The sequence below is a fragment of the Mesorhizobium silamurunense genome (genome assembly GCF_014843825.1).
In the GTDB taxonomy this organism is placed as follows: Bacteria; Pseudomonadota; Alphaproteobacteria; order Rhizobiales; family Rhizobiaceae; genus Mesorhizobium; species Mesorhizobium silamurunense.
Map to the genome: position 1 here is coordinate 1 of NZ_JHQR01000126.1, position 44592 is coordinate 44592.

A 44592-nucleotide genomic window follows, 5' to 3' on the forward strand; every position below is an offset into this window, starting at 1 on the left:
GCCGGCCAGACGGCGGGCGACGGCGGAGCAGGCGCCGACGGCGATCGCCGCATCCGCGACCGCGCCATCCTCGATCACGAGACGCGCGGCAGCCATGGCAATCGAGATGACCAGATAGCGCCGGGCGCCGAGCTTGACGAAGGCCGATGTGCCGACGGCCAAACGCTTCGGGACGCGGATGGCGGTGACCATCTCGCCCGGCTGCAGCGCAGTGCGGCGATTGCCGAGAATGAACTCGCCAAGCGGCAAGTGGCGCGCGGCTTTTGCCGACCGCAATTCGACATCGGCGTCGAGCACCAGCAGCGCCGGAACGCCATCGGCAGCGGGCGAGGCATTGCAGAGATTGCCGGCAACCGAAGCAACATTCTGGATCTGGACGGAGCCGACTTCGCGCGCGGCCGCCTTCAGCGCGTCGAACGCCGCCGGCAGCGGCTGGCGCACGACGTCGGTCCAGGTCGTGCGGGCGCCGATCCGCCAGTGATCGTCGGTCTCGGCGATGCCGCGCAGCGCGGCAAGGCCGTTGATGTCGAGGATATTGTCGCGGAAAGGTTTTGCGCCCTGCGCCGGATAGAAATCCGTGCCGCCGGCGAGGATGCGCCAGCGGTCCTCGCCAAGCAGAGCGAGCGCCTCGTCAACCGTGGTGGGTTTCGCGTAACGGGTCACGCTTTGCCTTCCCAGAAAGGGGCCTTTCCGAGGGAACCTGCCGGGCATCAGGCCGGGGCAAATTCATTCGTATGCAAATGATATCAACTTCGCCGCAATTGTCAAAGCGAAGCCGCCGGCCAGGGCTGTCACAAACAGGCCGCTACGGCTTTGTTATGCCAGTGGAGGTTGACGCCGTCGGCCATCTGGTCAAGGTTCCGTGTCCGGTCGCGTCAACTGGACCCCAAGCCGAGACAGAAGGGAGGCCGCATGGCCGAGGAAGCGCTCATCGTCATCGACCTGCAGAACGATTTTTGCCCAGGCGGCGCGCTGGCTGTTGCCGGCGGTGACGAGATCGTGCCGCTGGTCAACGACCTGATCCGACGGACCGATCATGTGATCCTGACGCAGGACTGGCACCCCGCTGGCCATTCGAGCTTCGCTTCCAGCCATCCCGGCAAGCAGCCCTTCGAGACCATCGAGATGCCCTACGGGCCGCAGACGCTCTGGCCGGATCACTGCATCCAGGGCAGCCTCGGTTCCGATTTCCACTCCGGGCTTGCCTGGACCAAGGCCGAGTTGGTGATCCGCAAGGGCTTCCGCGCGGCGATCGATAGCTATTCGGCCTTCTTCGAAAACGACCATACGACGCCGACCGGCCTCGCCGGCTATCTGGAGGAACGCGGCATCGATGCCGTCACCCTGGTCGGGCTCGCCACCGATTACTGTGTCGCCTATTCGGCGCTCGACGCGGTCAAGCAGGGCTTCAAGGCGACCGTGCGGCTCGACGCTTGCCGCGGCATCGACCTCAACGGCTCGCTCGACACGATGATCGCGCGCATGCGCGAGGCCGGCGTGACGCTCGAAGACCATTTGTCGGACTGACCGGACCGTGGGGCATCGCGGGGGCTTCACGACATTCGCGAAGGCGTTGGCGGCAGGCATGGCTGGCGCACTCCTGATCGCTTTTCCGCAACCGGCTTTCGCCGCCGAGGCTCACGAACTGCCGGGCGCGGCGATGTCGTTGTGGTGGGCGCTGCCCTTTGCCGGGCTGCTGCTCTCGATCGCAACCGGACCGCTGCTGTTCCATCATGTCTGGGAGCATCACTACGGCAAGATCGCCGCCGCCTGGGCTGCGCTGGTGGTGCTGCCGCTGGCGATCGCCTTCGGCGTGCCTATGGCGGGCGAGGCGGTGCTGCACACGCTGCTCACCGAATACATGTCCTTCATCATCCTGTTGTTCGCGCTCTACACGATTTCGGGCGGCATCCTGCTTGCCGGCAACATCCACGGCACGCCATTGGTCAATGCCGGCCTGCTGCTAATCGGCGCGATCCTCGCCTCGATCATCGGCACCACCGGCGCCTCGATGATCCTGATCCGGCCAATGCTGCGCGCCAACGACAACCGGCCGTTCAACGCGCATGTGGTGATCTTCTTCATCTTCCTGGTCTCCAACATCGGCGGCTCGCTGACGCCGCTCGGCGACCCGCCGCTGTTCGTCGGCTTCCTGCGCGGTGTCGACTTCTTCTGGACGACAGCCAACCTCTGGCGCGAGACACTGTTCACCGGCGGGCTGGTGCTCGTCGTCTTCCTGGCGCTCGACATCGTCCTGCATCGCCGCGAGGGCGGCGTGCCCAAGATCAAAGATCCTACGCCGGACACCAAGGTGCGCCTGCGGGGCCTCGCCAACCTGCCGCTGCTCGCCGGCGTGATCGGCGCGATCCTGCTTTCCGCCAGTTGGAAGCCAGGCGTCAGCATCCCGATCCTCGGCGTCGGCCTCGAACTGCAGAACCTCGTGCGCGACGCGATCATCCTGGCGCTGGTCTGGCTGTCGCTTCGCGTGTCTTACAAGAGCCACCGCGAAGCGAACGGCTTCACCTGGGGGCCGATCGCCGAAGTGGCGAAATTGTTTGCCGGCATCTTCATCTGCATCGTGCCGGTCATCGCGATCCTGAGGGCAGGTCACGACGGCGCGCTGGCGCCGCTGGTGTCGCTCGTCACCTCCGCCGACGGCCAACCGAACAACCTCGCCTATTTCTGGCTGACCGGAGCGCTGTCGTCCTTCCTCGACAACGCGCCGACCTATCTGGTGTTCTTCGAGCTTGCCGGCGGCGATGCAAGGCACCTGATGACGGAGGCTGCCTCGACGCTTGCCGCGATCTCGGTCGGCGCTGTGTTCATGGGCGCTAACACCTATATCGGCAACGCGCCCAACTTCATGGTCTTTGCCATCGCCAGGCATCGCGGCTTCAAGATGCCGGGCTTCTTCGGCTACATGGCGTGGTCGGGCGTGGTGCTGATCCCGACGTTTTTGATTGCGGGGTTTTTGTTTTTCGGTTGAGCCGAAAAACCATAACCGGTTCGCTCTGCCCCCTTTAAGGCGATCACGCGGAGCGGTCGGGCGGCTGTCAGATCGCGTGATCAGCGTATCGGTTTCGAAGCTGGGATCGGCCAGCGGCCGCCGGCATAGAGCCACCAGTAGGAGATAGCGCTTGCGTATGCGCGGTCATCAATTTCTGCTATTAGCAAAGAGAGGTGCGGGATCAGGTTCGATTGAACCTGAGGAATGCTTATCGAAAGCAAGCTATTCTTGGGGCGCCAATGACCATCCAAACCGAGAGCCTGCCCTATCTGTCAGCCGAATTCCTGGATAGCCTAACGATTTCGACGTCCGATGTAGTCGACGAAATCGAGCGACAGATCATCGGTCAGCGGCGGGGCGAGGTATGGTGTGCGCCGAAGGCGGTGGTGCTGCCAGGCGACGACCGCTACATCATGGCAACTCTCGGTGTCGCCACCGAGCCCCGGGTGCTGGCGACCAAATCACTGGTCGTCAACCCCCGTAACCCCGAGCGGGGACTTGCAACCCTGAACTCGCTGGTCACCCTTCTCGACGGCGAGACGGGACAGCCGCTTGCTGTGGTCGACGGCAATTGGGTTACTGCGAAACGCACGGCGGGTCTAAGCGCCGTGGCGGCCAGGCGTCTGGCCCGGGCCGACTCGGCGTGCGTCGCGTTCATCGGATGCGGCGTTCAGGCGCGCGGTCATCTCGAAGTTCTGGCCGATCTTTTTCCGCTGCAGGAGATTCGGGCCTTTGGTCGGGGCAAAGACAGTCGTGACGCACTGTGTCGGATAGCTGAGAGGCGTGGTCTGACCGCAGTAGCGAGTGATACCGCCAAAGCGGCGATCGAATCTGCTGACATCGTGGTGACGACAGTCACTTTGATACCCGAGCCGGTTCCATTTTTGGATGCGCGTTGGCTGAAGGCCGGAGCCTTCGCAACCATGACCGATCTGGCCCTGCCTTGGTTGCCTGAGACCATGGCTGTCTTCGATCGCATCGTCATAGACGATTTGGCGCAAGAGGCGCATATGAGCAGGCCGATGGTGAGGCCCGAACTCGTCGCCGGCGACCTGACAGGTTTGGTCGGCGGCGACGTGCCGGGTCGTCAGAGCGCAAATGAGCGAACAGCATTCGCGTTCCGCGGCATGGCGGTTGGCGATCTCGCAATTGCCGGGCTGGCATTTGTGCGCGCGAAAGCGAGCGGCGCGTTGGATGATTAGAGTTCGATGTGAAGGCCCCTTGACGGGTCTGCGTAAGGGCCAAGTCATCCTACGCCGACATAACGGCGCACAGCCGATGGGTCGGCGCGCAATGCCTCGACATCGACGGTCTCGCGGTTGCGACCGTTCTCGATGAATGAGACGCGGTCAGCGACTGAAAGCACGGCATCGACCCGCTGCTCGACCAGGATGGTCGAAACGCCGAGGTCGCGCAGCTTCGCCACCGTCTCGCGGATCTTGGCGATCATCGACGGCATCAACCCCTCGGTCGGCTCGTCGAGCAACAGCACCTGCGGCTCGAGGCAGAGCGCGCGCGCCATGGCCAGCATCTGCTGCTCGCCGCCGGAGAGCGTGCCGGACCGCTGCTTCAGCCGCTCTCGCAGCAATGGGAAAAGGTCGAGGACTCTTTCACGCGTAGCCCTGTCCTTGCCGCGCGCCATCAGGCCGATCTCGATGTTTTCCGCCACCGTCATGTCGGCAAACAGCCGCCTGCCCTGCGGCACATAGGCGACGCCCGCCTTCGGCACGTCATGCGCGGTGAGCCGGGTCAATTCCGTGCCGTTCAGCCTGATCGAGCCTGCCGTGGCCGGAACCAGCCCCATGATCGCCTTCAGCGTCGTCGTCTTGCCGGCACCGTTGCGGCCGAACAGGCAAAGCACCTCGCCCTTGTTGAGCGTGAGGTCGAGGCCGTAGAGCACCTGCACCTCGCCATAGAAGCAGTCGAGGCCGGAAATGGTGAGCGCCTTCGATGCCTCAGCCATGCGTCGCTCCGAGATAAGCATCCTGGACCTCGGGGTTGGCGCGGATCTGCTCCGGCGTGCCCTCGGCGAGGATCTTTCCCGAATTGAAGACGGTGATGCGGTCGGCAAGCTGCATGACGACCGGCATGTTGTGCTCGATGAGCAGCACGGTGGCGTTCCTGGCGATCTCGCGCACCAGGGTGACGAAGTTGTCGATCTCGCTGTCGGCTAGGCCTTGCGTCGGTTCGTCGAGGATCAGGAGTCTTGGCTTCAGCGCCAGGCCCATCGCCACTTCCAGCAGGCGCTGGTGGCCGTAGGACAACTGCCCGGCCAGCGTGCCGGCGCGGTCGGCGAGGCCGGTGCGCTCCAGCGCCGCCATGACGCCGGTCCTGACCGCGCCTTTCGAGCGGCTGTCGGTCAGCGTGCGCTGCACCGGTAGCGCGACATTGTCGAATGCCGTGAGATTGGCGAAGACGCTGGTGATCTGGAAGGTGTAGGCGACGCCGAGGCGAACTCTTTTGTAAGCGGGCATGGTCGTGATGTCGGCGCCGTCGAAGACGATCATGCCGGAGGACGGGCGGATGCGGCCCGAGAGCAGGCTGACGAAAGTGGTCTTGCCGGCGCCGTTGGGCCCGATGATGGCGCGGATCTCGCCCGGGATCAGCGCGAAATCGACGCCGTCGACGGCGCGCAGCCCGCCGAAATGGCGCGACAGCCCCTTGGTGGTGAGCAACGGCGTCACGGCAGCCACCCCAGCCAGCGCTGGCGGATGGAGCCCAGAACGCCCTTCGGGGCAAACAGCACCAGCAGGATCAGCGCGACGCCGACGATCAGCAGATAGGCGGAGGTGAAGCCGCTGGTGATATCGGTGACATAGTACATGAACAGCGTGCCGATGAGCGGTCCGAGCGTCGTCGCGGCGCCGCCGAGCAGCACCCAGAGCAACGGCAGGATCGAATACTGCACCGAGGCGAAGCTGGAGCCGATATAGCCGAACAGCAGTGCATAGGCAGCACCGGACGCGGCGCAGATGGCGCCGGAGGCAACGACGGCTGCGAGCTTGTTGGCGACGGTGTGGTAGCCCAGCATCTTGGTGCGCTCCTCATTCTCGCGGATGGCGACCAGCACGCGACCGAAGCGGGAGCGGACGATGGCAAGGGTGGCGAGCAGCACGACCGAGAACAGCGCCAGCGCGCTCATGTAGCGCACGGTGGAATTGGTCAGGTCGAGCGAAGCGCCGCCGATCGTGATCATTCGCGACGCCTGCTGGACGACCAGGCCCTGGTCGCCGCCGGTCCAGGCGGCGAAATAGAGGATGAGCAAATAGAAGACCTGCGCGAACATCATGGTGACGATCATGAAGGCGACGCCCGAGGTGCGCAGCGCAAGCAGCCCAATGACCAAGGCGAGGACTGCGCCGCAGGCGATACCGGCAACGAAGGCTTCCGGCACGCCCCAGCCGAGATGGTAGACCGCGAGCCCGGCGCCGTAGAGGCCGGCCGAGTAGAACATCGCGTGACCAAGGCTGAGCAGCCCGACATAGCCGAAGAGCAGATTGTAGCCCATGGCGAAGACGGCCAGCGCCATGATGCGCGCGAAGAGGCCCTGGTGATAATCGGGCAGGACGAAGTTCAGCGCGAACAGAAGCGCGAGGACGCCGATATGCAGGGCGTAGATTTTTGCCGGCGAATCATTCCTCATCGCTGGGTGGTCCCGAACAGGCCTTGCGGCCGGAACACAAGAACCATGGCAACCACCAGCGTGGCGATGATCTTGGCCAGTGTCGGCGAGAAGAACATCGAGACGATGCCGTCGGCGAGGCCGATCAAGATGGCGGCGACCACGGTGCCGCGCAGCGAGCCCAGCCCGCCGATGATGACGACGATGAACGAGAGCAACAGCGGGTCCTGCCCCATCAGGTAGTGCGCCTGGCTGATCGGCACGATCAGCACCGCGGCGATCGCCGCCAGCATGGCGCCGACGGCGAAGACACCGGCGTAGATGCGCTCGACCGGAATGCCGAAGGCCTGCGCCGTCTCGCGGTCATACTGGGTCGCCCGCATGATCAGGCCGATCCTGGTGCGGGTCAGCACCAGCCAAGTCAGCACGAGCAGGATGGCCGACGCAGCAACCACCGACAGCTTGTAGCCGGAATAGCCGAACCACGGCAGCAGGATGCGGTAGCTGAAGGGCGGCTCGACCGGGCGCGCCTCGGGGCCGTAGAAGGTGAGCGCCAGCTGCTGGATGATGTAGAGCATGCCGATGGTGGCGACGATGGTGCTTTCGGGATTGTAGTTCAGCCGGCGCAGCACCAGCCATTCGGCAAGAAACGCGACCAGCCCGACCAACAAGGGCGCGATCACAAGTGCGGCGACGAAGCCGACCGCCGGATGGCCCGATATCGCCGTCGAGATCGCCCAGGCGAGCACCGCGCCCAACATGAAGAACTCGCCATGGGCGACGTTAACGATGCGCATGACGCCGAACACCAGCGACAGGCCGAGCGCCGTAAGCGCCAGCACGGCGGAGGTGACGAGGCCTTCGAGGGCAGCGAGGAGAAGGTGGGGTCCGAAGTGCATTCAGGGCGCCCTTGACCCTCCCCCTCGTGGGGAGGGTGACCGCGCAGCGGTCGGGTGGGGGGTGGGGCATGGGCCGTCGCAGCCCCCACCCCGTCTCATAGGCTTCGCAAAATGCGAAGCCTATCGCCGACCCTCCCCACAAGGGGAGGGTGAAGCGTTCACAGCGCCTGCGTCGTGTAATCCCCTTCCGGCTCGTAGAGGCCGTCCTCGATCTTGGTCTTGTGGACGACCTTGAGCTTGCCGCCCTCGACCTTGGAGATGTTCTGGATGCCAAAACACTGGTGGATCTTGCCGTTGAAGGTCTTTGGGCCCTGCGGATGCTCCGGCCCTTCGGCGAATTCCTTCAGCGCCTCGGTCGCCTCGACCAGCTTGGCGCGATCCTCAGGCCCCTTGTAGCCGGCATCCTCCATCGCCTTCTTGACGACGTAGAGCGTCTCCCAGCAGCCGAACATGTGCGAGGCGGTGGAGACGTCCTTGGGATCGCCGACGGCGGCGCCGTTGTCGTCGATGCCAACGGCGGCGCGGTAGGCTTGCTGCGCGGCGGAATCGTCCGGCTGCGCATAGCGCGGCGACCCTTCCCAGAAATGGCTGCCGTCGAGGAATTCAAGGCCGGGGCTGTTGATGTCGACGGCCTCAAGCGAATCCATGAAGCCGAAGAGCTGCGGCCTTTGCGAGCCATAAAACTCGCCGAGTTCCTTGACGAAGGTGAGCACGGCCGGGCCGACCATGACGTGGTAGATGACTTCCGTCTCGGCCGGGATCTGCGGGAAGTATTTGGTGAAGGAGCTCTCCGTCGGCGGGATGGCGATCTGCGCGATGACGTCGGCGCCTTGCGCCTTCAGCGCCGGCGGCAGGTAGTCGCGATGGTCGTAGCCGAAGGCGAAGTCGGGGAAGATCTGCGTCACCTTCTTGCCGGCGTTCGCCGCGATCCAAGGCGCCATCGACTTGATCTGGCTCTTCACGTCGGTGATGCCCGGCTGGAAGACGTAGCGGTTGAGCTTGGTGGAGGCGACGTGATGGCCTTCGCTGACCACGAAATAGGGGATCTTGTTCTCGCCGGCGGCGGGCGCCGAACCGATCACGACATGCGAGAACAGCGTGCCGAAGACGATGTCGGTCTTGTGCTGTTTGGCGAACTTGCCGACCACCTCGGCGCCGCGGGCGGGATCGGTGCCGTCATCCTCGATGACAAGCTCGACCTTGCGGCCGCCGATGCCGCCGGCGTCGTTGATCGCCTTGACCGCGGCGGCGCTCGTCTTCTCATACCAGCGGCCATAGGCGGCGCCGATGCCGGTGCGATGCGACTGGAAGCCGATCTTGATCGGCGCCGAGCTCTGCGCCTGGCTGTAGCGGACGAAGCCTGGCGCCAGCGCAAGGCCGGCGCCGGCGGCCATGCCTTTCAGCGCGGTGCGGCGCGAAAGGGTGGTCTTGGAGAGGTCGAAAAATCCGTTCTTGTCAGCCATGTCCGTTCCCCTGTTTTTCAGTCTGACCAGCGATAAGGCGGCTCGATCCTCCGCGCTTGGAGGACGCGAAAATTGCATGTGTACAAACTAAATCACCAAAGCCATGACGTGGCAAGCGAGCTTCCCTCGCGTCATGACGGCCCTTGTCTCATCCCGCCGTCGGCGTGGCAAGCAGCCATAGGCCGAATATCGTGTAGGCGATCATCAGAAGCGTCAGCGGCAGCTGGCTGAGCCCCGCGCGAGAGGCTTGCGGATGCAGTCGCCAGGCGAGCCCATGCGCGATCAGGACCGCCAGCACGTGGCCGGCGATGATGACGCCGGCCCGCAGATTCCACAGCCACCAGGCCGACCCGGCGCCGGCCACGACGCCCGCCTCGACCATCATGTCGGCGGTGCCGATCAGGTTCCAGCCGAGCGCGAAGGGATCGGACAGCGCAACCAGCGCGTACTGGCCGTCGACGAGCAGCGCTGTGAGGTAGTGTGCGACGTGATAGGCCAGCGCGATCGGCACGATCGACCACACCAGCAGGCCGGCGGCCTCACCGAATGAATGCTCGCCGCCGGCAAGGCGCTGGCCGAGGAAGACCGCCAGCGCGAAGATCGCCGCCAGCAAGACAAAAGCCAGCACCAGGCCGAAAGTGCCGATGCCTATCAGCGCGGTGCGGCCGGGAAACTCCAGCGGATTGATGCCGAACAGTCCGAGCCAGAAGAAGGTTTTGGACAGGCCGTCGAAGGATACCGACGACAAGGCCAGCAAGAGAAAAGCCGTGCCGCTTGCCGGCAACGAGGAGGCGGCAAGCAGCTCCGAACCCGGGCAGCAGAGGCTGAGCCGGCCTTGTTCGCGCTGGAAGGGCGCGAAGCGGGCGACCATGGAGAAGAAGATCGTCAGGAATTCGCCGCGCCGACTCCAGTCTTCGTAACCGAAGGCCAGCATGGCGGCGACGCTGAACAGCCAGTAGATGCCGGCGGCGAGAGCCAAGCGAGATGGATCGTCTGGCGCCGGGTCGATCAGTTCGAACCAGGCGAAGGCGAAGAACAGCGCGAAGGCTGGCCAGAGGCCGAGCCATGACGGCAGGCGCGATGGCTGGGTCCCGTCACCGCCTCCGCCGCCCGGCCGGCCCACGATGCGCCAAAATCCGTACCACGGGTTAAGCCAAGACCAGAGGTCGCCGAACACGCCCTGCAGCAGGGTGAAGCCGGCCCAGAGCAGCGTCCAGATCACCAGCGGAAGCGGGTTGGAGAGCGGATCGCGGCTGCCGAAAATGCCAGCCGCAATCAGCAACGCGAAGCCGGCAAAGGAAAGCAGGCTGACGATGGTGCGCGGGCCGTCGCCGAAGGCGAACAAGGACAGGTGCCTGCGCCAGATCCGGTCGAGAGCGGCGGGCGGCAGCAGCGCCAGGACGAGGAAGCTGACGGCCACCGCCAATGCGCCGCCGGCGATGTAGTAGCCGGTCGGCAGAAGCAGGACATGGCCGCGGTCGGAGGCGTGCGCGAAGGCGGGGGTGGGGAGGAGTGGCGTCAGCGCCAACGCGACTGCGAGGGATCGAGGCCCGAGGGGATTATCTGCAGCGTCGCGATCCTTCGCACCCCCCTCTGTCCTGCCGGACATCTCCCCCGCAAGGGGGGAGATTGGCTGTCGCCGCCGCTTTCGCCAATCGCCAGCGTCCCAGGAGAAGCGCCCCCCGGATGAACTGTCGATCTCCCCCCTTGCGGGGGAGATGTCCGGTCCACCCTTCGCAGCTGCAGCGCAGCTGCTGCGGAGGACGGGCAGGACAGAGGGGGGTGGGCGGGAACTCAACTTATGCGAAATTCCATATGACTGGCGCGACCAGATCAGCCAGTGCTCACACCTTGACCAGCTGCCTTACGCGCCCCTTCTCGCCAAAGATCCTGAGATACCTTTTGATCTCCTTCTCATCCCCCGTCGCCTTGGCCGGGTTGTCGGAGAGTTTCACCGCGGGCCGGCCATTGGCTTCGCTGACCTTGCAGACCAGCGAGATGGCATCGAGGCTCTTGGTCTCGGTCGGCGCACAGCCTTCGAAATCATTGGTGAGGTTGGTGCCCCAGCCGAAGGACATGCGCACCTTGCCCTTGAAGTGACGATAGGCCTCCTCGATGGTCTCGACCTCGAGTCCGTCGGAGAAGATGAGCAGCTTCTGTTTCGGGTCCTTGCCCTTCTCGCGCCACCAGGAGAGTATCTTCTCGCCGCCTTCGATCGGAGGCGCGCTGTCGGGGCGGAAGCCGGTCCAGTCGGCGATCCAGTCCGGCGCATCGCGCAGGAACGCAGCCGTACCAAATGTGTCCGGCAGCACGATCAGAAGGTTGCCGCCATAGTAGCGCTGCCAGTCCTGCAGGACCTTGTAGGGCGCTTCGCGCAACTCCTCTTCGGAATTGGCAAGCGCGCCAAAAACCATCGGCAATTCATGCGCGTTGGTGCCGAGCGCCTCGAGGTCGTTGTCCATGGCCAGAAGCACGTTGGAGGTGCCGGTGAAGGCCTCGCCGATGCCTTCCTTCAGCGCCTCGACGCACCAGCGCTGCCACAGGAAAGAGTGGCGGCGGCGCGTGCCGAAATCGGAAATGCGAATGCCGGGCAGCGCTTTCAGCCGCTCGGTCTTGTCCCACATCTTGGCCTTGGCGCGGGCATAGAGCACGTCGAGCGCGAACGGACCGAAGGAGCGCATGGCGGCACGTGAGCGCAACTCGTTGATGATGGCGAGTGCCGGGATTTCCCAGAGCGTCGTGTACATCCAGGGACCGGGGAAGGACAGTTCGTACTGGCCATCGCGCTTGGTGAGTTCGTAGTCGGGCAGCCGGAAATCCTCCAGCCAGGCGAGGAATTCCGGCTCGAAGATCTGCTTGCGGCCATAGAAGGTGTTGCCGCCCAGCCAAATCATCTCCTTTTTGGAGAAGCGCAAGGTGCGGGCGTGGTCAAGCTGCTCACGCAATTCGCCTTCGTCGATCTCGTCGGCGAGACGGACCGAAGTGGTACGGTTGATCAACGTGAAGGTGGCGTCCACCTCGGAGTACATGCCCCAGATCATCTGCAGCATCAAAAGCTTGTAGAAATCGGTGTCCAGCAGGCTGCGGACAATCGGGTCCAGCTTCCAGGTGTGGTTGTAGACACGCCGCGCTATATCGGTCTTTGCCATGTCCTGCCTTCACTGCTCAGGCTTCGCCTTGTTGTTGAGCAATTCCGGATGGAAAACCGCTGCGCACTTTCCTGGAATTGCTCACTCTTGCCTTCACGCAATTCCGGACGGAAAACCGCTGCGCACTTTTCCTGGAATTGCTCCGAAAGCCTCTTAGCATCGAATTTCCGAAAGTTCTGCCCGCTTTGCCGGCTGGCCTGACAAAAAGCAGCGATGCAAGTCCAGCAGTCAGGACGCCGTCCTGGCGCCGATCACCTTGAGCGCAGGTCGCTTCCTGCGGCTCGGCACACGGCCGGCCACCGGCGCATCGGCCCGACCCTCATCCTGTTCCTTCTCGGCGAACAGCCAGTCGATGAAGAGCTGGACGATCGGCGCCGAGCGCATCTCGTTGCGGCAGACGACATAAAAATCGTCGACCGCCGGCACCGAGAGGGTGAAGGGCGCGACGAGCATGCCCCGGGCCAGCAAGGCGCGCGCGGTGACGGAATCGCCGAGCGCCACACCATGGCCGTGGACTGCCGCCTCAGTCGCCATGCGCGCATCGCCCAGATGATGGCGGCGGCCGCGCTCCAGGTCGAGTGCGTCTGCGGCGGCGAGCCAGGTGTGCCATTCACGGCCGTCGTCGCCATGCAAGAAGACGTGATCGGCGAGATCGCGGATTGTGCGGATCGGCCGGTTGTTGATCAGCGTCGGGCTGACCACCGGAAAGAGCTCGAGGCCCGACCATTTGCGTATCCAGCAGTCGCTCCAGCTGCCGTCGCCATAGTGCACGCAAACATCGATGTGCGGCGCGCGAATGTCCCTCGCGTCGTTGGAGGGGATCAGCGTGAGCTGGATGTCGGGATATTGCGCGGTGAAGGAGCCGAGCCGCGGCGTCATCCACAAAAGCAGCAGCGCCGGCACGCAGGATACCGACAGCACGCCGGCGCTTGCCGGCCTCGTCATGCGCTGGGTGGCGGCGGCGATGCCCTCGAAGGCGGCCGAAACCGCCGGCAGGAACTCGGCGCCATGCGGCGTCAGCTTCACGCGCTGACCGGTGCGCTCGAACAGCTTCACGCCGAGCGATTGTTCGAGCGCCTTGATCTGATGGCTTACGGCGCCATGGGTGACGCTGAGCTCGCCCGCCGCTTTGGTCAGCGAGGCATGCCGCGCCGTTGCCTCGAAGGCGCGAAGCGGGTTCAGCGGCGGCAGGCGTTTGGCCATGGACAACTCCCAACTTTGTGAGATTTTCTCACAACAAAGACCCTAACAATATCAATTGATTTTTCAATGCGGCTGCCGGACACTTTTGCCCGGAACAGCTTCAAGAGACGTGAAATCCGCAGGGCAGCCGGCGGGCAACGATCCGACCGGCAACGGCCGGCTTGGCAACCGTCCATGCGGGCGGCGCTGCAAGCAATCACAGAGGAGGACCGGACATGGGTTACGATCGCGGCAAGCTCGAAGCGTTGCGCCGCAAATATGGCGAGAGCCATGGCGGCGAGATGTTCGACCCGAAGTTCCGCAAGGTCGCCGACAAAATCTTTTCGAAGAGCGGCACGCGGCTCGCGCCCTATTCCGGTGTCCCGACCTTCCTTGCCGCGCCCTACCGGCAGGTGGCCGCCGGCAATCCGGATTTCGGCGATTTGCAGGTGGCGATGATCGGCGTGCCGATGGACCTCGGCGTCACCAACCGGCCGGGCGCGCGCTTTGGGCCCAGGGCGCTGCGCGCCATCGAGCGCATCGGCCCCTACAACCACGTGCTGGAATGCGCGCCGACGCACGAGCTACGCGTCGCCGACATCGGCGACACGCCGTTCCGCAGCCGCTACCGGCTGGAGATCAGCCATGAAGACATCGAACACCGCACCAACCAGATCGTCGATGCCGGGGTCCTGCCGCTCTCGGTCGGCGGCGACCATTCGATCAGCCATCCGATCCTGAAAGCGGTCGGCAAAAAGGCACCGGTCGGCATGATCCATATCGACGCCCACTGCGACACCAGCGGCCTGTTCGACATGACCAAATTCCATCATGGCGGACCGTTCCGCAACGCGGTGCTGGACGGCGTGCTCGATCCCACCCGCACGATCCAGATCGGTATTCGCGGCTCGGCCGAGTATCTATGGGAGTTCACCTATGAATCCGGCATGACCGTGGTGCATGCCGAAGAGGTGACCGGCCTCGGCATCCCTGCCATCATCGAGAAAGCGCGGAAAATCGTCGGCGACGGGCCGACCTACATCTCCTTCGACGTCGACAGCATCGACCCGGCCTTCGCGCCTGGCACCGGCACGCCGGAAGTCGGCGGGCTGACGACGCGCGAGGTGCTCGAGCTGCTGCGCGGCATGAAAGGCCTCAACATCGTCGGCGGCGACGTCGTCGAGGTGGCGCCGCAATATGACGCGACCACCAACACCGCCCATGTCGGCGCCCAGGTCCTGTTCGAGATTCTCAGCCTGATGGTGTTCAGCCCGGCGATCAAGAAGGTCTGACGCGAACCAATACGGCCGTCGCGCTGGAGCCGGCGGCCGGTTTCAACAAACAAGCTTCCAGCAGGGGAACCACAATGACACTTCGCAACGCACTGAAATCCGCGCTCGCGGCAATGCTGATACTCGGTGCGGCCGGCCTCGCCACGCAGGCGAGAGCCGACGCCATCGACGACATCACCAAGGCAGGCGCCATCAATGTCGGCATCTTTTCGGACTTCCCGCCCTTCTCGTCGGCCAGCGCCGACATGAGCATCAAGGGCTATGACATCGACGTGGCGCAGGCGATCGCCGATGCATTGAAGGTGAAGCTCAACCTCGTCAGCGTCACCGGCCAGAACCGCATCCCGTATCTCACCGACAAGCGAGTCGATATCCTGATGAGCGTGGGCTACTCGAAGGAGCGTGAGCAGGTGATCGACTTCGCCGCCGCCTACGCGCCCTACTACATCGCCGTCATCGGCCCGGCCGAGCTTGCCGTCAAAGGCAAGGAAGACCTCGCCGACAAGTCGATCGCCGTCAACCGCGGCACGCTTGAGGACACCTCGCTGACCCAGGCGGCACCCGCTTCGGCCGACATCCGCCGCTTCGACAACTACAATTCCGTCATCCAGGCCTTCATCTCCGGCCAGACGCAGTTGATGGTGGTCGGCAATGATGTCGGCGCGCAGGTGCTGGCACGTCAGGAAGCGCTCAAGCCCGAGCAGAAATTCCAGCTGCTCACCTCGCCCTCGCATATCGGCCTCAACAAGAACGAGGACCGGCTGAAGAAGGCGGTGAATGACGCGGTTGCCAAGATGCTGGCCGACGGCAAGCTGGACGAGAGCTCGAAGGCATGGCTGAAGACGCCGCTCAATCCCGACAACCTCAAGGATTGACCTACCGAGCGGTTCAGCTCGCCATGAAGCGCTGAACCGCTCCCGCACTTGTTTCTTGCGCTACGCGCTTTCCAACAGGGCCAATCGTCATGGGCTACAGCCTCGACTTCGGCTGGCTTGCGGGTGCAGCAGGCGCGATCGCGCGCGGCGCGGCGACGACGGTCCTTCTGATCGCCGTCACCACGCTGGCGGGGACCTTCCTCAGCATCCTGGGCGCTGCCGGCAAAAGAAACGGCCCGAAGCCGCTGAGGCTGGCGATCGCGGCCTATGTCGAGGTGATGCGCAATACGCCGTTTCTGGTGCAGCTCTTCTTCATCTTCTTCGGGCTGCCCAGCCTCGGCGTCAGGCTCGATCCGATCCTGGCCGCCATGCTGGCAATGACGCTCAACATGGCCGCCTACACGATCGAGATCGTCGGCGCAGGCCTGGACGCCGTGCCGCGTGGGCAGACGGAGGCGGCACTGGCGCTCGGCCTCAGGCCCCGACAGGTCTTCATCAAGATCGTGCTGCCGCAGGCGCTGAAAGTGATCTACCCAGCGCTGACCAGCCAGATCGTCATCATGATGCTGGAATCGGCGGTGGTGTCGCAGATCGCGGTGCGCGAGCTGACCTATGAGGCCGACATGCTGCAGGCACGCACCTTCCGCGCCTTCGAGACCTATCTGGTGGTGACCATGGTCTATCTCGGCCTGTCGATGGGGCTGCGCCGGCTGCTGGTCAGCGGCGGGCGCCGAGCACTCGGAGCCGGCGTGTCATGATCGAATTCACCTTCTGGGACATATTGCGCAACCTCTTGCTCGCCGCCCGCTGGACGGTGCTGTTGTCGCTGGCCGCCTTCGTCGGCGGCGCGCTGGTCGGGCTGGCGGTGCTGTTCTTCCGCATCGCCAAGAACAAATGGATCAAGCGGGTTGCCTCGGGTTACATCGCGCTGTTCCAGGGCACGCCGCTCCTGATGCAGCTCTTCCTTATGTTCTTCGGCCTGCCGATGCTTGGGCTGCGCATCGAGCCGTGGACGGCCGCGATGCTCGGCCTCACCTTCTTTGCCAGCGCCTATCTGGCCGAAATCTGGCGCAGCGGCGTCGACGCGCTGCCGCGCGGCCAGTGGGACGCCGGCGCCAGCCTGGGGCTGCACTACCTGCAGGAGCTCAGGCTGATCATCCTGCCGCAGGCGTTCTCGATCACCCGCGCGCCGACCGTCGGCTTCCTGGTGCAGCTGATCAAATCGACGGCGCTGACCTCGATCATCGGCTTCGAGGAACTGGTCAGGACCTCAAACGCCATCAACAATGCGACCTTCGAGCCGTTCACCGTCTACGGAATGGTGGCGCTGATCTTCTTCGTCATGTGCTTTCCGCTGACGCAATACGCGCGGCGGCTCGAGCGCGCGGCAGCGCATTGAACCGTGAAATAGACCGCCGGTCGACCAGCGGTCCTTCTCAGTGACTGAACGACAGCACCGGCGCGATGCGGTCGCGCCGCAGCCAGCGCGCGAGCAGAAGCGCCGCCACCACGGCCAATCCCGACGCCAGGCCGATCCAGATGCCGACGCCGTTGAAGCCGAAATGGAAGGCGAGCAGCACGCCGAGCGGCAGGCCGACGCCCCAATAGCCGATCGCGGCATAGATCATCGGCACCTTGGTGTCGTGCAGGCCGCGCAGCATGCCGGCAGCCACCGCCTGCGCGCCGTCGAAAATCTGGAAAAGCGCTGCAAACACCAGGAACGACACGGCAAGCGTGATCACCCTGGCATTGGCGGGATCGGCGAGATCGATGAAGGCGCTGATCAAAAGATGCGGCCACAGAATCATCACCAGCCCCATCAGCGCCATGAACGAGACGCCGATGACAAAGGCGGTCCAGCCGGCGCGCGAAACGCCTTCCGGATTGCCGGCGCCGTGCGCCAGGCCGACGCGCACGGTCACCGCCTGGTTGAGGCCGAGCGGCACCATGAAGGAGATCGAGGCGATCTGGATGGCGATCGCGTGCGCGGCCAGCGAATCCGCATCGATCAGGCCCATCAGCAATGCTGCCGCGTTGAAGATCGTCACCTCGAAGGCGAGGATGCCGGCGATCGGCAGGCCGAGCCTCAGCAGGCCGCGGAAGCGCGGCCAGTCGGACCGCCAGAAGCGGCCGAACAGGCGATAGCGCCGGAATTTTCTCTCCAGCACGACCACGGCCGCCAGGCCAACGAACATCAGCGTGCTCGAAAGCGAGGTGGCGAGCCCCGAGCCGGCAATGCCCATGGCCGACACGCCGAGATTGCCGAACATGAACACCCAGTTGAAGAAGGCGTTGCAGGCAACCGCCACGAAGACGATGATCAGCGCCCAGCCCGGCCGCTCCAGCGCCGAGATGAAGGAGCGCAGCACGATATAGCCGTAGAAGGGCAGCACCGCCCATTGCAGCCAGCGCAGATAGATGCCGGCCTGATGCGCAAGCTCCGGCTTCTGGCCCATGGCCAGAAGCACCGCTTCGCCATGCCAGAGGAACAGCCAGATCGGGATCGAGACGAGAACCGCCAGCCACAGGCCCTGGCGCACGGTGCGGCGCAGGTCGCGCACCGAATGGCGGCGGCGGCCGAGTTCCGTCGCCATCATCGGCGAGGTCGCCAGCATCAAGCCGAGGCCGAAGATCAGCGGCATGAAATAGAGGTTGGAGCCGAGCGCGCCGGCGGCCAGCGTGTCGGGCCCAAGCCGGCCCATCATCATGACGTCGGTCGCGGTCATGGCGGTCTGGCCGAGATTGGTGAGCACCATCGGCCAGGCAAGCGACAATGTCGCCCTGATTTCCTGACGCCAAAGATTTTCCGGCGCGCGAGCGCCGGCTTCGATCGCAGACATTTTCCGCTCTTCAGACCGCGGCGCGTCGGGACCAGGCCCGGAAGCCGCACTTTAACGGCGCAAAATGGCGCCGTTTGCGCCGTCTATTGAACGAAATGCGACATGTTGGCAAGGGAGGAGGAACGGCCAGTCATTGATCCAGTGGCCGGGACGTCAGGCGATCGCGTCGAGCGCCCGCCGCTGCCGGTGCATCTCGAGGAAGACGCGATAGTCGTGGTCAAAGCGGGCGCCGGCGGCCGGGTTCGAGGCTCGCGTCTTGCCGCCCTGCTGCATGGCCACGCAGGCCGTGTTCAGATCGGGGTAAAGCCCGGCGGCTGTCGCGGCCACCATGCCGGTGCCGAGCAGCACCGCCTCGTCGGCCAGCGGCTCGATGACCGTGCAGCCGGTGGCGTCGGCATAGAGCTCCATCAAAAGCGGGTTCTTGGTGTGGCCGCCTGTGACATGCAGCGTGTCGATCAGATAGCCGTTCTCGTTGAGCGCCTCCAGCACATGGCGCACGCCAAGCGCGATGCCGACGGCGGTGCGCCAATAGAGCTTGCACAGGCTGTCGAAGGAGGAATCGAGCGTCAGCCCGCTGACCACACCGACCGCATGCGGGTCGGCGAGCGGCGAGCGGTTGCCGTGGAAATCGGGCAGCACATGCAGCCGCGCCGCCAGCGCATCGCCCTCCGCGGCGCGCAGTTCGGCGACGCGCCTGGCGATCCTGGCATGCATCGCGGCATCCGGCTCGCCGCCGGCGCCATGCCAGCGGATGATGTGGTCGAGCAGCGCGCCGGTCGCCGACTGGCCGCCTTCCGACAGCCATAGCTTCGGCAGTGCAGCGCCATAGTAAGGGCCCCAGACGCCGGCGAAAGGCTGCGGATCCCGGGACATCGCCATGACGCAGGACGAGGTGCCGGCTATCAGCGCCAGGTGCCGGCTGATGTCCGTCTCATCGCCGGCAAAGCCGCCCAGAACACCGAGCGCGCCGGCATAGGCGTCGATGACCCCGGCCCCGACGCGACATTTCTCAGTCAGGCCCAGATCAGCAGCCGCTTGCGTGGTCAGCGGGCCGATATCGGCGCCGACTGGGCTCGCTTTTTCTGGGAGATTGCCGTGCTCGAAGAGGTCGCCGAGGCCGACGAGCTCGAAGAAATCGCGCCGCCAGCCCGTCTTTTCATGCGCCAGATAGGTCCATTTGGCGGTCAGCGTGCATTGCGAGCGGGCGAGCGAGCCGGTCGCCTTCCAGGTTAGGAAATCGGCGAGATCGAACAGATAGCCGGCTTCGTTCCATGTCCCCGGCAGGTTGCGCTTCAGCCACATCAGCTTTGGCGTTTCCATCTCCGGCGACATCACGCCACCGATATAGTCGAGCACGGCATGTCCGCTTCTCGTGCATTCGTCGGCTTCGGCGATGGCGCGGTGATCGAGCCAGACGATGGTGTCCCACCGCTTTTCGCCGGTAACGGAGATACTGAGCTGGCCACCCTGCCTGTTTCGCACTACAAGCGAGCAGGTGGCGTCGAAAGAGATGCCGACGATATCCGTGGCGGCGGCGCCGGCTTTCTCGCGCGCGGCACGCACGGCGGCACAGACGGCCGACCAGATATTTTCCGAATCGTGCTCGGCGTGATCGGGCCTGGGCTGCTGCATGGCGATCGGCCGTTCGGCGCGACCGAGCAGATTGCCATGCGAGTCGAGAATGCCCGCGCGGGCGCTCCCGGTGCCGACATCGACCGCGCAAACGAAACTTGTCGTCAAGATGCTTTTACTCTCGCTCCCAGGCCTGCAATCAGATCGGGCAATTGCAGCATGTCAGCGAATATAAAGTCCGGTTCGGTCGACGCAAGCCGCGCCTTGAGCGCCGGGTTGTCGGCATGCGATCCGCCGGTGAAGGCAAAGACGCGCATGCCCGCCGCCCGCGCCGCGGCGATGCCGGCGGGGCTGTCCTCGATGACCAGGCATTTGCGCGGTTTGGCGCGCATGATGTCGGCGGCATGGAGGAACAGGTCCGGCGCGGGTTTGCCGCGCGTCACCATGGCTGCGCTGAACAGATGCGGCTCCAGCAAGCCCAGCAGGCCGGTGACGTCGAGCGCGTAGCGGATGCGCTCCAGCGTGCCGGAAGAGGCGACGCAATAGGGCAGGCCAAGCCTTGGCAGGATCTCCTTGATGCCGGGGATCGGCTTCAACTCCTCGCGGAACTTGCGCATCAGGTCGACGCGCATGGCGGTGAGATGCTGATCGCTGATCTCCAGCCCGAAATCGCGGCCGAGAATCTCGCGCACGCTCTTCATGCTCTTGCCGAGGAAGTGCTCGTAGGCGGCATCTTCGCTGACTGTGCCGCCGGCGAGCTCGATCATGCCGAGCAGCGCAGAGACCGAGAGCGCCTCGCTATCGACCAGCACGCCGTCACAGTCGAAGATGACCAGTTCGGGCGTCATCCAATCGGCTTCCGGTGCCTTCAGAGCTTGCCAGCGAGATAGCGCGTCAAGGTTTCGCGCGCGCCGTTTGCCCAGAGCACATCGAGCGCATGGGCAAAGGCTTGCGCGAAAACGGACGAGCGGCCGACATCGCCATAGATGTCGTCCATGGCAAGCCAGGCGCCGGGCGCGTTCTTCGCCGCCTTGGCGGTCGCCTGCATCCGGTCCCAGTTCGGATCGTTGGGCTCGATGACGGCGCCGCTGTCGGTGGTGCCGAAGCAGTAGCGGCACCAGAGCGCCGATTCCAGCGCCAGCCCCGCGACGCTCTTGCCCGCCTTCAGCCGGTCGGCAATGGTCGGGATGATGAATTTCGGCTGCCGGTTGGAGCCGTCGAGGCAGAGCCTGCGAATGGTGTCGCCGATCTTCGGATTGGAAAAGCGACGCTCGATGAGCTGGTAGTAGTCCTCCAACACCGTGTCCGGCACCGGCGGCACAGTCGGGATGATCTCGTCCCGTTCAAGCTTGGCGAGGAAGCTGCGCACCAGCGGCTCTTGCATGGCCTCATGGACGAAATGGATGTCCATCAAGCCGGCCGGATAGGCGATGGTCGCATGGCCGCCATTGAGGATGCGGATCTTCATCAGCTCATAAGGCGAGACATCCCTGACGAACTGCACGCCGGCATTTTCAAGCGGCGGCCGGCCGGCGGTGAAATGGTCCTCCAGCACCCATTGCTTGAACGGCTCGCAGAAGACCGGCCAGTTGTCCTCCAGCCCGAAATCATTCGCCAGGATGCCGCGCTCGCGGTCGGTGGTGGCCGGCGTGATGCGGTCGACCATGCCGTTCGGGAAGGCGACGTTGTCCCTCACCCAGTCGGCCAGATTCTCGTCGATCAGCCGGGCAAGGCCGATAACGCCGTCGGAGGTGACGTGGCCGTTGTGGGGGATGTTGTCGCAGGACATGACGGTGAAGGGCACGATGCCGTCGGCGCGCCGGCGCACCAGCCCGGCAAGGATGATGCCGAAGACGGTATTCGGCGCGGCGCCCGGCTGAGCATCGGCCACAATATCCGGGTGGGCCGGGTTGAACTTGCCCGAGGCCGGGTCGATGAAATAGCCGCCTTCGGTGATGGTCAGCGACACGATCTTGATCGCCGGGTCGGCGAGCCGCTCGATGATCGCGGCCGCATCGCCGGGCGTCAGGAAATCGATCATGGCACCGGTGACGCGGGCGCTCATATGGCCCTGGTCCTGCTCGACTACGGTGGTCAGCCAGTCCTGCGCCTCGAGCATGGCGCGGCCGGCCTTCTCCCCCTCGAACACGCCGGCGCCGATCAGCGCCCAGTCGTGGCCGAGGCCGGAATTGAACAGGTCGTCGAGATAGACTGCCTGGTGCGAGCGATGGAAGTTGCCGACGCCGAAATGTACGATGCCGGCCTTCAGCGCGGCGCGATCGTATTTCGGACCGGAAACCTTCGAAGGAAGCTTTGCGAGGTTCGAGGAAGAGAGTTTCACGGTCATCTTGCTTACCCTTTGGCCGATATGCAGCCCAACGATCCACGCCCAATTCACCGATCCACGCCCAATTCACCCGCTTGGGGCGAGCGGTGAGGGGCGGCATCCGGTTTGCCAGTAAGCTGCCCCTCACCTGCCCCGCGACGCGTCCTCCCCGGAGGAAGGGAGACGCGCCTTCCCCCTCAACTCATCCGCTTCAACTCATCCATTGGCCGCCATCGACGTTGTAGGTCTGGGCGACAATGTACTCGGCCTCGTCGCTGGCGAGGAAAACCGCCATGCCGGTCAGATCCTCCGCCCTGCCCATGCGGCCGTAAGGCACGCTTTCGCCGACCAGGCGTTTCTTCTCGCCCTTCGGCCGGTTCTCATATTTGGCAAACAGCGAATCGACGTGGTCCCAATGCTCGCCGTCGACGACACCCGGCGCGATGGCGTTGACGTTGATGCGATGCTTGATCAGGTCGAGCCCCGCCGACTGGGTGAGGGAGATGACGGCGGCCTTGGTGGCGCAGTAGACCGCGACCAGCGCCTCGCCGCGGCGCCCGGCCTGGCTCGCCATATTGATGATCCTGCCGCCCTTGCCACGCGCAATCATCGAGCGGGCAGCCGCCTGCAGCATGAACAATGTGCCGGCGACATTGACGGAGAAGAGCCTGTCATAGCTCGCCCGGCTGATCTCGACGATCGGCGCCAGGTCGAACAGGGCCGCGTTGTTGATCAGAATGTCGAGGCCGCCGGCCTTGGCCTCGACCGCCTTAACCGCTGCCTCGATCGAGGCCCGATCGGTGACATCGAGCCGGACCGCATGGGCGGCCGGACCGATCGCCTTCGCGGTGGCTTCCGCCGCTTCGAGGTTGATATCGGCGATCGCCACCGTGGCACCTTCGCGCACATAGGCTTCGGCGAAGGCCCTGCCGATGCCGCGCGCCGATCCGGTGATCAGCGCCGATTTGCCTTTGAGCCTCACTGTGCCAGCGCCTTGCCGTCGGCGCCGAAGCGATGGAGCTTGGACTTGTCGGGCGTCAGATAGACGGTGTCGCCGTGCTTCACGGCGACCTCGCCGTCGGCGCGCACATTGACCGTGCCGATGCCGTCCGTCTGGACATGCAGGAAGGTGTCGGAGCCGAGATGCTCGGCAACGCCCACCGTCGCCTTCCAGTCGCCGGCCGTGGTCGAGATGTTGATATGCTCGGGCCGGATGCCGATGGTCTTGGCACCATATTTGGCAGCCGGCGCGCCCTCGATGAGGTTCATCTTAGGCGAGCCGATGAAGCCGGCTACGAACAGGTTTTTCGGTGTCTTGTAGAGCTCCATCGGCGAGCCGACCTGCTCGATGTTGCCGGCGTTGAGCACGACGATCTTGTCGGCCATGGTCATGGCCTCGACCTGGTCGTGGGTGACGTAGACCATCGTCGTCTTCAGCTGATGATGCAGCTCGCTGATCTCCAGCCGCATGGTGCCGCGAAGGGCTGCGTCGAGGTTCGACAGCGGCTCGTCGAACAGGAAGGCCGAAGGCTGGCGCACGATGGCGCGGCCGATGGCGACGCGCTGGCGCTGCCCGCCCGAGAGCTGGCCGGGACGACGCTCGAGATAGTTGGTGAGGTTCAAGATACGCGCCGCGTCCTTCACCTTCTTGTCAATGGTCGCCTGGTCCTCGCCCGCCATCTTCAGCGGGAAGGCGATGTTCTTGGCGACCGTCATATGCGGGTAGAGCGCGTAGGACTGGAAGACCATGGCGAGCTTGCGCTTGGCCGGCGCCTCGCGGGTGACGTCGCGGCCATCGATGCTGATGGTGCCGCCGCTGGTATCCTCGAGACCCGCGATCAGCCTGAGCAGCGTGGACTTGCCGCAACCCGACGGGCCGACGAACACGACGAACTCGCCGTCCTCGATATTGAGGTCGATGTTCGGAATGATCGTCGTCGACCCGAAGGACTTGGAGACGTTCTTGAGTGTGATGTTTCCCATGGTTTCCTCCCGGATTTCGTCCGCCGCTTCCGGCGCTTATTTCACGGCGCCAAAGGTCAGGCCGCGCACCAGCTGCTTCTGGCTGAACCAGCCCATGATCAGGATCGGCGCGATCGCCAGCGTCGAGGCCGCCGAGAGCTTGGCCCAGAACAAACCTTGCGGGCTGGAGAAGGAACTGATGAAGGCCGTCAGCGGCGCTGCGTCGGTGGTGGTCAGACGGATCGTCCAGAACGCCTCGTTCCAGGCCAGGATGATGTTCAAGAGCATGGTCGAGGCGATGCCCGGGACCGCCATCGGCGTCAGCACATAGATGATCTCGTTCCACAGCGAGGCGCCGTCCATGCGCGCCGCTTCGAGGATCTCACCCGGGATCTCGCGGAAATAGGTGTAGAGCATCCAGACCACGATCGGCAGGTTGATCAGCATCAGCATCACCGTCAGGCCGATGCGGCTGTCGAGCAGGCCGGTGTCGCGGAAGATCAGGTAGATTGGGAACAGCACCGCGACGGCCGGCATCATCTTGGTGGAGAGCATCCACATCAGGATGTCCTTGGTCCGCTTGGTCGGCGAGAAGGCCATCGACCATGCCGCCGGTACCGCGATCAGCAGCGCCAGAACGGTCGAGCCCACCGACAGGATCACCGAGTTCAGGAAGAACTTGAAATAGCCGCTCTGCGCCTGCACTTCCGAATAGCTTTCGGTGGTGCCCGACGGGATCAGAGCGAAGCCCTGGATCGCCTCCTGCTCCGACTTGAAGGAGGTGATGATCGTGTAGAGGATCGGGAAGAAGATCAGCAGGGCGACGATCCAGGCCGCGGCCGTGGCGATCGTCTTGTGCTGTGTGGTGACTGCGCGTGCCATCTTATCCTCCCTTACTTGTCCAGGTTCTTGCCGACGGCGCGCATGACGAAGAAGGCAACGATGTTGGCGAGAATGACGGCGATGATGCCGCCGGCGGACGCCTGGCCGATTTTGAATTCCAAAAGCGCCTTCTGGTAGACGAGGAAGGGCAGGTTGGTGGAGGCGTAGCCGGGGCCGCCATTGGTGGTGACCAGGATTTCGGCATAGACCGAGAGCAGGAAGATCGTCTGGATCAGGATGACGACGGTGATGGCGCGCGACATGTGCGGCAGCGTCAGGTAGATGAAGCGGCTGAGGAAGCCGGCGCCGTCCATCTCGGCCGCCTCCTTCTGCTCGCCGTCAAGCGACTGCAGGGAGGTGAGCAGGATCAGCGTCGCGAAGGGCAGCCACTGCCAGGCGACAATGAGGATGACCGCGGTCAGCGGATGCTGGCCGAACCAGTCAATGGGATTGACACCGAAGAAGCGGGCAATATCGGCGAAGACGCCGTATTGCGGGTGCATGATCATGTTCTTCCAGACAAGCGCTGCCACCGGCGGCATGACGAAGAAGGGCGAGATGACGAGGATGCGAACGATCCCCTGACCCCAGATCGGCTGGTCGAGAAGCATGGCCAAGAGGATGCCGCCGATCACGGTGATGACCAGCACGCTGACCACGATGGCGAGCGTGTTGAGGATCGACTGCAGGAAGGCCGGGTTGGAATAGAACAGCGCGTAGTTGGAGAAGCCGACGAAGCCGTCGCGGATCGGGTTCAGCGGATTGTACTGCTGGAACGAGAACCACAGGGTGAAGGCCAGCGGCACGATCATCCAAATGAACAGCAGGATCACCGACGGCGCCATCATGAAACGGGCGAGCGAACGGGTTTGCTGAGTAGCCATGATGGTCACCCTCCAAATGTCAGCCGGATCTTAGAGTCGTGCCACAATTTTCCTGATTGTGAAGGTGGCCGCCCGAACTGGGTTTCGGGCGGCCAATGCCGGTCATGATGCGCTTCCGGCGTTCGGCACCGGGAGGAGCCTTACTTGATGTAGCCGCCTTCCGTCATCGCCGCGGTGGCGGCGTCCTGGGCCTGCTTCAGCGCGTCGTCGACGCTCGACTGGCCGGCAAGAGCGGCGGAGAAGAGCTGGCCGACGGTGGTGCCGAGGCCCTGGAATTCAGGAATGGCCACAAACTGCACGCCGACATAGGGCACCGGCTTGACGGTCGGATGCGTCGGGTCGGCAGCGTTGATGGAGTCCAGCGTCATCTTTGCGAAGGGCGCTGCCTTCTGGTACTCCGGATTGTTGTAGAGCGAGGTGCGCGTTCCGGGCGGAACGTTGGCCCAGCCTTCCTTCGAGGCGACCAGTTCAGCATAGTGCTTGCTGGTGGCCCAGGACACGAACTTCTCGGCGGCGTCCGCCTTCTTGGTGCCGGCGGGGACAGCGAGCGACCAGGCCCACAGCCAGTTGCCGCGCTTGCCGAGGCCGGTGTCCGGCGCCAACGCATAGCCGACCTTGTCGGCGACCTTCGAGGCCTTCGGGTCCGAGACGAAGGAAGCGGCGACGGTGGCGTCGATCCACATGCCGCACTTGCCCTGCTGAAACAGCGCCAGGTTCTCGTTGAAGCCGTTGGACGAAGCGCCTTCCGGACCGTCGGCCTTCATCAGGTCGACATAGAACTGCAGTGTGTTCTTCCATTCCGGCTGATCGAACTGCGGCTTCCAGTTCTCGTCGAACCAGCGGGCGCCGAAGGAGTTCGACATGGCGGTGAGGAAGGCCATGTTCTCGCCCCAGCCGGCCTTGCCGCGCAGGCACACGCCGTTCACGCCATTGGCGCGGTCGGTCATCTTGTCGGCGGCCTGCTTGATGAAGTCCCAGGTCGGCGCATCGGGCATCTTGAGGCCGGCCTTCTCCATCAGATCCTTGCGGTACATGACGAAGGAGCTTTCGCCGTAGAAGGGCGCGGCATAGAGCTTGCCGTCGACCGAGAGACCGCCGGCGATGGCCGGGATGATGTCCTTGACGTCGTAATCGTCGCCGAGCTTGTCGAGCGGCAAGAGCCAGCTCTGCTTGGCCCAGATCGGGACCTCGTAGGTGCCGATGGTCATCACGTCGTACTGGCCGCCCTTGGTGGCGATGTCGGTGGTGACGCGCTCGCGCAGCACGTTCTCTTCAAGCGTGACCCAGTTGAGCTGGATGTCGGGGTTAGCCTTGGTGAAGTCGTCCGTCAGCTTCTGCATGCGGACCATGTCGCCATTGTTGACCGTGGCGATGGTGATGGATTCGGCATGCGCGGCGAGCGCAAGGGCGCTGGCCGACAACAGGCCCAGGGTGAGCGTGCGAAGTTTCATCAATTCCTCCCTAAAACCAAGATGAGCATTTGCCTTGGCTGTGGGCAATTACTCACTAAATGTGAATTATGTCAAGCCGGAATCGATGCTGCAGCGCAGCACAAAACGATACCGCGCCCGGCAGGGCAGCGCGGCGAAGATCCGGCTCGGAGGTTGGTTGTCTCGTCCGGTTACTGGCAGGCGATCTCGGCGAGGATCCAGTCGCGGAAGGCACGTATCTTCGGCACGTTGCGCCGGGCCGTGGGATAGACCAGCCAGTAGGCATGGCCGTCATCGCCGACGAGATCGAAGGGCTGGATCAGCCTGCCGTCGGCAAGCTCGTTCTTGAACAGCGCCCTGGTCAGGATCGCCACGCCGTGGCCGGCCATGGCGGCGTTCGCCTCGTAGGCCTGCGCGCCCATGCTGGAGCCCGGCCGCTTGGCGAGGTCGTGCCCAGCGACACCGGCGGCCTCGAACCATTGCGCCCACCAGACATCGCCAGGATCAAGGATCGGCAATCGCAAAAGATCCGCCGGCTCCTTGACGCCGCCAATGCTCGCCGCAAGCTTCGGGCTCAGCATCGGTGTGAAATCGGCGTCGAGCAGTTTGTGTGCCTCCAGGCCCGGCCATTTGCCGCCGCCAGAGCGGATGGCGAGATCGACATCCTCGCGCGCGAAATCGGTCAGGCGGCTCGACGTATCGAGCCGCACGGCAAGTGCTGGATGAGCAAGCTGGAAGGAGCCCAGATGCTGCGCCAGCCAGTTCGAGGCAAAGGTCAGCACGGTGGTTACGCACAGCAAGCCGTCGGCGCCGCCACGCGCGGCGGCGTAGGCCTGACCCAGAATGGCAAAGGCCTCGCTGACGGCGGGCGCCAGGCGCCGGCCGGGCTCGGTCAGTTCGATCTGCTTGGGACGGCGCAGGAACAACGGCGCGCCGATGCGCTCCTCGAGCAGCTTGATCTGGTAGCTGGCGGCGGCCTGGGTCATGCCGAGTTCCTGCGCTGCCCTGGTGAAGGAGAGATGCCGGGCCACGGCTTCGAACACCCGGATCGCCTGCAGTGGCGGTAGCGGCGCGAGCTGCGGGGAGCTCAGATCGGGCATAAAACCTCCTTATGGGTCATGATCGAGGTTTAATTGGAAGCGTGAAGCTGCCAACCCGATATTTGGGGTCGACGATCAATCCAGTTCAAGCATGGCGAAGGCTGACGATCATGACCACGATGCAGGAAAAAATCGTTTCGACCCCGGCACGCAGTTGGATTTCGCTGCTGGCGCGTGAATTTTCATTGTTCGCCAGCCGCAAGCGCGGCTTTATCGATGTGCGGGAATTGTCGGAACACCTTCAGCGCGACATGGGATTTCTCGACGGTAACGATCCGCGCGGCCGCTCGCAATAGCCGGCTCCTTTTATCGGTCGCGTGAATTGCTCGGCTCAGATCATGCGCCGGCAAGCAGGGCTTCGGCCGTCCGCTCATCGGTGATGAGGCCGTTGACCAGCCGCCGGTTCACGGCGGCGAGGATGCCCGGCAGCTTGCGCTCGCCCATGGCCAGCGCGATGACCAGCGATTTCTCGCGCGACGGCAAGGCGGCGGACGACACGCGGTCGTTGGTGATGCCTTCGATCATGCGGCCCTCGCGGTCGAACACCCAGCCGACGATCTCGGCGACGCCGCCGGCCTTCTGCAGAGCCTTGAGCTCCCCTTCCGAAATGAAGCCGTCCTCGTAAAGCGGCGCCTTCGGGCCGAGATCGCCGATGCCGACGAAGGTGACGTCGGCCTCCGCGGCAAGCGCCAGCGTCGGCTGGATCATCGGCTGGCTGAGCAGCATGTCGCGCTCTTCCGGCGAGGAGGCGATGACCGGCAGCGGCATCGGGAAGGACCGCGCCTTGACGCGGTCGGCCATGGTGAAGATGACGTTGTAGAAGGCGGCCGAGCCGTCGGGCGAGATATTGCCGGTCAAGGACACGACCTTGTGCTGCGGGCACTCCATCGGCGGCAGCTGCTCGATCGCCGCCTTCAGCGTGCGCCCGGTGCCGATCGCCATGACGATGGGGGTCGCCGAACGCAGCCGCCGTTCGATCTCGGCCGCGGCCGCCTCGGCAACACCGGTCGTCGTCGAGGACGAGGTCGGGTCGCTCGGCACAACTTCCACCAGGTCGAGCGCGAAGCGCGACTTCAGCCGCGCGGCAAGGTCGAGGCAATTGGCGATCGGATGATCGACGCGGACCTTGATCAGGCCCTCCGACATCGCCAGCGACACGAGCCGCTGCGCCGTCTGCCTGGAAATGCCGAGCTTGGCGGCGATCTGATCTTGCGTGTTGCCGGCAACATAGTAGAGCCAGCCGGCGCGCGCGGCGTCGTCCAACCTGGTGCTGCCGGTTTCCTGTCGCGAGTTCACATCCTGCCTCCCCAGCCCGCGCTTTGGCGGGCGCTCTAGATTACAGCGAAAGCGGTTATGCGCAATTGTCAATTGAAAGGGCAATTGCTTGCGGCGTGCAGCAACCACGAACGGACCAATTCGCCCTTGCATCGACCATTTGCCGGACGGACGGTTTATCTCGGCCGGGAAACCGATTAAGGGGATCGGCAAAAGGAGCCTTGCATGACGCCGAAAGCGGTTTTCTGGGATATGGACGGAACGCTCGTCGACAGCGAGCCGCTGCATGAGGCAGCACTTGTGGCCGCGTTGCGCAGTGTGGGCATAGCGCCGCCGACCGACCTCCACGAACGGGTGCTTGGCGTCGCGGCATGGCCGGTCTACGAGATGCTGCGCGACCAGTTCGGCCTCGCCCTGCCCTTCGACGACTGGATCGTGCGCAAATACGACCACTACCTGCCGATGGCCGAGACGCTGAGGCCGCGCCCGGGCGCGATCGAGGTGTTCAACGAATTGCGGGCGCTGGGGGTCGAGCAGGCGGTGGTGTCCAATTCCGACCGGCTGATCGTCGACGCCAATCTCGGCGCGGTCGGTCTCGTCTATCCCGGCATGCACACGGTGAGCCGCAACGACGTGCGCCAAGGCAAGCCGCATGCGGAACCCTTCCTGCGCGCCGCCTATCTCGCCGGCGTCGATCCGGCCCACGCGGTCGCGGTCGACGACAGCCGCACCGGCGCCATGGCCGGACTGGCCGCGGGCATGAAGACGATCTTCTGGCCGGAAGCGCCGATGGAAGGACCGCCCGGCGCTATCGTGATCAACAGCGCCGATGAGCTGCGGGCGCAGTTGGGGCTCTGAACAAACTTTCCGGGCGTTGGCGCTGCCCCTCATCCGCCTACCGGCACCTTCTCCCCGTGAACGGGGAGAAGGAAGAAGTTTGATGTCAGTTCCGGTAGACCGGCTCTTCCTCGTCGAGGATCGCCTTCAGCTCGGAAAGATGGCGCTCGGCCTGGCCGGGATAGTCGTCCATCTCGCTTGCCGTCTTTTCCGCGATCTCGTCGGAGAGCGTGCGCAGCGGCCGGCCGGTCCACAGCGCCTTGATGTAGGTCTCGGCGGCACGCTCGAAATAGTACATGCGGTTGAAGGTGTCGGCGACCGTGTCGCCGATGACCATCACGCCGTGATTGCCCATGACCATCACCTTGACCTTGGGATCGACGAGCAGTTTCGAGCAGCGCTCGCCCTCCTCCTCGAAGGCGAGCCCGCCATAGTGCGCGTCGACGACATGGCGGTTGAAGAACATGGCCGAGTTCTGGTCGATCGGCGGCAGCGTCGAGTCGGCCAGCGAGGCAAGCACGGTGGCATGGATCGAATGCACATGCATGGCACAGCGCGCATGCGGCACGTTGCGGTGGATGGCGCCGTGCAGGCCCCAGGCGGTCGGGTCGGGCGCGTTGGGGCCGGACAGCGTGTCGGGATCGTTGGCGTCGATCAGAAGCAGGTCGCTCGCCTTGATGCGCGAGAAGTGCACCTGGTTGGGGTTCATCAGGAATTTCGTGCCGTCCTCGTTGACCGACAGCGAAAAGTGGTTGGCCACCGCCTCATGCATGTTGAGCCGCGCCGTCCAGCGGAAGGCAGCGGCGAGATCCACGCGCTCCTCGTAGTAGGGCAGGTTGGTCAGCGGTTCCTTCAGGCGCGCAACGCTCATGGATAATCCTCCGGGTTTTCCGAAGAATGCCGCGCGGAGCCATGGCCAGCAACCGCAAACTGGTAGGTCAGGCTCCTCCGCGTCAGGCTGCGGGCCGCGCCGTCTGCAGCCCGCCCTGCTCGACGATGAAGCTGATCACCTCCTGCAGGCCCTTGCCGCGCGACAGGTCGGTGAAGCCGAAGGGCCGCTTGCCGCGCATGCGGGCCGCGTCCGCTTCCATGACGTCGAGGTTGACGTTCACATAGGGCGCAAGGTCGCTCTTGTTGATGATCAGGAAATCCGAGCGGGTGATGGCCGGGCCGCCCTTTCTCGGGATTTCCTCGCCCTGGCAGACCGAAATCACGTAAAGCGTGAGGTCGGCAAGATCCGGCGAGAAGGTGGCGGCAAGATTGTCACCGCCGGACTCGATGAAGACGATGTCGAGGTCGGGGAATTTCTTGTTCAGCTCGGCGATCGCCCGCAAATTGATCGAAGCGTCCTCGCGGATGGCGGTGTGCGGGCAGCCGCCGGTCTCGACGCCGACGATGCGCTCCTCCGGTAGCGCCTGCAGGCGGGCCAGCATCATGGCGTCTTCCTTGGTGTAGATGTCGTTGGTGACAACGGCGATCGAAAACTGGTCGCGCAGCGCCTTGCAGAGCTTTTCGGTGAGCGTCGTCTTGCCGGAACCGACGGGACCGCCGATGCCGATACGCAGGGGACCGTTGGCTTGTGTCATGCCGGAAACTCCGTGATGGCGAGGACTGCGAAGCCCAGCCCGATCAGCAGGCAGAGCGGCGAATAGAGGCGCTGGTCCAACCGCGCGAAAGGCTGCTCCGGGGTCAGCCGGCGCCACCAGGGCGTGAAGCCGGCGATACCGCGGCCGAGGAAGACGAGGCCGATGAGCAGCGCGGTGGCTGCGAGCCCTTCTTTCGGGAAAGGCGCAGCGAAGACGCCTGCGAGCGCCAACGGCCACAGCGTGGCGAGCGCCAGGCACGCGGCCACGGCGAAGCTCGCAAAGGCCGAGGGCATTTCATCGACACCGTGGAAGCCGACGACGGCACGCGCGCAGGATGCCGAATCGGTGCCGGGCCAGATGCCGCCTATGCCCCAATAGACATGCAGCGTGGTGATCAGGAGCAGGACGAAGGAGAGGAGGAAGGCGAGAATGGTCATGAGCGAAACAGCCGCGAATACTGCGTTTCGTGCTTCATCGCCATGATGTCGGACATGAAAGTCGAGCCGCCGAGATCATCCAGTGAGGACTTCGCGGCACGGGCGGCCGTGGTGATGGTCAAAGCCTCGAAGCCGGCTAACAATTCGACGGCATCGGTCTGTCCGACAACGCCAAGCCTGATCGCGGCCTGCACGAGATTGGAGAAGAATGCTTGCAGGAAGGCGGACAGCGCATCCGCAAGGCCGATGCCGTGGCTGCCGGCAACCGCCCCGACGGCAACGCAATAGGCGCAATCGGCAGGCAAGCGGTCCAACGCGGGACACGGCCAGGCGGACGCCGCCTTGAGGAAGGCCGCGCCCTGCAGCATGGTTTCGAGGTGCCGTTCCTGCGAGCCGGCGAGCGCTTCGGCAAGCGCGGCAACTTCGTGGAGATCACCGCCGTCATGCGCGCGGCGCCAGCTTTCGGCAAACAGCACCGCATCGTTCCAGCCGGAGCCCATCTCGACCAGCGTTTCCAGCCAGGCAGCGAGATCCTGGCGGTCGGCAACAAGCCCGTCATGCACGGCGCGTTCCAGGCCATGGCTATAGGAGAAGCCGCCGACTGGAAAGGACGGCGACAGCCAGGCCATCAGCCGCAACAGGGCGATGCCGGAAGGCTGCTCAATCATGGTGATGGTGGTGACCATGATCATGGTGATGATGGTCGTGATCGTGACCATGATCAAGTGCGTGATGATCATGACCATGCCCATGGCCGGAATAGGCGCCGCGCACCGGACTGAACGGCAGCAAAACCTCGCTCACGGTGGCGCCGAGCCCTTCCAGCATCGCCTTGATGACATGGTCGCGCAGGATGAGGATGCGATCCGCCTCGATCGCCGCCGCGAGATGACGGTTGCCGATATGCCAGGCAAGCTCGGTGAGATGCACTGCGTCGCGGGCGCGGATGTCGTAGACCTCTTCCGGCGCCGCGACGATCTCGAGCTGGCGGCCGTCCTCCAGCACCAGCCGGTCGCCATTGTTCAAAGCCACCGGCTCGGGCAGATCGACCAGCACCTTGTCGCCGCCGGCGGTTTCGACGACGCGGCGGCGCAGATGCCGCTCGTCATGCGGCAACACAGCCTTGTCGTAGGGCGCGGCCGCTCCCGCCTTACCGGCTGGGAGCACCGAAACGGCGCGGGGAAATTTGGTGAAATCAGTGGTGATGTTGAGCTTCATTTCATGGATCCCCCATTGGCTTGCGCCCTTGCGCGGGCGGGGCGCGCCAAAATACGGTCGAAATAGGCATTGACCCGTTCGGATTCCATCGGAAACCTGCCGGCGCGCGCCCAACCGCCCATATCGCCGAGCAGCACGTCGACGGCCGAGAACCGCTCGCCCAGCGCGAAGGGCTTGTCGCCCAGGCGGCGATCCAGTGCCTTGAGTTCCGACGCGAAATCGTAAGCCGCGGCAGGGCCGACATCGACGCGCATTTCCTTGGGCAGCAGGAAGCGGTGGCGGAGCTTGTTCCACAGCGGCGCTTCGAGCTCGCTTTGGGCGAAATGCATCCAGGAATCCATCTCGGCGCGGCCGGCAAGGCCGGGATTGGCGCCCATGCCTTTATCGGCATGCTTGTCCGCCAGATAAACGCAGATCGCCGCCGAATCCGTGACCGTCAAATCGCCGTCGATCAGGATCGGCACCTTGCCCGAAGGGTTCAGCGCGTAAGCTTCCGGCGAGCGCAACTTGACCTCGACGAACTCATAGGGCTGCCCGAGCTCCTCGAGCATCCAGAGCACGCGGCTGACCCGGGAACCTCGCGATCCGACGGCCTTGTACATGGTTGAACCCTGTCTTTTACCGGACCCTAGCCCATCGCCACGTTAAGCCCAATGGCGCTCAGACGATGGTGTCGAAGAGCCGCAGGATGAAGGATATCTGGTAGACCAGGGCGGCCGCGACGAAGGCAATGTGGAAGCGGCGATCGCGCACCAGGATCGCTACCAGGCAAAGCGCCACGAAGACCGGCGTGCGGAACAGATATTCGTTGCCAAAGCGGGCGAAATGTTCCGGGCCTTTGAGCAGCGTGTCGATGACGTCGAGCAGATAGGTGGCACCAAGCAGGCCGAAGAACCAGGCGCGACGCGAGTAGAAGTAGTCCTCGTAGCTGGTGTAATCGAGCATCGAATCCGGAAACAGCAGCGCGCACATCAGGAAGAGCGTGATGGCGTAGAAGATGATGAAAAGGTACTTGCCGAAGGTCCAAGACTGGATGGCGTAGAGCCCGAACTCCCACCACCAGAAATGCACCAGCATCAGAAGCACCGAGCCGACCCAGGCGAGATGCACGGGATAGAGCTTGTACTGGCCGGGATGCTGGACGAGGCGGGCGACGCCGGACAGCAGGCGGGTGACGCCGAGGCCGATCACCATGCCCATGACGATGCGGATATGCGGAAAGATGTCGTGGGGCGAGGCGATTTCGGTAGCCATGGTTGTCCGCTATGCAGTTGCTCAACCGCATAGTGCAAGGTCCACCATCCAGCCGCAACGGAATTTGCCCGTTCACCGGAAACGCTACGTCAAAACAGAAAATACCGCTGCGCCATCGGCAGCACCGTCGCCGGCTCGCAGGTCAGTAGCTCGCCGTCGGCGCGGACCTCATAGGTTTCAGGGTCGACCTCGACATGCGGCGTGGCGTCGTTGAGCACCATCGAATGCTTGCCGATGCCGCCGCGCGTGTTCTCGACCGCGACCATGGCCTTCTCCACGCCCAGACTGCCCTGCAGGCCGGCATCGAAGGCGGCCCTCGAGACGAACGTCACCGAGGAGTTTGTCAGCGCCTTGCCGTAGGCGCCGAACATCGGCCGGTAGTGCATCGGCTGCGGCGTCGGGATCGAGGCATTGGGATCGCCCATCGGCGCCGCGGCGATGGTGCCGCCGACCAGCACCATCTCCGGCTTAACGCCGAAAAAGGCCGGGTTCCACAGCACGAGATCGGCGCGTTTGCCGACCGTGATGGAACCGATCTCTTTCGACAAGCCGTGCGCGATGGCCGGGTTGATGGTGTATTTGGCGATGTAGCGGCGGACGCGGAAATTATCGTTGTCGCCGGCTTCCTCAGGCAATGCGCCGCGCTGGCGCTTCATCTTGTCGGCGGTCTGCCAGCAGCGGATCGCGACCTCGCCGACCCGGCCCATGGCCTGACTGTCTGAGGAGATGATCGAAAAGGCGCCGATGTCGTGCAGGATGTCCTCGGCCGCGATCGTCTCCTTGCGGATACGGCTTTCGGCAAAGGCGATATCCTCGGGGATCGACGGCGACAGATGATGGCAGACCATCAGCATGTCGAGATGCTCGGCCAGCGTGTTGACGGTGTAGGGCCTCGTCGGATTGGTCGAGGACGGGATGACGTTGGGCAGGCCGCAGACCTTGATGATGTCGGGCGCATGGCCGCCGCCGGCGCCTTCGGTGTGGAAGGCGTGGATGGTGCGGCCCTTGATTGCCGCGACCGTGTTCTCGACGAACCCTGACTCGTTCAGCGTGTCGGTGTGGATCATCACCTGGACGTCATAGGCGTCGGCGACCGACAGGCAGCAGTCGATGGCGGCCGGCGTCGTGCCCCAGTCCTCGTGCAGCTTCAGCGAGCAGGCGCCGGCGAGCACCATTTCCTCCAGCGCCGCCGGCCGCGAAGCATTGCCCTTGCCGGACAGGCCGATGTTCATCGGGAAGGCGTCGAAGGACTGGATCATGCGCGCCATGTGCCAGGGGCCCGGCGTGCAGGTGGTGGCCAAGGTGCCATGCGCCGGACCGGTGCCGCCGCCGAGCATGGTGGTGATGCCGCTCATCAGCGCTTCCTCGATCTGCTGCGGACAGATGAAGTGGATATGCGCGTCGAAGCCGCCGGCGGTCACGATCTTGCCTTCGCCGGCGATGATCTCCGTGCCGGGGCCGATGATGATGGTGACGCCATCCTGCGTGTCCGGATTGCCGGCCTTGCCTATTGCCGCGATGCGGCCGTCCTTCAGGCCGATATCGGCCTTGATGATGCCCGCCAGCGCATCGACGACCAGCGCGTTGGTGATAGCAGTGTCCACGGCGCCCTCAGCCCGCGCGACCTGGCTCTGACCCATGCCGTCGCGAATGACCTTGCCACCGCCGAATTTCACCTCCTCGCCATGGACGGTGAAATCCTTCTCGACCTCGATGAAGAGCTCGGTGTCGGCAAGCCGCACCTTGTCGCCAACGGTCGGGCCGTACATCTGCGCATAGGCGGCGCGGGTTAATCTGGCCATCAGCGATTGCTCCCGAAAGTGAGGTTGCCGAAAGTAAAGTTAATTGGGCGTGGGGCGCACATTGTCGCCATCCAATGGTCACGCAATGACCCGCTCGGAGACACTTTCCGATCCCATTTGGCGGTTGAGGTGGGCGAGTCAGCCCAAAACGACCGTTTGCCAAACCGATGGAAGGAATATCCATGCGCAAGACGATACTTTTCGCGGCCGCTGCCAGCTTGGCGCTGGCGGGCGCGGCCAGCGCCCAGCAGCAACCCGCGCCCCAACCAAGCCCGGCGCCGGCCGCACCTGCTCCCGCCGCGCCCCAGGGCCAGACGCCCAAGCCGCCGACGATCGAGAGCGTCAACATCGTCGACATCACGGAGCTGCCCAAGGACACGCAGACGCAGGTCAACCAGATCGTGGCGCAGCGCGGCGACGCCGGCCTGCAGACTTTGCGCAAATCGATCGACGCGACGCCCAAAGTGAAGTCCGCGCTCGAAGCCAAGGGGATAAGTTCGGCGCAAGTCATCGCCGCCAGCCTGCAGCCAAATGGCGCGCTGACCCTGATCACCAAGAAGGCGAGCTGAATATCTATGCTGACGGGCCGATTGCAGGCCCGTCAGCAGCATCCCCAAGGGAACCTCCTGTCGACAAGACTCGTTTCGCCTTTTTCGCCCCGCCACAAGTTCAATCAGGAGCGAGCGATGACGAGCGCCCCATGCCTCGGAACCGGATTTGCCATGGCCATGCTTCTCGTGGCCGCCGCCCCAGCGTTCCCGGCGCAGCCTCTGGACAGCAACAAGCCGGCTTCGACGATCGTCGATTCGAATATTCGGGAGGAGGAGGCGCTGTCGAAGACGGAGGCCGGCAAAGTCATCTCGGCAATAGACCGCACGCGCGATAACATCGGCACGGTGCGCAAGACGACCAAGCTCGACACCGTGGACATTGTCTTCCTGACGGATGCCGCGCGCAGCGAGGGCGGCCCGCCGCCTGCGATCGAGAACAAGGTGAAGCAGCATCAGGACGACGTCGCGGAACTGCGCCAGGAAATCGAGGCGAACGCGCTGCTCTTCAACGCCATCGATTCGAGACGCGTGCTCGCCGAGGACGTGCTCGCCGTCGAGTTCGACAATCCCGGCAAGATCGTCATCTATGCGGCCGCCAAGCCTCCGAAGTGATTTGAGCGCGCCGCCGGACCTCACAGCTTGCCCATCACCTTCTGCTGAAATCCATAAACCTCGCGCTTGCCGCCGAGCGGCACCAGCGTGACATCGCGTTCCTGGCCCGGCTCGAAGCGCATGGCCGTGCCGGCGGCGATGTCGAGGCGCATGCCGCGGGCGCGTTCGCGGTCGAATTTCAGTCCTTCGTTGGTCTCGAAGAAATGATAGTGGCTGCCGACCTGGATCGGACGGTCGCCGCTGTTGGCGACCTTGAGCGTCACCGTCGGCAGGTCCTTGTTCAGCTCGATGTCGCCCTTTGCCGTGATGACTTCGCCCGGGATCATCGCGGCCTCACAGCACGCCGAAGGCAAGGCCGACGCCGACCGCCGCGCAGGCGGCGCCGGCAACACGCGCCAAGGCGCGGAAGCGGTGCCCAAGGCGGAGCGCGGCCGCGATGCCGATGGCATGAAGAAGCACCGTCGCGACGGCGAAACCCGCCATATATTCGAGGCCGCCGGCATTCTCCGGCACTTCGGTGCCATGCGCATGGCCGTGGAACAGTGCGAACACGCCGATGATGGCCACACCCGCCGAGACCCGCAGGTCGACCGCCAGCGCGACCAGCAATCCGAGCGCCACGACCGAGGCGAGGATACCCGGCTCGACGAAGGGCACCGGCACATGCAGCATACCGAGCGCGCCGCCGACCAGCATCACGCCGACAAAGGCGAGCGGCCACGCCAACACCGCCCGGCCGCCCTTCATCGCCGCCCACAGACCGACCGCGATCATCACCGCCATATGGTCGAGGCCGGACAGCGGATGCGCGAAACCGGTGGCGAAGGAAGAAGTCGCGCCGATGCCGACATGGGCGTAAGCCGGCATAGCGGCTGCCAGGAAGAGGATCGCGGCGAGCGTGGCGCGTTTTGTCGATACGGAGATCATGGGCGGGTCTTTCCTTCTGAACGTTGCCAGGTCAGGCGGCCTTGCGGGGGCCGCAGCCCTCGGCCTTGAGCACACGCTTGGTCGAGGCCGGATATTTCTTCAGCATCGCCGCGGGGCGGATCGGCCGCGGCGCAAAATTGCCGCCGCAGTTCGGGCACACGCCGCCGAGGACATTCTCCGCGCAACTGGCGCAGAAGGTGCATTCGAAGGTGCAGATCAGCGCATCCGTCGCCTCCGGCGGCAGATCCCTGTCGCAGCATTCGCAATTGGGCCTGAGTTCCAGCATCGGTCCTCCCTTCGCCTTATGGGCCTCACCGGATCGGTTCGTGCACGGTCACCAGCTTGGTGCCGTCGGGAAACGTCGCCTCGACCTGGACGTCGTGGATCATCTCGGCAATGCCGTCCATGACCTGGGCGCGGGTGACGACATGGGCGCCGGCCTCCATCAGTTCCGCCACCGGGCGGCCGTCGCGAGCGCCCTCGACGACGAAATCGGTGATCAGCGCGATCGCCTCGGGGTGGTTGAGCTTGACGCCGCGCTCCAGCCGCTTGCGCGCCACGATTGCCGCCATGGCGATGAGCAGCTTGTCCTTTTCACGCGGCGTCAGATTCATGCGTCTTCCCGGTATTCAACATCAACGTATTCGAGATCAGAGTGACCATAATTTGGGCAGGCCCGCCCGCCCGTTGAGCAGTTCGACGAGAGGAACCAGCCGCTTGCGGAGATGGTAGCCGTCGCCGGCGGTGAGCCTCGCAAGAAGCTTGCCAGATTGCCCGACGCTCCAGAAACTGGCGCCACCCCAGCCACCGATGATGGGGTCGCCGATGATCGCGCGCGCCGGCTCCAGCAGGGTTTCCGCACGCGGGGAGACAAGAAGCATCGTTGCAATTGCGCGCGCGCCACCGGCAACCGCCCGACGCCGGAGCCTGGCTGCGATATCCGGCCCGATGCGAAAATCCTCGGCATGGATGAGCCTGCCGTCCTGATAGACCCGCCAGCGATCGTGGAAATTGCCCTGGATCGTCTGTTCGCCCATCGCCAGCCGGCCAAACAAGGTCGCCTCCAACAGCAGCGCTTCGGCGCTGCCCGCAAGCTTCACATCGAGCGTCCTTGCAAAGGCCGCCCGGTCGAAAACGATCGTTTCCTGCGGCAGCCAGGCGATCCGACCGCCGGCGCCGACATCGAGGCTGACCGTCGTCTCGGCGCGATCGGATGCCGCGCGATAGACCTTCTCGCAGGCCTGGGTGGTGATCGAGGCCGAGGCGCCCTCGCCGACTTCGATCGCCCAGCCGAGCCGATCGCCGCCGGTCAATCCGCCGGCCGTGTTGATGAGCACCGCCTCGAGCGGGTCGCCTTGCACCGCCGGCATGCGAATCTTGGCCGAACCGTCCTGGTAGAGACGTTGAAGGCGGGTCCGGCCGCCGCTTTTGCCGCAGAAAAGCCTGCCTCGCCCGGCAACACGTTGGGCGGCAAGCGGAGTATCGTCGATCATGTCCACGGCGCCAACGTTAAGCACTCCGGCGGCTTTGTCGATATATAGCTTGTTGCTTGACATCGTTTCGGTTTCTATAGAGGGAGCCACCTTGGAGCGGTCACGCGATGCCTGGCGAGGTAGGGGCGACGACGTTAGTGACTCCAGGGACGAAGGGGCGCTGATCAGTTGGCGTCGGAAAACGACAGGGGAAGGAACCGAATGGCTGACCAGCTGACGACCGAAATCATCGAAAAGATCAAAGCCCATGCCGAGCCCGGCGGCGAGGAAATCACCGCCAGCACCGATCTCAACACGCTGGGGATCCATTCGCTGGAACTGACCGAGATCATCTTCGATCTCGAGGAGAAGTATGGCATCGAGATCGAGATGAACACGGTCGACGCCTGGAGCAACCTCAAGAACGTCGGCGACATGGTCGAGGCGGTTCGCGAGCTGATCGCGAAAAAAGCCTGATTGCATGCTCAAGCGCGTCGTCATCACCGGCATTGGTGGAATATGCGGGCTCGGCAACGATGTGCCGGCGATCTGGGACGCCATGCGCGCCGGCCGCTCGGCAATCGGCCCGATCGACAACCCTTCGCTGCATGACCTGAAGGTTAAGGTCGGCAGCGAAATCAAGGCGTTGCCCGATCACGGCATCGACCGCAAGCAAGTGGTGTCGATGGACCGTTTCAGCCTGCTGGCGGTGATCGCGGCGCGGGAGGCGATGCAACAGTCCGGATTGACCGCGCATGCCGACAACACCTACCGGATGGGCGCCATTGTCGGCGTCGGCGTCGCCGGCTTCGAGACGATCGAGGAGAACTACCGCGCGATCCTGATCGAAGGGCGCAACCGCGCCGCCATCTTCACCGTGCCGAAGGTGATGCCGGGAGCCGCCGCCGGCCAGGTCAGCATGAATCTCGGGCTGCGCGGTCCGGTGTTCGGCGTCACCTCGGCCTGCTCGTCGGCCAACCATGCCATCGCTGGCGCCGTCGACCAGATCAGGCTCGGCCGTGCCGACGTCATGGTCGCCGGCGGCACCGAAGCGCCGCTGGTCTGGGGCGTGCTCAAGGGCTGGGAAGCGCTGAGGGTGCTTTCGCCCGACACATGCAGGCCGTTCTCGGCCGACCGCCAGGGCCTGTCGCTAGGCGAAGGCGCCGGCATGGCGGTGCTGGAAAGCTACGACCACGCCATGGCGCGCGGCGCCACCATCCTGGCCGAGATCGCCGGCGCAGGCCTGTCGGCCGACGCCTCCGACATCGTCGCGCCGACAGTCGAGGGACCGGAAGCGGCGATGCGCTTCTGCCTGGTGGATGCCGGGCTCAATCCCGAGGATGTCGACTATCTCAACGCGCATGGCACCGGCACCAAGGCCAACGACCAGATCGAGACCGCAGCGATCAAGCGCGTCTTCGGCGAGCATGTCGGCACTCTGTCGGTTTCCTCGACCAAGTCGATGCATGCGCATTGTCTCGGCGCATCGGGCGGGCTGGAGATGATCGCCTGCGTCATGGCCATCCGCGACGGCATCGTGCCGCCGACCGCCAATTTCCGCGAGCCCGACCCCGAATGCGACCTCGACGTGACGCCTAACGTGGCGCGCGAGCGCAAGGTGCGCGCAGCACTGAGCAACAGTTTTGCTTTCGGCGGCACCAATGCGGTGCTGGCGTTCAAGGCGATCTGATACGCGCGCCTGCCATTCGCCGGAAAGCGCTTCCATCTTAGAGCGGGTTTAGCCTCCCCTCTAAGTTTTTTTCGCGCAAATCCGGACGGAACCGCTACGCACCTTTCCTGGAATTGCTCCAGAGCCCTGCCTTGGTTGACTGTCCGTGCACGGCAGGCCGATTGCCGGCATATTGATCCCGAAGGGCCGGGATCCTAATTCTTGCCCACCCGCCACGCGCGCCGCCCGGCGCCGATCTGCATCCGGAGCCCCCGATGACCAACCTGTCCGCCTTTCCGATCGCCAAGCGCTGGCCGGCCAAGCACCCCGACCGGCTGCAGCTCTATTCCTCCCCGACGCCCAACGGCGTCAAGATATCGATCGCGCTGGAAGAGATCGGCCTGCCTTACGAGCCGCACTATGTCGACATCGGCAAGAATGAGAGCTGGACGCCGGAATTCCTGTCGCTCAACCCGAACGGCAAGATACCGGCAATCATCGACCCGAACGGTCCCGACGGGAAGCCGATCGGGCTGTTCGAATCCGGCGCCATCCTGCTTTACCTCTCGGACAAGACCGGCAAGCTGATCCCGGCCGATCCGATCCGGCGCTACGAGACCATCCAATGGGTGTTCTTCCAGATGGCCGCGATCGGCCCGATCTTCGGCCAGGTCGGCTTCTTCAACAAATTCGCCGGGCGCGAGATCGCCGACAAGCGGCCGCTGGAACGCTATCGCGACGAGTCGCGGCGACTGATCGGCGTTTTGGAAACGCGGCTCACGGGCCGGCAATGGATCATGGATGATGCGTTCACCATCGCCGATGTCGCGACGCTCGGCTGGGTGCGCAACCTGATCGGCTTCTACGAGGCGCGCGACCTCGTCGGCTTCGACGATTTCCCGACCGTCGCGGCATGGCTGGAACGGGGCCTTGCACGGCCGGCCGTGCAGAGGGGCCTGACCATCCCGGCGAGGGGTTGAGAGAGCCTATTTCGTCCTGGTTTTGGCGCGGCCCCGGCCGAGCATGGAAGCGGCAAGCCGAGCCGTGGCCACCACCGCGCCCGTCGCAACGCTTGCGACGGTGCGAATCGGGCCGGACTTCGCTGTCGGCTTATGTGGCTTCGCGGCTTTTGCGGCGGTCTTGTGCGATGCGCCGGGCACCACTTTCTTGGGCGCGGCCTTGCCGAAAGCCGGCTTGGCGTCCTTGGAGCGCTCAGCGACCGCAGGGCCGGCACCGGCCCTCGATTGCGTTGTCCTGGATTGATTGGCCCTGCTTCTCGCGGGCGCGGGTTTTCTGGTCTTGGTTGCCATCAGACGGTTCCCTTACGCCGGACAATTGGGGAGTACGGCCATAACGACCTGTAAGTCTTAAGGTTCCCGTCCAAAAATACTGAAAATTGAGCGGGTTAACCAATCACCAGATCGGCTTGCCTGCGGCGCGCCAGCACGCGCTCGATGTTGGGCATGTCGTTGGAGGCGATCCAGGCGCGGGCGTCCTCGTCGGACTTGCCGTGGTCGCGCCAGCGCTCCATCAGGCGGCGCTCGAGCTCGTTGCGCGGCACGTCGACGAAGATAGTGAAATCGAACAGCGGCGCGAGCCGCGACCAGGGCTCCTCGTCGAGGAGCAGATAATTGCCTTCGACCAGGATGAACTTGGCGTCGGCGGAAATGATCTCGGCCGCGGCGCGCGACAGTTCGATGCTGCGGTCGAAGACCGGAATGGCGATGTCAGGCTCGCCGGAGCGGATGCGCTTCAAAAGCGTCTCGAAGCCGGCGAAGTCGAAGGTTTCCGGCGCGCCCTTGCGCGCGCGCAGGCCGCGCCGGTTGAGCACGATGTCGTCATAGTGGAAGCCGTCCATAGGCACGACTTCGGACGTGCCTTCCGGCAGCAATTCGTGCAACCTGCCCGATATGGTCGACTTGCCGGCTCCCGGCGGGCCGGCAATGGCAACGACGAAACGCTTGGCTTTGCCGGCGCGCTTGAAGATTTCGGCAGTGATATGGGCCAAGTCAGACATCAGCGCCTCTTCGCTAGCGACTCCGGCCGCATCTTGGCGGCAGCCGCCGAAAATTTCAAACCCGGATTAGCCCGACGGGTCTCAGGCCGGAACCGAACGCCCGATGCGCAGGAACTCTCGGTCGAACGGCACCTCCCGCGCTGTCTTGCCAGCGGCAAGGATGCGCAATCGGTCGGGCGCCGATTCGAGGTCGGCCGGCGGCTCGGCGTCGGCGAACGGAACCGCGCCGATAACATGGCGGAAGGAGACGCTGCGCCCTTCCGCAAGGGCGAAGGCCGTCGCCACGCCTTCATGCTTCAGCCAGTTGTCGCCGAGCGAGGCGGCGTGGCCGACCGCGGCGCGGCCGTCCTCGATGCCGAGCACGCCGACATGGCGGCCGCTCCAGGGCGCATAGTCGCGCCCGCCATTGCTGAACCAGAGCATGGTGACCGGCAGCTCGGCCGGGTTCTT

49 protein-coding genes and 1 pseudogene are annotated in these 44592 nt (G+C 64.5%); 14 read left to right on the plus strand and 36 right to left on the minus strand.

Annotation, left to right across the window (positions count from 1 at the left end):
- On the minus strand, window positions 1-663 hold a 663-nt coding region (locus DH10_RS14750; RefSeq protein WP_192384925.1), incomplete at its 3' end, for an FAD binding domain-containing protein.
- 249 nt (window positions 664-912) lie between these two features.
- Here DH10_RS14750 and pncA point away from each other — a divergent pair.
- From pncA to DH10_RS14765, 3 genes are all read left to right on the plus strand, one after another.
- Window positions 913-1527: a bifunctional nicotinamidase/pyrazinamidase gene (pncA, locus tag DH10_RS14755; protein ID WP_192253645.1), complete on the plus strand. Its 615-nt coding sequence runs from the start codon at window positions 913-915 to the stop codon at window positions 1525-1527.
- 58 nt (window positions 1528-1585) lie between these two features.
- Window positions 1586-2986 (plus strand): sodium:proton antiporter, encoded by a 1401-nt coding sequence (locus DH10_RS14760; protein WP_192253647.1) that lies wholly within the window; start codon window positions 1586-1588, stop codon window positions 2984-2986.
- A 260-nt stretch (window positions 2987-3246) separates the two neighbouring features.
- Window positions 3247-4209, plus strand: a complete 963-nt coding sequence (locus DH10_RS14765) for an ornithine cyclodeaminase family protein (RefSeq protein ID WP_192253649.1) — start codon at window positions 3247-3249, stop codon at window positions 4207-4209.
- 44 nt (window positions 4210-4253) lie between these two features.
- Here the strand turns inward: DH10_RS14765 and DH10_RS14770 are convergent, their stop codons facing one another.
- From DH10_RS14770 to gcvA, 8 genes are all read right to left on the minus strand, one after another.
- Window positions 4254-4970, minus strand: a complete 717-nt coding sequence (locus tag DH10_RS14770; protein WP_192253651.1) for an ABC transporter ATP-binding protein — start codon at window positions 4968-4970, stop codon at window positions 4254-4256.
- A complete protein-coding gene (locus DH10_RS14775) occupies window positions 4963-5691 on the minus strand; it encodes an ABC transporter ATP-binding protein (RefSeq protein WP_192253653.1) in 729 nt (242 codons plus the stop codon). Before DH10_RS14775 ends, DH10_RS14770 begins: the two co-directional genes overlap by 8 nt.
- A complete protein-coding gene (locus tag DH10_RS14780) occupies window positions 5688-6650 on the minus strand; it encodes a branched-chain amino acid ABC transporter permease (RefSeq protein ID WP_192384926.1) in 963 nt (320 codons plus the stop codon). Before DH10_RS14780 ends, DH10_RS14775 begins: the two co-directional genes overlap by 4 nt.
- A complete protein-coding gene (locus DH10_RS14785; protein ID WP_192253657.1) occupies window positions 6647-7528 on the minus strand; it encodes a branched-chain amino acid ABC transporter permease in 882 nt (293 codons plus the stop codon). The genes DH10_RS14780 and DH10_RS14785 overlap by 4 nt, the downstream gene beginning before the upstream one ends.
- Window positions 7529-7686: 158 nt before the next feature.
- Window positions 7687-8991 carry an ABC transporter substrate-binding protein gene (locus tag DH10_RS14790; RefSeq protein ID WP_192253659.1) on the minus strand — a complete coding sequence of 435 codons (1305 nt, stop codon included), beginning with the start codon at window positions 8989-8991 and terminating at the stop codon, window positions 7687-7689.
- 148 nt (window positions 8992-9139) lie between these two features.
- Window positions 9140-10600 carry a hypothetical protein gene (locus tag DH10_RS14795; RefSeq protein WP_246506332.1) on the minus strand — a complete coding sequence of 487 codons (1461 nt, stop codon included), beginning with the start codon at window positions 10598-10600 and terminating at the stop codon, window positions 9140-9142.
- 235 nt (window positions 10601-10835) lie between these two features.
- On the minus strand, window positions 10836-12140 hold the full coding sequence (gene pncB, locus DH10_RS14800) for a nicotinate phosphoribosyltransferase (protein ID WP_192253663.1): 1305 nt from the start codon (window positions 12138-12140) through the stop codon (window positions 10836-10838).
- Between the two features lie 228 nt (window positions 12141-12368).
- The gene (gene gcvA, locus DH10_RS14805) at window positions 12369-13343 is read right to left on the minus strand and encodes a transcriptional regulator GcvA (protein WP_192253665.1); all 975 of its coding nucleotides are present in this window, start codon (window positions 13341-13343) and stop codon (window positions 12369-12371) included.
- 215 nt (window positions 13344-13558) lie between these two features.
- Between gcvA and speB the strand changes: the two genes are divergently transcribed.
- The 4 genes from speB to DH10_RS14825 all read left to right on the plus strand — a co-directional run bounded on the left by speB (window position 13559) and on the right by DH10_RS14825 (window position 16888).
- The gene (gene speB / locus DH10_RS14810) at window positions 13559-14614 is read left to right on the plus strand and encodes an agmatinase (RefSeq protein ID WP_192253667.1); all 1056 of its coding nucleotides are present in this window, start codon (window positions 13559-13561) and stop codon (window positions 14612-14614) included.
- Window positions 14615-14688: 74 nt separating this feature from the next.
- The gene (locus DH10_RS14815; RefSeq protein WP_192253669.1) at window positions 14689-15489 is read left to right on the plus strand and encodes a transporter substrate-binding domain-containing protein; all 801 of its coding nucleotides are present in this window, start codon (window positions 14689-14691) and stop codon (window positions 15487-15489) included.
- A gap of 89 nt (window positions 15490-15578) precedes the next feature.
- Window positions 15579-16247 carry an amino acid ABC transporter permease gene (locus tag DH10_RS14820; protein WP_192253671.1) on the plus strand — a complete coding sequence of 223 codons (669 nt, stop codon included), beginning with the start codon at window positions 15579-15581 and terminating at the stop codon, window positions 16245-16247.
- A complete protein-coding gene (locus DH10_RS14825; protein WP_192253672.1) occupies window positions 16244-16888 on the plus strand; it encodes an amino acid ABC transporter permease in 645 nt (214 codons plus the stop codon). Before DH10_RS14820 ends, DH10_RS14825 begins: the two co-directional genes overlap by 4 nt.
- 37 nt (window positions 16889-16925) lie before the next feature.
- Here the strand turns inward: DH10_RS14825 and DH10_RS14830 are convergent, their stop codons facing one another.
- The 10 genes from DH10_RS14830 to DH10_RS14875 form a co-directional block, all read right to left on the minus strand.
- A complete protein-coding gene (locus tag DH10_RS14830; RefSeq protein ID WP_192253674.1) occupies window positions 16926-18329 on the minus strand; it encodes an MATE family efflux transporter in 1404 nt (467 codons plus the stop codon).
- A gap of 153 nt (window positions 18330-18482) precedes the next feature.
- Window positions 18483-20069 carry an FGGY-family carbohydrate kinase gene (locus DH10_RS14835; RefSeq protein ID WP_192253676.1) on the minus strand — a complete coding sequence of 529 codons (1587 nt, stop codon included), beginning with the start codon at window positions 20067-20069 and terminating at the stop codon, window positions 18483-18485.
- Window positions 20066-20749, minus strand: a complete 684-nt coding sequence (locus DH10_RS14840) for an HAD family hydrolase (protein ID WP_192253678.1) — start codon at window positions 20747-20749, stop codon at window positions 20066-20068. The genes DH10_RS14835 and DH10_RS14840 overlap by 4 nt, the downstream gene beginning before the upstream one ends.
- A 20-nt stretch (window positions 20750-20769) precedes the next feature.
- A complete protein-coding gene (locus DH10_RS14845) occupies window positions 20770-22248 on the minus strand; it encodes a mannitol dehydrogenase family protein (protein WP_192253680.1) in 1479 nt (492 codons plus the stop codon).
- A gap of 190 nt (window positions 22249-22438) precedes the next feature.
- Complete coding sequence (locus DH10_RS14850; protein WP_192253682.1) at window positions 22439-23209, minus strand: L-iditol 2-dehydrogenase; 771 nt, start codon at window positions 23207-23209, stop codon at window positions 22439-22441.
- A complete protein-coding gene (locus DH10_RS14855) occupies window positions 23206-24210 on the minus strand; it encodes an ABC transporter ATP-binding protein (protein ID WP_192253684.1) in 1005 nt (334 codons plus the stop codon). Before DH10_RS14855 ends, DH10_RS14850 begins: the two co-directional genes overlap by 4 nt.
- Window positions 24211-24246: 36 nt before the next feature.
- Window positions 24247-25071: a carbohydrate ABC transporter permease gene (locus DH10_RS14860; protein ID WP_192253686.1), complete on the minus strand. Its 825-nt coding sequence runs from the start codon at window positions 25069-25071 to the stop codon at window positions 24247-24249.
- An 11-nt stretch (window positions 25072-25082) separates the two neighbouring features.
- Window positions 25083-25955: a carbohydrate ABC transporter permease gene (locus tag DH10_RS14865; protein WP_192253688.1), complete on the minus strand. Its 873-nt coding sequence runs from the start codon at window positions 25953-25955 to the stop codon at window positions 25083-25085.
- Window positions 25956-26095: 140 nt separating this feature from the next.
- Complete coding sequence (locus tag DH10_RS14870) at window positions 26096-27406, minus strand: ABC transporter substrate-binding protein (protein WP_192253689.1); 1311 nt, start codon at window positions 27404-27406, stop codon at window positions 26096-26098.
- 170 nt (window positions 27407-27576) lie between these two features.
- On the minus strand, window positions 27577-28485 hold the full coding sequence (locus tag DH10_RS14875; protein WP_192253691.1) for a LysR substrate-binding domain-containing protein: 909 nt from the start codon (window positions 28483-28485) through the stop codon (window positions 27577-27579).
- A 110-nt stretch (window positions 28486-28595) separates the two neighbouring features.
- On the opposite strand from DH10_RS14875, the gene DH10_RS14880 reads away from it, so the two are divergent.
- The gene (locus DH10_RS14880; RefSeq protein WP_192253693.1) at window positions 28596-28781 is read left to right on the plus strand and encodes a hypothetical protein; all 186 of its coding nucleotides are present in this window, start codon (window positions 28596-28598) and stop codon (window positions 28779-28781) included.
- A 40-nt stretch (window positions 28782-28821) separates the two neighbouring features.
- On the opposite strand, the gene DH10_RS14885 is transcribed toward DH10_RS14880, so the two are convergent.
- Window positions 28822-29781 (minus strand): sugar-binding transcriptional regulator, encoded by a 960-nt coding sequence (locus DH10_RS14885; RefSeq protein WP_192253695.1) that lies wholly within the window; start codon window positions 29779-29781, stop codon window positions 28822-28824.
- Window positions 29782-29985: 204 nt separating this feature from the next.
- Here DH10_RS14885 and DH10_RS14890 point away from each other — a divergent pair, with 204 nt between their 5' ends.
- On the plus strand, window positions 29986-30618 hold the full coding sequence (locus DH10_RS14890; RefSeq protein ID WP_192253697.1) for an HAD family hydrolase: 633 nt from the start codon (window positions 29986-29988) through the stop codon (window positions 30616-30618).
- A gap of 85 nt (window positions 30619-30703) precedes the next feature.
- Here the strand turns inward: DH10_RS14890 and DH10_RS14895 are convergent, their stop codons facing one another.
- The 8 genes from DH10_RS14895 to ureC all read right to left on the minus strand — a co-directional run bounded on the left by DH10_RS14895 (window position 30704) and on the right by ureC (window position 36894).
- Entirely contained in the window at window positions 30704-31468 is a 765-nt protein-coding gene (locus tag DH10_RS14895) for a class II aldolase and adducin N-terminal domain-containing protein (protein WP_192253699.1), read from the minus strand.
- A gap of 82 nt (window positions 31469-31550) precedes the next feature.
- Window positions 31551-32183 (minus strand): urease accessory protein UreG, encoded by a 633-nt coding sequence (ureG, locus tag DH10_RS14900; RefSeq protein ID WP_192253701.1) that lies wholly within the window; start codon window positions 32181-32183, stop codon window positions 31551-31553.
- The gene (locus DH10_RS14905; RefSeq protein WP_192253703.1) at window positions 32180-32620 is read right to left on the minus strand and encodes a DUF3995 domain-containing protein; all 441 of its coding nucleotides are present in this window, start codon (window positions 32618-32620) and stop codon (window positions 32180-32182) included. Before DH10_RS14905 ends, ureG begins: the two co-directional genes overlap by 4 nt.
- Window positions 32617-33339: an urease accessory protein UreF gene (locus DH10_RS14910; protein ID WP_192253705.1), complete on the minus strand. Its 723-nt coding sequence runs from the start codon at window positions 33337-33339 to the stop codon at window positions 32617-32619. Before DH10_RS14910 ends, DH10_RS14905 begins: the two co-directional genes overlap by 4 nt.
- Window positions 33281-33838 carry an urease accessory protein UreE gene (locus tag DH10_RS14915; protein ID WP_192253707.1) on the minus strand — a complete coding sequence of 186 codons (558 nt, stop codon included), beginning with the start codon at window positions 33836-33838 and terminating at the stop codon, window positions 33281-33283. The genes DH10_RS14910 and DH10_RS14915 overlap by 59 nt, the downstream gene beginning before the upstream one ends.
- Entirely contained in the window at window positions 33835-34440 is a 606-nt protein-coding gene (locus tag DH10_RS14920) for a glutathione S-transferase family protein (protein WP_192253709.1), read from the minus strand. The genes DH10_RS14915 and DH10_RS14920 overlap by 4 nt, the downstream gene beginning before the upstream one ends.
- A 58-nt stretch (window positions 34441-34498) precedes the next feature.
- The gene (locus tag DH10_RS14925; protein WP_192253711.1) at window positions 34499-35092 is read right to left on the minus strand and encodes a hypothetical protein; all 594 of its coding nucleotides are present in this window, start codon (window positions 35090-35092) and stop codon (window positions 34499-34501) included.
- 89 nt (window positions 35093-35181) lie between these two features.
- A complete protein-coding gene (ureC, locus tag DH10_RS14930) occupies window positions 35182-36894 on the minus strand; it encodes an urease subunit alpha (protein ID WP_376774890.1) in 1713 nt (570 codons plus the stop codon).
- A gap of 182 nt (window positions 36895-37076) precedes the next feature.
- Here ureC and DH10_RS14935 point away from each other — a divergent pair, with 182 nt between their 5' ends.
- Together DH10_RS14935 and DH10_RS14940 are read left to right on the plus strand one after the other, a co-directional pair.
- The gene (locus DH10_RS14935) at window positions 37077-37463 is read left to right on the plus strand and encodes a hypothetical protein (protein ID WP_192253713.1); all 387 of its coding nucleotides are present in this window, start codon (window positions 37077-37079) and stop codon (window positions 37461-37463) included.
- A gap of 153 nt (window positions 37464-37616) precedes the next feature.
- Window positions 37617-38057: a hypothetical protein gene (locus tag DH10_RS14940; protein WP_246811564.1), complete on the plus strand. Its 441-nt coding sequence runs from the start codon at window positions 37617-37619 to the stop codon at window positions 38055-38057.
- Window positions 38058-38077: 20 nt separating this feature from the next.
- On the opposite strand, the gene DH10_RS14945 is transcribed toward DH10_RS14940, so the two are convergent.
- The 5 genes from DH10_RS14945 to DH10_RS14965 are packed head-to-tail and all read right to left on the minus strand — an operon-like array spanning window position 38078 to window position 40477.
- Window positions 38078-38383: an urease subunit beta gene (locus DH10_RS14945; protein ID WP_192253721.1), complete on the minus strand. Its 306-nt coding sequence runs from the start codon at window positions 38381-38383 to the stop codon at window positions 38078-38080.
- A 7-nt stretch (window positions 38384-38390) separates the two neighbouring features.
- On the minus strand, window positions 38391-38984 hold the full coding sequence (locus DH10_RS14950) for a HupE/UreJ family protein (protein WP_192253723.1): 594 nt from the start codon (window positions 38982-38984) through the stop codon (window positions 38391-38393).
- A gap of 31 nt (window positions 38985-39015) precedes the next feature.
- The gene (locus DH10_RS14955) at window positions 39016-39270 is read right to left on the minus strand and encodes a DUF1272 domain-containing protein (RefSeq protein WP_192253725.1); all 255 of its coding nucleotides are present in this window, start codon (window positions 39268-39270) and stop codon (window positions 39016-39018) included.
- 25 nt (window positions 39271-39295) lie between these two features.
- On the minus strand, window positions 39296-39598 hold the full coding sequence (locus DH10_RS14960; RefSeq protein ID WP_095805092.1) for an urease subunit gamma: 303 nt from the start codon (window positions 39596-39598) through the stop codon (window positions 39296-39298).
- Between the two features lie 36 nt (window positions 39599-39634).
- On the minus strand, window positions 39635-40477 hold the full coding sequence (locus DH10_RS14965; protein ID WP_210325220.1) for an urease accessory protein UreD: 843 nt from the start codon (window positions 40475-40477) through the stop codon (window positions 39635-39637).
- Between the two features lie 201 nt (window positions 40478-40678).
- Here DH10_RS14965 and DH10_RS14970 point away from each other — a divergent pair, with 201 nt between their 5' ends.
- The 3 genes from DH10_RS14970 (at window position 40679) to DH10_RS14980 (ending at window position 43105) form a co-directional block, all read left to right on the plus strand.
- Entirely contained in the window at window positions 40679-40933 is a 255-nt protein-coding gene (locus DH10_RS14970; RefSeq protein ID WP_126086459.1) for an acyl carrier protein, read from the plus strand.
- A 4-nt stretch (window positions 40934-40937) separates the two neighbouring features.
- On the plus strand, window positions 40938-42146 hold the full coding sequence (locus DH10_RS14975; RefSeq protein ID WP_192253727.1) for a beta-ketoacyl-[acyl-carrier-protein] synthase family protein: 1209 nt from the start codon (window positions 40938-40940) through the stop codon (window positions 42144-42146).
- Window positions 42147-42400: 254 nt separating this feature from the next.
- Complete coding sequence (locus DH10_RS14980) at window positions 42401-43105, plus strand: glutathione S-transferase family protein (protein ID WP_192253729.1); 705 nt, start codon at window positions 42401-42403, stop codon at window positions 43103-43105.
- A 6-nt stretch (window positions 43106-43111) separates the two neighbouring features.
- Here the strand turns inward: DH10_RS14980 and DH10_RS14985 are convergent, their stop codons facing one another.
- The 3 genes and pseudogenes from DH10_RS14985 to DH10_RS14995 all read right to left on the minus strand — a co-directional run.
- Complete coding sequence (locus DH10_RS14985; protein WP_192253731.1) at window positions 43112-43435, minus strand: hypothetical protein; 324 nt, start codon at window positions 43433-43435, stop codon at window positions 43112-43114.
- A 95-nt stretch (window positions 43436-43530) separates the two neighbouring features.
- A complete protein-coding gene (locus DH10_RS14990; RefSeq protein ID WP_192253733.1) occupies window positions 43531-44142 on the minus strand; it encodes a nucleoside triphosphate hydrolase in 612 nt (203 codons plus the stop codon).
- An 81-nt stretch (window positions 44143-44223) separates the two neighbouring features.
- Window positions 44224-44592 (minus strand): annotated as a pseudogene (locus tag DH10_RS14995) (hypothetical protein); the annotation flags it as partial.

Bases quoted from the DNA above. Each gene is read 5' to 3' on its own strand.
- pncA (WP_192253645.1), top strand. From the start codon at position 913: ATGGCCGAGGAAGCGCTCATCGTCATCGACCTGCAGAACGATTTTTGC.
- DH10_RS14760 (WP_192253647.1), top strand. From the start codon at position 1,586: ATGGCTGGCGCACTCCTGATCGCTTTTCCGCAACCGGCTTTCGCCGCC.
- DH10_RS14765 (WP_192253649.1), top strand. From the start codon at position 3,247: ATGACCATCCAAACCGAGAGCCTGCCCTATCTGTCAGCCGAATTCCTG.
- DH10_RS14770 (WP_192253651.1), bottom strand. From the start codon at position 4,970: ATGGCTGAGGCATCGAAGGCGCTCACCATTTCCGGCCTCGACTGCTTC.
- DH10_RS14780 (WP_192384926.1), bottom strand. From the start codon at position 6,650: ATGAGGAATGATTCGCCGGCAAAAATCTACGCCCTGCATATCGGCGTC.
- DH10_RS14785 (WP_192253657.1), bottom strand. From the start codon at position 7,528: ATGCACTTCGGACCCCACCTTCTCCTCGCTGCCCTCGAAGGCCTCGTC.
- DH10_RS14790 (WP_192253659.1), bottom strand. From the start codon at position 8,991: ATGGCTGACAAGAACGGATTTTTCGACCTCTCCAAGACCACCCTTTCG.
- DH10_RS14795 (WP_246506332.1), bottom strand. From the start codon at position 10,600: ATGTCCGGCAGGACAGAGGGGGGTGCGAAGGATCGCGACGCTGCAGAT.
- pncB (WP_192253663.1), bottom strand. From the start codon at position 12,140: ATGGCAAAGACCGATATAGCGCGGCGTGTCTACAACCACACCTGGAAG.
- gcvA (WP_192253665.1), bottom strand. From the start codon at position 13,343: ATGGCCAAACGCCTGCCGCCGCTGAACCCGCTTCGCGCCTTCGAGGCA.
- speB (WP_192253667.1), top strand. From the start codon at position 13,559: ATGGGTTACGATCGCGGCAAGCTCGAAGCGTTGCGCCGCAAATATGGC.
- DH10_RS14815 (WP_192253669.1), top strand. From the start codon at position 14,689: ATGACACTTCGCAACGCACTGAAATCCGCGCTCGCGGCAATGCTGATA.
- DH10_RS14820 (WP_192253671.1), top strand. From the start codon at position 15,579: ATGGGCTACAGCCTCGACTTCGGCTGGCTTGCGGGTGCAGCAGGCGCG.
- DH10_RS14825 (WP_192253672.1), top strand. From the start codon at position 16,244: ATGATCGAATTCACCTTCTGGGACATATTGCGCAACCTCTTGCTCGCC.
- DH10_RS14830 (WP_192253674.1), bottom strand. From the start codon at position 18,329: ATGTCTGCGATCGAAGCCGGCGCTCGCGCGCCGGAAAATCTTTGGCGT.
- DH10_RS14840 (WP_192253678.1), bottom strand. From the start codon at position 20,749: ATGACGCCCGAACTGGTCATCTTCGACTGTGACGGCGTGCTGGTCGAT.
- DH10_RS14845 (WP_192253680.1), bottom strand. From the start codon at position 22,248: ATGACCGTGAAACTCTCTTCCTCGAACCTCGCAAAGCTTCCTTCGAAG.
- DH10_RS14855 (WP_192253684.1), bottom strand. From the start codon at position 24,210: ATGGGAAACATCACACTCAAGAACGTCTCCAAGTCCTTCGGGTCGACG.
- DH10_RS14860 (WP_192253686.1), bottom strand. From the start codon at position 25,071: ATGGCACGCGCAGTCACCACACAGCACAAGACGATCGCCACGGCCGCG.
- DH10_RS14865 (WP_192253688.1), bottom strand. From the start codon at position 25,955: ATGGCTACTCAGCAAACCCGTTCGCTCGCCCGTTTCATGATGGCGCCG.
- DH10_RS14870 (WP_192253689.1), bottom strand. From the start codon at position 27,406: ATGAAACTTCGCACGCTCACCCTGGGCCTGTTGTCGGCCAGCGCCCTT.
- DH10_RS14875 (WP_192253691.1), bottom strand. From the start codon at position 28,485: ATGCCCGATCTGAGCTCCCCGCAGCTCGCGCCGCTACCGCCACTGCAG.
- DH10_RS14880 (WP_192253693.1), top strand. From the start codon at position 28,596: ATGACCACGATGCAGGAAAAAATCGTTTCGACCCCGGCACGCAGTTGG.
- DH10_RS14890 (WP_192253697.1), top strand. From the start codon at position 29,986: ATGACGCCGAAAGCGGTTTTCTGGGATATGGACGGAACGCTCGTCGAC.
- DH10_RS14895 (WP_192253699.1), bottom strand. From the start codon at position 31,468: ATGAGCGTTGCGCGCCTGAAGGAACCGCTGACCAACCTGCCCTACTAC.
- ureG (WP_192253701.1), bottom strand. From the start codon at position 32,183: ATGACACAAGCCAACGGTCCCCTGCGTATCGGCATCGGCGGTCCCGTC.
- DH10_RS14905 (WP_192253703.1), bottom strand. From the start codon at position 32,620: ATGACCATTCTCGCCTTCCTCCTCTCCTTCGTCCTGCTCCTGATCACC.
- DH10_RS14910 (WP_192253705.1), bottom strand. From the start codon at position 33,339: ATGGTCACGATCACGACCATCATCACCATGATCATGGTCACCACCATC.
- DH10_RS14915 (WP_192253707.1), bottom strand. From the start codon at position 33,838: ATGAAGCTCAACATCACCACTGATTTCACCAAATTTCCCCGCGCCGTT.
- DH10_RS14920 (WP_192253709.1), bottom strand. From the start codon at position 34,440: ATGTACAAGGCCGTCGGATCGCGAGGTTCCCGGGTCAGCCGCGTGCTC.
- DH10_RS14925 (WP_192253711.1), bottom strand. From the start codon at position 35,092: ATGGCTACCGAAATCGCCTCGCCCCACGACATCTTTCCGCATATCCGC.
- ureC (WP_376774890.1), bottom strand. From the start codon at position 36,894: ATGGCCAGATTAACCCGCGCCGCCTATGCGCAGATGTACGGCCCGACC.
- DH10_RS14935 (WP_192253713.1), top strand. From the start codon at position 37,077: ATGCGCAAGACGATACTTTTCGCGGCCGCTGCCAGCTTGGCGCTGGCG.
- DH10_RS14940 (WP_246811564.1), top strand. From the start codon at position 37,617: ATGGCCATGCTTCTCGTGGCCGCCGCCCCAGCGTTCCCGGCGCAGCCT.
- DH10_RS14945 (WP_192253721.1), bottom strand. From the start codon at position 38,383: ATGATCCCGGGCGAAGTCATCACGGCAAAGGGCGACATCGAGCTGAAC.
- DH10_RS14950 (WP_192253723.1), bottom strand. From the start codon at position 38,984: ATGATCTCCGTATCGACAAAACGCGCCACGCTCGCCGCGATCCTCTTC.
- DH10_RS14955 (WP_192253725.1), bottom strand. From the start codon at position 39,270: ATGCTGGAACTCAGGCCCAATTGCGAATGCTGCGACAGGGATCTGCCG.
- DH10_RS14960 (WP_095805092.1), bottom strand. From the start codon at position 39,598: ATGAATCTGACGCCGCGTGAAAAGGACAAGCTGCTCATCGCCATGGCG.
- DH10_RS14965 (WP_210325220.1), bottom strand. From the start codon at position 40,477: ATGATCGACGATACTCCGCTTGCCGCCCAACGTGTTGCCGGGCGAGGC.
- DH10_RS14970 (WP_126086459.1), top strand. From the start codon at position 40,679: ATGGCTGACCAGCTGACGACCGAAATCATCGAAAAGATCAAAGCCCAT.
- DH10_RS14975 (WP_192253727.1), top strand. From the start codon at position 40,938: ATGCTCAAGCGCGTCGTCATCACCGGCATTGGTGGAATATGCGGGCTC.
- DH10_RS14980 (WP_192253729.1), top strand. From the start codon at position 42,401: ATGACCAACCTGTCCGCCTTTCCGATCGCCAAGCGCTGGCCGGCCAAG.
- DH10_RS14985 (WP_192253731.1), bottom strand. From the start codon at position 43,435: ATGGCAACCAAGACCAGAAAACCCGCGCCCGCGAGAAGCAGGGCCAAT.
- DH10_RS14990 (WP_192253733.1), bottom strand. From the start codon at position 44,142: ATGTCTGACTTGGCCCATATCACTGCCGAAATCTTCAAGCGCGCCGGC.